The organism is Mycolicibacterium lacusdiani (genome assembly GCF_021916785.1).
Taxonomy (GTDB): domain Bacteria; phylum Actinomycetota; class Actinomycetes; order Mycobacteriales; family Mycobacteriaceae; genus Mycobacterium; species Mycobacterium lacusdiani.
In genome coordinates, this window is sequence record NZ_JAKCFC010000004.1 from 392647 (window position 1) to 448358 (window position 55712).

Below are 55712 nucleotides of genomic sequence, written 5' to 3' on the forward strand. Positions count from 1 at the left end.
AATGAATACAGCACTTTGGATCGTTACCGGTGCGCTGGCAGTCGGTTTCGCGGCGGGGGGCGCCAGCCTGCTCCTGATGAGCAGAACCCGGTATCGGGCCCTCGGGGCGAACCAGCACTGGGTCGACGACTTCACGCCCTTGCACCTCAAGGCGATCGGATCCATCAAGCTGGTCGGCGCACTCGGACTGGTCCTGCCTGCGCTGTGGAACGTCGCGCCGATTCTGGTGCCGTTCGCGGCGACCGGCCTGATGCTGTTCATGGCAGGCGCAGCCACCACGCGCTTCCGCCGGAGCGAATGGGGTTACATGCTCGGCGACGTCGCGTTCATCGGCGCGTTCGCCTTCGTCGCGTGGGGGCGCGTTGCCCTCGAACCCTTCACGTGAATGGGCGATCGCGTGAACTAAACGAGCACAACCTGGCGCTACCGCTGCGAAGGCCCCACGATGAATGTGACACCACCAATCGAAGGGCATCACGTGACCGTTTCACCGCAGGCAGCGGAGCAACTCCGCAAGCCGCACTGGTCGCTGGCCCGAACCTGGCTGCTGCAGCCGGGCATTCCGGACGGCGCCGATGCCTACGAGGCGGCGACCGCCGGTAGCGCCGACGCGGTGGTGCTCGACATCGAGGACGGACTGCCCGACGCGCAGAAGCCTGCCGGGCGCCGATCGGTCGCCGAGTGGCTCGACGGTGGTTCGTCGGCCTGGGTGCGGATCAACAGCTGGAGCACGCCCGAGTGGTCGGCCGACCTGGCCGCGCTGGCCGATGCGCCGGGGCTCGCCGGCGTGATGTTGGCCAAGGCCGAATCCCCCGAGGACGTCGCCGCAACCGCCGAACGATTGCCTGCCGGTACGCCTTTGGTGGCGTTGGTCGAGTCCGCGCTGGGCCTGGAATCCGCGTCCGACATCGCACGGGCGCCGGGCTGTTCTCGAATCGCGTTCGGCGTCGGGGACTTCCGTCGCGACACCGGGATGAGCGCCGACCCGACGGTACTGGCGTACGCGCGCGCACGGCTGGTGATCGCCAGCCGCGCCGCGGGACTGCCCGCCCCGATCGACGGGCCGACCCTGCGTGATCAGACGCGCCACCTCGCACGGGAAACCGCGGTCGCCAAGGCCGCCGGGATGACCGGACGGCTGTGTCTGGACCTCGCCCACGCCGAGACGATCAACAGTCTGCTGAGCCCGTCCCCGATCGAGATCGACGAGGCGCGAGCCACGCTCGCCCGCCTGGACGCGCCGACCGGAGCGTACGACGGCAGCGTCGGCCCCACCCGGGCGCGCGCCGAGGCCGTGCTCGACCTCGCCGAGAAGCTCGGCCTCAGCTGACCCGAGGCTCGTCTTCTGCGATTGCCATCGCGCCGGTCAGGCCCCACGATGGAATCGTGCAGGTAAGCCTCGCGTCCGTGTCGCCCTGAATGCCCGCGTGACGAGCCCGGCGCCGGCGACGCAACCGGAGAACATCGCGACCGCGTGGCGTCGCGCCCGGTTGAGTGGCCTAGAACCGGGCCACCGTCCGCGGCTCGGTGACGCGTCCGTAGTCGACCCGACTGGCAAGCTGCTCACCGCAGCGCAACCGGTGATGAGCCGCTTGGCGGCGATCCTCGAAGGCACGCACTGCTGTGTGATGCTCACCGACCGTGAGGTCCGGTTCGTCGACCTGCGGTACGGGACCTCCGAAATCGATGACGCGGTCACCCTGAACGGTGCAGTCCTCGGGCGTGCCTTCAGCGAGGAGACGTCCGGGACGAACGCGGTCGCTACCGTCCACGAGCTGCGTGCCCCGCTCGCCGTATACGGCGACCAGCACTTCATCGAATCGATGAAGAAATTCAGCTGTTACGGCTATCCCATACTGCACCCGATGACGCGTCGCATCGAGGGCGTCTTGTGTCTCACCTTCTTCGTAGCGGACGACAATCCGCTGTTTCAGCCAATCCTGGAACAGGCCGCACGTGACATCGAGGGGAGACTTCTCGAGCAGTCACCGCGAGTCGAACAGGTGCTCTTCGCGGACTTCCAACGCGCATCCGCGCGCCATCGCGACGCTCCCGTCGTCGCGATGGCCAACGACGTCGTACTCGCGAACTCAACCGCGATCGCACAGCTCGACGGCGTCGACTTCGCCGCGCTGGCTACCTTGGGCGCCAGCGCCGACTCCGGCGACATGCGTACGCACACGCTGAACTCGGGTCGTCCGGTGACTCTGCGCTGGACCCGCAGCGCGCCCAACGGGGGGATCGTCGTCGAACTGAGTCCCTCGAGCGACCCTGCCGAAGGCGCCATCGACAACCGCGCTCACCCGAGATCGAAGAACCAGAGCATTCACCGCCAGGTGACGGAGACCCGTAGGCATCGACGGCCGATGAGCGTCGTAGGCGAGCCCGGCACGGGACGCACGACACTGCTGCGGGAGCTGATGGCCGGGACCGACGCCTTGACCTTCGACGCGGTGAACCTGCTCTACCAATCGGAGGGGCAGTGGCTGCAGGACGTCGGCGACGCACTGCACCGTGCAGAGCGTGCGGTGATCGTCGAGAACGTACATCTGCTGTCGCCGATGCTCGCGACGGAGATGCTCGCTGTGACTCAGCGAACATCTGCGTGGTTCGCTCTGTCGAGCGGTCCGCTGAACCGGTTGTCGCCGGAAGTGTTTCAGCTCGTCGACTCCTGCCACACCCGTCTCGAACTGCTGCCCTTGCGGTTGCGCAAGCACGACATTCCCGGACTCATCCTCAACATGCTCGAGGCGATGGGATCTCGCGTCCACTTCACGCCCGGTGCCATCAGTACGCTGCTCGCCCACAACTGGCCGGGGAACATCTCCGAATTGGAAGCCGAGGTGCGTGCTGCCGCCAGACTGCGGTCTGTCGGAGACGTCACGGACAAGGACCTCGGCCGACTGCACGCCCGCGCTGGGACGCCACAGCTCAGCGCGCTCGATGCCGTACTCCGAGCGACGATCGAAGACGAACTGGTGCGCAACCAGGGCAACAAGCTCGCCGCAGCGCGAGCCCTGAACATCAGCCGCACCACCCTGTACAAGCGAATGCGCGACTTTGGCATCTCCGGCTGAGTGTCGACCGTCACCCGCGGTGTCCAGATACTGAACACAATCAGGGCAGGCTCGACGCCACTGTTGAGCCATGGATCAAACACCCGAATTATCAGAAGAATTCGACTACATCGTCATTGGCGCCGGCACCGCGGGAAGCGTGATCGCGGCGCGGCTGTCCGAGAACATCGACCGTTCTGTGCTCCTCGTCGAGGCAGGATCCCGGGAAGCCCTCCCCGAGATGCCTTCACCGAGCGCTTGGCCCGCACTGATCGGATCCACCGCCGATTGGGGCAATATGACAGTCGCACAGGAGTTCTCGGCCACTGCGATCCCTGCGCCGCGGGGACGCACACTCGGTGGCTCGTCGAGTATCAACGGGATGATCTTCGCCCGGGGGCACCGGGCGAGCTACGACCCCTGGGTTGAGCAGGGCGCGAAGGGGTGGAGTTATGACGACCTACTTCCGTACTTCCGCAGAAGTGAAACGGCTCGTGGGCGCAATGCCGAGAACCGCGGGTTCGACGGCCCGCTGTCCGTCGGCCCAACGGCGAACCCGAGCCCAGTGGTGCTCGCCGGTCTCCATGCGGCAACGGAACTGGGGTTCGAGACGGCACGCGACATCAGCGGCGGTCTCGAGAGCGGCTTCGGTCTCACCGACGGCAACATCGAGAACGACGTACGACAGAGCGCAGCCGACGCGTATCTGACACCCGCAATGGACCGGCCGAATCTGCGCACGGTGACCGACGCACACGTGCGCCGCGTCATCGTCGACGACGGCGTCGCCACCGGAATCGAATTCGACTGTGCAGGAGCATCGATCGTCGCCAGGGCCACGCGCGAGGTCATCCTGACCGCTGGTGCCATCGGATCGGCTCACCTGCTGCTCGTATCGGGCATCGGGCCCGCCGATCATCTGCGGGACGTCGGGGTCGACGTCGTCGTCGATCTGCCTGGTGTCGGCGCGAACCTCCACGATCATCCGATGTCGACCGTGGTCTATAGCGCGGCCGGTGACCTTCCCGGAAATCCGGACAACATGCTGGGCCAGGCGATCGGCCTGATCGAGACCGAGCACGCCACCGACGGACCGGATCTGCAGCTGCTGCTCATCGCCGCGCCGTACCGAACCCCGTCGCTGTCGGGACCGGAGACCGGCTATGCGATCGGATTCTCCGCCATCACACCGATGAGCCGGGGGCATGTCCGGCTGGCCAGCTCGGACTCAACCGTCAGCCCGCTGATCGATCCGAACTACCTTGGCGTCGAGCGCGACGTCGACGTCATGGCCGCGGGGCTCGAAATCGCCCGCAAGATCGGGGACGCCGACGCGCTGTCCCCGTGGCGCGGTACCGAGATGCAACCCGGCCCCGACGTCGACGACGCGGCATCCGTGCGCGACTACCTGAAGCGCAGTCTGCTCGTGTACTTCCACTACGCGGGTACCGCCCGGATCGGCACCGACGACATGGCCGTCGTCGATCTCGACCTTCGCGTGCACGGAGTCGAGGGACTGCGAGTCGCCGACGCGTCGGTGATGCCGACCAGCATCTCGGCCAACACGAATGCGACCGTCTACGCGATCGCCGAACGCGCAGCAGAACTCATAGCCGGCTAGGAACGGGTAGGCCGACGCCGAACGGCGTCGGCCTACCTGCCCCGCGACAGGGACGTCCAGCCCGAGCTGATCAGCGTCGTCAGGTCGTCCACCCACGCTTCGTCCAGTGGCGCGTCGTGCCGCACGATGATGCGGAAGATCGCGCTACCGACGACGACCTCGGCCAGCATGGGTAGGTCGCCACCGTCATCGCGCACGTCGCCGCCTGGATCGGACCCCGGGTCCATCCTGGTTCGGAAGGTTGCGAGACTCTCCGCGAAGCGCGAGGTCATCCTGCGGTGCACGTCCGGATCGGCGACGGTGTCGGCGATCAACGCCGGCAGGGCGATGCGGACCTCCGGGCGGTCGAACATGGTGCGGGTGGCCTCGACCAGCGCCCGGATGTCGCCCTCGACGTCACCAGACGCACTCGGCATGGCCATGACCTCGGCGGGCAGGATCGCCTCGTGCACCAGCTGTGCCTTGCCCGACCAGCGCCGGTAGATGGCTGCGGTCGTGGTCCCGGCGCGTGCCGCGATGGCCGACAGCGACAGCGCGGTATAGCCCGACTCGAGTAGCAGGTCGCGGGTGGCCTGCACGATCGCGGCGTCGATCTTGCCGTCGCGCGGACGTCCCGCAGACGGACGGGTCGGTCCCTTGTCATCTCCGGACCGATCTGTTCTCATGATTCCAATATAACCCGCATCGTATCGTTATTGGAGAGTCGTGTTCCTGAGCCCGCTCGACGAGTACCCGATCCACCAGGCGCCCGTGCCCATCAGCGCCCCCGCGACCTCGGACCGCAACTTCTACGATCGTTCGTACTTCAACGTCCTCGACCAGGAGGGCCGGTTCATGGCCCTGACCGGAATCGGGTACTACCCCCGGCTCGGCGTCAAGGACGCCTACCTGCTGATCCGTCGCGATGACGTGCAGACCGCCGTCCGCTTCAGCGACGCGATCGACGGCGACCGTCTCGACCAGCACGTCAACGGATACCGGCTCGACGTCGTCGAACCCCTGCAGGAGTTGCACCTGACCGTGGCCGAGACCGAGGGCATCTCGGCTGACCTGCGGTGGCGAGGCTCGTTCCCTGCAGCGCTGGAACACCCGCACCAGATGTATTCGGAGCGACGAGTGACGTTGCAGGCGTGTCGATTCGCTCAGCTCGGCACGTGGGAGGGCTGGATCGACGTCGACGGGGATCGACTGTCAGTCGACTCGACGAGTTCGGTGGGGAACCGTGACAGGTCATGGGGCATCCGGCCCATCGGCGAGGCGGAACCGTCCGGTCGGCCGGACACGGCATTCCGCGGAATGTGGTGGCTCTACCTGCCACTGGCCTTCGACGACTACCAGATCTTCCTGATCATCCAGGAGGACCCGGATGGACATCGCAGCCTGTACGACTGCACCCGCCGCTGGCGCGACGGCCGGGTCGAACAGCTCGACGGCGTGCGCGCGACGGTGCACTACACGCCGGGCACCAGGATTCCCCATGGCGCACACATCGAGATGATGACGCGGTCGGGTGGTCGGCTTCGGCTCGACGTCGAGTCGAAGCTGTTCGCGCCCATCGCCTTCGGCTCCGGGTACGGCGGCGACTCCTCCTGGTCACACGGCACGTGGAAGGGCGAGGCGTCGTCGGAACGCGTGTCCTACGACATGACCAACCCCGACGTCATGGCGCGAGCTCCCTTCAGCCTTATCGACCACGTCGGCAGTGCCGTCTGCACCGAGGACGACGGGAGCACGCAGCACGGCGTCGGCCTGTTCGAGCACGCCGTCATCGGTCCGCACCACCCATCGGGATTCAACGACTGGACCGACGTCTTGGCGGGAGACCCGTCGTGAAGGTCATGACAGCCCTGTTCGGCCCGGTAGACGCGGTCGAACGGGCGGCGCTGCTGCGCGAAGCCGGGGCATCGGGCGTGTTCACCTTCGAAGGGCCGCGGGAAGTCTTCACCCCGCTGGTCCTGGCGTCGACGGTCAAGCCCCTCGACCTGATGACCAACGTGGCGATCGCGTTGCCCCGCAATCCAATACAGCTCGCTCACCAGGCCAACGACCTGCAGGAACTCTCCGAGGGGAGATTCATCCTCGGTCTCGGCACCCAGGTGCGCGCGCAGATCGAGAAGCGCTACGGCAGCGAGTTCGACCACCCCGTGGCAAGGATCAAGGAGATGGTCGGCGCTCTGCGGGCCATCTTCGCCGCCTGGAACGATGGCGAGCGACTCGACTTCCGTGGCGAGTACTTCCGGCACACCTTGATGACGCCGACGTTCAACCCTGGACCCAACCCGTTTGGGCCGCCGCCGATCTACCTCGGTGCGCTGGGTCCGCGGATGACCCGGGCGACGGCCGAAGTCGCCGACGGACTGCTGGTGATGCCGTTCGGGTCGAAGCGGTTCCTGCACGACAAGACCATGCCCGCCGTTCGCGAGGGGCTGGCGGCCGCCGGCCGCAACGCCGACGACTTCGCGGTGGTGCCCGAGATCATCGTGTCCGTCGGTGAAGACCACACGTCGACGCGGATGCTCCTGGCGTTCTACGGCTCGACGCCCGCTTACCGTCCGGTGCTGGACGCACACGGCTGGGGTGACCTGCAGCCCGAGCTGAACGCCATGTCCAAGCAGGGCCGGTGGCAGGAGATGGCCACGCTGATCGACGACGAGGTGCTCCACACGATCGCTGCGTGCGGTACCCCGAAAGAGGTGGCCGCACACATCGCCGATCGGGTCGACGGCGTGTCGGACCGGATCTGCCTCTATCAACCCGGGCCGATCGCCGTGGAGGCGCTGGCCGAGATCATCGACGCGTTGGGCTGACGGATGCACACCACGACCATCGAGTTCACCGACGTCGTCGACGACCGCTTCGGCGGGAAAGCGCTGGGTCTGGCCGAGCTGACACGTCTGGGGCTACCCGTACCAACGGGTTTCGTCATCGCGCGGGCCTCCGAGCATCCCCTGCCGGACGAGGTGACGGACCGCTTCGCCCAGCTGCAGGCGATCGATGCAGCACCGGTTGCCGTCAGGTCCTCGGCCACCGGGGAAGACGGGGTTGAGCACTCGTTCGCGGGACAGTACGACACCGTGCTCGGCGTCGACTCCGCCGAGGGCTTCGCCGCCGCCGTCCGGCAGTGCGCCGTGTCCGTCGGGTCCGAACGAGCCTCCGCCTACGTCGGCGACGACGCCGACAGCGGTGCGGTCACGATGCACGTGGTCGTTCAGCGCATGGTCGACGCGCGCGCAGCCGGGGTGGTCTTCACCGCGGACCCCACGTCCGGCCGCAGGGATCTCGTGGTGATCGACGCGATCGCCGGACTGGGCGAAGCTCTCGTCGACGGGTCCGCCGTCTCCGACCATCTCGTCTTGACGTCGGACGGGACACAGGCGGTGCGCGAGGTCGGCGACGTCCCCGTGCTGTCCGACGAGGAGGTCGCCCACATCCGCGCCGGCGCACTGCGTGCCGCGCAGCACTGGGGCAGGCCCATGGATCTGGAGTGGGCGATCGACGATCGCGGGCAGCTGTGGTGGCTGCAGGCCCGGCCGATCACCACCCTGCCTGGCGACCTCAACGAGATGGACACCCCGTTGGCGGGACCGACACACATCTACACCCGGTGCAACATCGGGGAGATGATGCCGGGGGCGTTCTGTCCGCTGACGGCATCGGTGTCGGGGCACGCGATCGACTACGCGATGCAGATGACGCAGGTGGTGGCGCGCGCGCAGGAACGCTACGACAAGCCATGGTTGCAGGTCGGCTACTTCTACGGGCACATGTTCTTGAACATGACCGAAGGTACGGCGCTGAGTTCGGGCATCCTCGGAAACTCTTTGGAGCAGTTCTCCATGTCGATCTGCGGCCGCGTGATCGACGAACTGGAACCCAAACCGCCGAAACCGTTCCTTCCCAAGCTCGTCAACACGATTCGGCTGACGTCGTACTCGCTGTTCGCCGGGCCTGCGATCCGCAAGCTCGGGGAGCGGATCGCCGCGTTCGAGATCCCGACGGGTCGTGATCCCAAACAGGTTCTGCGACAGCTGGAATCGGGCGTCGACCTGTACCGATACGTCACACTCGTCCACGTGCGGTCATCGTCGCGCGCTGCCGTGGGCGCGAACGTACTGGAAAGCTACATGATGCGCGCCGCCGTCAAGGCGGGTCGTGACGAGAACGAGGGTCAGGCCGAGGCGGCACGGCTCATGGCAGGCGCCGCCGACGTCGAGAGCGCCGTGATGGTCGACGAACTGAACGCGGTGGTCCGGGCGATCGCCACCGACGACGTGGCCGCCGAACGGTTCCTCGCTGCGACGCCGGCGGATGCCGTAACCCACGTGCGCAGCACGGACGGTCCCGGCGGTGTCAGGTTGCGGGAGTTCCTCGTTCGACACGGGCACCGCGGCTATCGCGAACTGTGCATGCGCGATCCCGCCTGGGCCGAGGATGCCGAAGGACTCGGGTCGATGATGCAAGTCATGCTGCAGTCAGCCCGAAGCTCCAGCGCCTCGGGCGCGGCTCGCAAGCACGTCGAAGTGCCCGAGTCGCGGACGGTGGCACTGCTGGCACGCCTGGCCCAGGGCGGAGCCCGTGGACGCGAGGAGACCAAGTCCAAGATGGCGCTGATGGCCCATCGCCTCAAGCTCGGCTACCGCCACCTCGGCGAAGTGCTGACCGAGAGTGGGCGCCTGCCGGACGCCGATCTGGTGTTCTTCTTCGATCGTGCCGAATTGCCCCGTCTCGTGGGCGAATCCGACATCGACGACCTGGTTCGGCTCGCACGGCAGCGCCGGGATGCGCTGCCATTCCAGCAGTCACTGGAGTTCGAGGACGTCGCGGTGGGACGGCCCGAGCCCATCGTCCGGCGGCCCCCGAGCACCCTCGACGCCGACCAGATCATGGGTAGGCCGGCCAGCCGTGGGTCTGCCGAAGGCAATGTCCGCGTGGCGAAGTCGATCGTCGATGCCCGTGACGTGCAGCCCGGCGAGATCCTCGTCGCACCCGTCACCGACGTGGGTTGGACGCCGTACTTCACGGTGATCGCGGCGCTGGTCACCGACATCGGGAGCTCGGTGTCGCACGGCGCGGTCGTAGCGCGGGAGTACGGGCTGCCCTGCGTCGTCAACACGCTGGTGGCCACGCAGGTGCTCAAGACTGGTGATCGGGTCAGGGTGGACGGCGACAAGGGGCTGGTGACCCGGCTCGCCTGACCCTGCTACGCCGACAGTGACAACCGGGAGTCGTTCCTGGCCACGGCGTCGGTGATGGTCGGCAGGGACACGCCGAGGTTGGCCACGTTGAGGACGCCGAACGAGCCGAAGTTCTCGTAGTTGGCGGTCGATGCGACCACCTGCAGCGTCAGCGTCTGGCCGGCGCTCAACGTGTGCGCGACCTGCTCGAGCGGGATCGTGACCGTGTGGCTCTGCCCGTCGAGGGTCACCGGAATGGGCGTCACCTGGTTGCCGAGCACGGCTCCGGTCGCGTCGTCGACCAGTTGCGCGAAGACGTGCCGGCTCGTTCCGGTTCCCGAGTACGTCAGGGTCAGCTGCGGTTCGCCCACCACGTAGGTGGTCTGCGTCGCCGCCGGGGTGGTGAGGTTGAAGGCGTTGATCGCCCTGGTGCCTCCGATGGGGAGGACGAACAGCAGGGGACCGGAGCCGCCGATGAGCGGGATCAGCGGCAGTGCGCCCGCTCCGCTGCTGGACGCGACGATCGTGGCGGCGGGTGTGGCCGGGTAGGTGGTCGACGAGAAGTACTGGCCCCGTTGATCGACCCATTCGAACTGCGGACCGGTGGACACGTCCTGCTGGCCCTTGACGTGATGAGCCAGCCACGCCAGCGTCTGCGCGGTGATCACCTGGCCGTCGGTGGGATCGAACAGGTTGTTGGTGCAGACCCCGTGGCCACCGCAGAACCACAGCACCTTGGTGGGGACGCCGTTGGCCATCAGTGCCAAGGCATTCGCCTGCGCTTCCTGCAGGGAGAACAGCGTGTCGACGGTGCCCTGGATGAGCAGGGTCGGTGCCGTGATGCTGCCCAGCAGCGCACCGGGTCCGCGCTCGGACAGCAGATCCTGCTGCTCCTGGGTCAGAGTCCCGGTGAGGTTGCCGTAGATCGCCGCCGGGTAGACGGCGGGGTTCGGACGGGCGTTGGTGAGCAGCAGTGCCGCGGTCAGCAGGGTGCCCCATCCGCTCTTGAACGCCCGGCTCTTGTAGAGCGAGCTGTTGAGGCTGTTCCACGCGATGGTCGGCACGATCGCGTCGACGCGATGATCGGTGGCCGCGGTGACGAACTGGATGCCGCCGCCGTAGGACGCGCCGACCATGCCCATCCGCGGATCGCCGGGGGCGTCGAGCTGGACCTCGGGCAGGGTGGCCACCCAGCTGATGATGGCCGAGGTATCGCGGGCCTCGAAATTCGGTGAATCGAGTTCCAACGTTCCGCCCGAACGGTATTCACCGCGCGGATCCCACGTCACCACGTTGTAGCCGGCGGCGCGCAGGGCGCCCACCCCGACGGCACCGAGGTTGTCGGTGAGGATTCCATCGAGGATCGTGCCGTCGAGGTTCGTCGCACCCGGCATTCCGAGGCCCGGCCCCTGCAGGACCGTCGTCGCCCGTTGTCCCGCCCGAAGTCCCTTGGCCGGCATGAAGTGCACGTAGATCTGGGTCCCGTCGAACGACGTCAGCAGCACGTCCCGCGACACCGGGGCACCGGGCGTCCCCGGTCGCACCGGATACCCGACGAACGGGTGGATGACGTCGCCGATGATTGGGATCTGGTGGATGGCGGCGACGACCGGCGTCACGAACACCGGTCCGATGATCGGGACGTACTGCAGGAACTCGAGCGGAGCAGTCTGCATCCTGACGACCGGCGGGCCGGGAACGGCCGGCGCGGCGAGGGCGGCGGCCGGAACGGCGGTGGTGCTCACCGGCGCGGCGACCACGGCAGGCGACTCGGAGGTCGTCGTCTCCTTGCGCGCGGTCGACGCCAGACTCAGCGCGGCGAGGGACTCGGTCGGCGCGGACGGGCCGTCGTCCGGGGCCGCCTCCGTCGCCGGGTCTTCGTGGCGGATCGAGTCCTTCTGCGATGCAATGCCTTTGGAATCAGTCCGGCTGTCGTCGGACTCGATGCGTGTCGCGGAGCGGTCCTTCGTCGACGTCGAGTACGAGCCTGTGTGGGCACCGCCGGTGCCGACGACGGTGCCGGGAGTTGCCGCGTGCGTCGAGGGCGACGGCGTGGCTGCCGGGGAGTCGGCGGTCGACGACGGCGTGTCCGCAACCACCCCGGACGCGTCGTCCGCCGATGGCGATGGGTCCGGGGCCGTCGCGCCGGACGCGGATGCACTGGAGGCGGGCGCGCTCGACGACGACTCGGCACCGGAGGAATCCGTGGCGTCGGCCGCAGCGATTCCACAGCCGCCGTAGAGGATTGCCGCTCCGATGCCGAGTGCGGCCGCCAATCTCCCGACTCGACCTACGTGCAACGTCTCAGCCACGCCCGATTGCCCCCATCCGAAACGGTGATCAGGTGCTACGCACCGCAGCGACCATAACCTCGGCCCATCGATCCCCGGCCGGCTTTCGGTGGATGAGAAGTTGGGCCGGATTGTCCGGATATCCCTGCGGTCGGATCACCACCGCCGACAGGGGATCGGACCGTCCGGCCACGGTGGCGTGGCACACCGGCCAGCCGCGTTCACGGGTAAGTTCCACCTCGCGGTCACCGGCGTTGAACATCGCGAGCGACGGTTGACGGCCTCAGAAGGCCGGGGTGGTGGGTTGGAGGACGGCGGTCGCTGCCGCCTCGGCGCGCAGGTGCTCGAACGCCTGGTAGTCGGGGTCGTTGACCATGTCGACGAAGTTCTGCCGGTTGGGGTAGCTGACCAGAGCCACCAGGTCCCAATCGCCGCCCTCGGCCGGGACGAGCGACGTGTGTCCGATGCCGCCGTAGACGATCGTCACGCCGTACCGCTCGTTCACGCCGGTGCTGCTGAACTTCTCCATGTACTCCCGGTACTTGGCCTCGCCACCCGGCGTGAACCTGATCAGGTTCAGCATGATCACCGGCCCACTGGGATCGTCGGAGACGAAGCGTTCGAGGTCGGCTGGGTTCAAGAGAGCCATGACTTTCTCCATTGGTCGTTGTTACTTGCTATACGACACGCAACTTACCGCTGTGCTCCGACAAGCGTCCGACGATGGACAATGACCGCCATGGACGACACGCCGCTGACCCGGCGCACCCAGGCGGAACGCCGCGCCGAGACGCGGCGCCGCGTGCTCGACGCCGCGACGTCTCTGGTCGCCCAGCACGGCTCGAGCGCGGTCTCGCTCGCTGCCGTCGGCGAGGCCGCTGGGTACAGCCGCGGCATCGTCAACCACCACTTCGGGAGCAAGGCGCGGCTGCTCGAGGAACTCATCAGGCACACCCAGCAGTTCGACGTGCCTGCCGATTCGGCGACGGGCCTGGGTTGTCTGACCGAGTTCGTCGCGGCGTACCTGGGCGGGATGCACGACAGGTCGCCACGCTCGGAGGCGTTCCTGAAGATGTGGACTGAATCGGCGAATCTCGACCCGTCGCTTGCGTCGTTGTTCGCCGAACGCGACAACGCGTTTCGTGATCACCTCGCCCAGCAGATCCGGGCGGGAGTGGATGACGGGTCCATCGATCCCGACGTCGATGCCGACCTCGCCGCCCTCGCAATCATCGGACTCCTGCGAGGCACGGCGATGATGGCGTTCTCCACGGCTCGAGACGTCTCGGCCGCCGATCTCTCGGCAGAGGTCGCCCGACGGGTCGAGCGGAGTCTCGCCGCACGCCCAAGGGGGACTACTTAGTCCTAGGAAGAAGTGGCCCTGCCCGAGCGGCGTCGGCGTCCCTACCGTTCGATGGCATGAGGTCCTTCACGCGCTGCCCCCGTCGGGTCATCACCGTTGCGAGTGCTGCGCTGGCAACGACCATGCTGATCGGGTGCAGCGCTTTAGGCGACACCGGGGATGCGGCCCGCTCCGGGCAGCAGGAGCGCAATGTCCAGGTCGTGCGCGACGCCTTCGCTCGCGGGGTGGGCGGCGAGGACGGCTTCTTCTCGATCCTGGCCGAGGACGTGCAGTGGACCGTGGCGCGAGCGGTCGAGCCGACGACGTACACGAGCCGGTCGGAGTTCCTGCGCGACGGCGCAGGGCCCATCCAATCGCGACTGAGCGAACCGATCCAGGCGAACGTCCGCCAACTCGTCGCGGAAGACGATGTGGTCGTTGCGAATTGGGAGGGCACGGCGACGGCCCGCGATGGGCGCCCCTACGTCAACACCTACTCGTGGGCGCTGACGATGCGTGACGAGCGGGTGGTGAAGGCGACCGCGTTCCTCGACCTCGTCGCGCTCGGCGACTTGATGGCACGGGTGCCGCCCGCCTGACCTGCCTGGCGTGACACTGGCATGTGACAGTCGTCACAGCCATCTCCGGCATTGCTTCGACATCGAAGCGGGTTGTGCAGTGCATAGCTGCTTCAACTTCGAAGCAATGACCGAGGAGGAATCATGAAGGCTCTCTACTACCGGCAGTACGGCGGCAGCGACGTTCTGGAGTACGCCGAGGCCCCGAAGCCGGAACCGGGCCGGGGACAGGTGCTGGTGCGGGTCGCCGCCACCTCGTTCAATCCGGTCGATGCGGGTATCCGCGGGGGATACCTGGCCGGGGTGTACTCGATCGCCTTCCCGCACGTTCCGGGCGTCGACGTCGCCGGCACGATCACCGAACTCGGCGCGGACGTGCAGGGATGGCACGTCGGCGACGCGGTCGTGGCGATGCTTCCGCTGGATGCCGACGGTGCGGCTGCCGATTACGCACTGGCACCAGCGGAATCGCTTGCGGTGGCACCGCAGTCGGTGCCTCTGGCCGACGCGGCTGCCCTCCCGACGGTCGGACTGACGGCCTGGCAGTCGCTGTTCGAGGTCGCCGAATTGACCGCCGGGCAGCGCATCCTCGTCAACGGTGCCTCGGGTGCCGTCGGCGGTTATGCGGTCCAACTCGCCAAGGAGGCCGGAGCGGTCGTCACCGCGACCGCCACGTCGCGCGACGCCGGCCGCCTGTACGGGTACGGCGCAGACCGGGTGGTCGACTACGTCGACTACGCGCAGTCACCGATCGAGGTCGCGGGCGCGCCGTTCGACGTGGTCCTGAACTTGGTCAGTACGACACCGGAGCAGACCGAGGCCCTGATCAGCGTGGTGGCCGACGGTGGCTTTCACGTCGGCACGATGGCGTCGGGGCCCGACGACCCGGGGCGCCAGGTGCGCACGCAGCGGATGTTCGTTCGCAGCGACGCCGAACAGCTCGCCGAACTGGTCAGTCGCGTCGACGCAGGACGGCTGCGCATCGACGTCGCCGATCGTCGCCCACTCGCGGAGGCCGCGGACGTGCACGACGCATCCGATGGGGGGCGCCTCCACGGAAAGACCATCCTCGTGCCGGCCGAGTAGGCGTGCGTCGCAGACTGATTCGCCGTATCGAGCCGCCGATGGTAATGCTTCCAGCTCGAAGCAATACCATCGGGCATGGCCAATGCGCTCGATCCCGCTCAAATGCGGACCTACTTCGCACTGACGGAGGCGGTCAGCCTGCTGCAGTACGAGGTGCGTCAGCAGTTGCAGGCCGAGGGCGGCCTGAGTCACGTGCAGTTCGAAATCCTGGCAAAGCTGTCCGACGCCGGCGGGCGGCAGCTCACGATGACGGATCTGGCCGACGGTGTGGTCTACAGCCGCTCGGGTCTCACTCATCAAGCCGGGCTGCTCGAGCGTGAGGGCCTCATCGTTCGCCACGTCAGCCCCGACGATCAACGTGCCACGGTCGTCGGCATCACCAAGGCGGGTCGAGCCCGCGTCGCCAAGGTGCTCCCCGGCCACGTTCGGGTGGTACGCGAACTGCTCTTCGAATCGCTTTCGGCGCAGGACGTCCGCACCCTGGGCGACGTGATGAGTCGCGCCCGCGACCACATGCGCGCCCGCCCGCCCCGCTCCGCTGCGCCGCGCAAACGCAGTGCCGGGTCTGCCGACTGACGCAGAAGCCGATCGAACCCGTGATCGGAAGCGGCCCGCCCGCAGCAAACCGTGCCGTGTGATCCCGAAACCGTTGTTGGGCAGTCACTCCCGTCGGACAGAGTCCCCGATCATGGCGACCAGGGCCTCGGTGAGATCCTCCGCGGTCGTGTGCCAGTTGTCGGTGCGCAGGAGGCCGCTCTTCTCGAGGCCGGCGGCACCATGCACGCCGGTCAGGAGGATGGCCGCGCAGCGCTCGGCGTTCGTTTCGCCGACGACGTCGGCGACGATGGCAAGGAATTCGTCGCACAGGTGCTTCGCCGCCTTGACCACCGCCTCCGGATCTCCGGTGGGAGTGGCGAACATCAGCTGGTACAGATGCGGCTGCTGGCGGCTGACGGCGATGACGCCCAGAAGGGCGGCCCGTAGTTTGTCGGTGCCTGACGGACCGGGCTCCGTGTGTACTGCGTGCATGTGATCGCCGAGACGTTCCCACCCTTCAGCGGCGACTGCAGTCAGCAGGCTCGCCTTGTCGGCGAAGTGCCGATAGGGCGCGCCGCGGCTGACTCCAGCGCGGGCGCCGACCTCGCGCAGCGTGACTGCGTCGGGTCCGCCGCCATCGAGCAGTTCGGCGGCTTCGCCGAGCAGGGCGCGACGAGTGGCTGCAGCTGATTCGGCGCGACTCACGATCCCTCACCATCTGAGTTGACAGCGTCAACTCACCGGGTACGGTCATTGAGATGACACCGTCACCCGAAGGTCAACAGATGGTCATCGTAACCGGGGCGTCCACCGGCATCGGCGCAGCCACGGCGCGCGAGCTGGCTCGCCGAGGGTTCCACGTCCTTGCGGGTGTACGACGCGACCGGGATGCCGAGGCGATCCGCGGGCCCGGAATCGAGCCGTTGCTCATCGACATCACCATTCCCGAGCACGTCCGCACGCTTGCCACCCGAGTCGACCAGGATCCGCAGCGTCGTCAGCTGCGCGCCGTCGTGAACAACGCTGGCATGGGGGTCAACGTGCCGGTCGAAGCCTTTCCCATGGACGAGTGGCGAAAGTTGTTCGAAGTCAACCTCTTCGGCCACGTCGGGGTGACACAGGCGGTGCTTCCGGCCCTGATCCGCAGCAAGGGTCGCGTGATCAACATCAGCTCCGTGGGCGGCAAGGTGGCCATGGCCACCTACGGTCCCTACGCCGCCACCAAGTTCGCCCTCGAAGCGGTCAGCGATGCACTACGGCGGGAACTCGCTGCGACCGGTGTTCAGGTCGTCGTGGTCGAACCCGGCGCAGTGAGCACCGAGATGCCGAGCCGGGCGGTGGCCGCCGCGAACGACCTCGCCGCAGCCATGACGCCAGAGCAGCAGCTGCGCTACGGAGGGCTCGTTCGAGCAGTGAACGCACAGACGGTTTCCCACACCACGTCGTGCCTGTCAGCCGATGCCGCCGCCATGGTGATCGCCAAGGCGGTGACGGCCAGTCGGCCACGGACTCGCTACACCGTGGGGCGGGAAGCCGCGCTGATCCGCCTCACGCGGTTCATGCCCGACCGGACGCTCGATCGTGCCCTCGCTGCGGCGCTGCGTCCCCACTATCGAGCAGGCGATCGCGCCGACCCGTCTACTTGACATTACGTCGATTTTAGATCGACACTATGTCGAGTAAGGCGTCGCGGTGCGCGGCGCCCGGAAGGCCGGAGGCAACATGAAGACGTTCTTCATCACAGGGGTGAGTAGCGGTATGGGGCGCGCTTTCGCGGCAGGGGCGTTGGACGCCGGCCATCGAGTGGTCGGCACCGTCCGCAAGCCCGAGGACGTCGAGCCGTTCGAAGCCCTGTTGTCGGCTCGTGCTCGTGCCCGGATTCTCGACGTGACCGATGATGCCGCGGTCGCACGCACGGTGGCCGACGTCGAGTCGACTGTTGGTGCCATCGACGTCGTGATCGCCAACGCCGGCTACGGCGTCGAGGGCACCTTCGAGGAGACGCCATTGTCCGAATTGCGAGCGCAGTTCGCGACCAACGTGTTCGGTGTCGCGGCAACCCTGCAGGCCGCGCTGCCCTACATGCGGCAGCGGCGGGCCGGACACCTGATGGCGGTGACGTCGATGGGTGGCCTCATGGCAGTTCCCGGTATGTCCGCCTACTGTGCGAGCAAGTTCGCGGTCGAGGGTCTGCTCGAAAGCCTCCGCAAGGAAGTCGCCGCCTTCGGCATTCACGTCACGGCGATCGAGCCTGGTTCGTTCCGCACCGACTGGGCGGGCCGTTCGATGACGCGCGCCGAGCGCACCATCGGAGACTACGACGAGTTGTTCGAGCCCATTCGGGCTGCACGCCTCAAGGCCAGCGGCAACCAACTCGGCGACCCGGCGAAGGCATCCGAGGCGATCTTGGCAGTCCTGGACGACCCCGAACCGCCAGGGCACTTGGTTCTGGGCTCGGATGCCCTGAAGTTGATCGGAGTCGCGAGGGCTTCAGTCGACGAAGACATTCGTCGGTGGGAAAGCGTCTCGCGGAGCACCGATTTCGATGATGGCGCTCGACTGTCCGTCGTATGACACCGCTGGGTTAGGGTTACGACGGTGACCAAGTCCTGGCCCTCACGCCGAACTGCGCCAGCCGTACGCAAGGGCGATCTTCGCGAGCGGCAGATACTCGACGCCGCCGAGACGCTGCTCGAGACGCGCGGTTATGCGGACATGACGGTGGGGGAGATCGCCGAGGCGGCAGGAATGACCCGCGGCGCCCTGTACTTCTACTTCGCCTCCAAGCAGGACGTGCTCATTGCGTTGGTGGCGCGGACCGTGCAGGCCCTGCAGGAGAAGTCGGGTGCTGCGTTGACTGCGACTGGACCGGTTGCCGAGGTCATCTCTACCGCGCTGGAACGCACCGCGCAGCTGTGGCGAGAGCACGGTCTGGTGATGCGTGCGGCGGTCGACCTAAGTTCCACCGTGCCTGAGATCGATCAGTTATGGACGGGCACAGCCGATGTCTTCGCCGACGCCATCGCAGGGGTTCTGCGCCGTGCCGGGGTGCCGACGGGGAGCGGACCTGGAGACGCCGCGGCGCTCGGTCACGCCCTGTGCTGGATGATCGAACGCAGCTTCTATCAGACGTCAAGGAATTCAATCGACGACCTGGACGACGCGAAGCAGACGTGCCAGACAGTGTGGCTGCGCATGGCCGAGCAGCGGTGACCGCTACCCGGGCCCTAGTTTTCGCGGGTCGCTCAGCTGGGCGGTGATCGGGTCGGGGATGGCGACGCCGACGGTACGCGGGTCCTCGTCGTCGAGGCCGGTCGCCGCCTTGAGGAAGGACCCGAACAGGTGCCATCCCAGCCGGAGGGCGAGTGCGTCGGCGGCGGCCACCCGGGCCGTGTACTCGTCGTCGTAGTGATCACGGGCGGCGGCGACGAACTGCTCGACGTTGGTGAAGCGGTGCTGGAGCCGCCCGACGTCGAAGCCGTCCAGCAGCGCGCGGGCGATGACCTTCCAGCTCCGTTCGCCGCGGGCCTCGATGACGTCGCGCGGCATGCCCGTGTCACGCGCGGCCGACAGGTCTTGCTCGAGGTAGTCCAAGACCGCGGCCACGATCGCTTCCTTGTTGCCGACGTGGCGAAAGATCAAGCCGGCGTTGACCCCTGAGCGTTGTGCGATGTCACGAAGCGAGGTCGCGGCCGGTCCACGTTCGGCGAACAGGTCCGCCGCGTGCGACAGGACGATCGGCCGAATGCGTGCGCGTGCATCGATGGGCTCTCCGCTTGCTGTAGTCACACGACTACACTACGGTGTAGTCGAACGACTACACGCATCGAGGAGAGACATGTCAGATCAAACGCTTCATGACGAGGCGAGTGCTGCCGACCGATGGCTGAGGTCGTACTACGCACTGCGAGGCGCAGTCTCGGTGCTGTGGGTGGCTGCTGCGCTGACCGTCGGAACAATGTCGCCCTTCGTCGCGGGCGCTCTGCTGATGGTCTACCCGGCATGGGACGCCGTCGCCAACGTGATCGACGCGCGGCAGAACGGGGGCCTGCGGCGCAATCCCACTCAGGCGTTCAATACCGTCGTCAGCAGTGTGACGACGGTTGGAGTGGCCTTCGCTCTTGCGGCGAGCATGAACGCGGTCCTGGGGGTGTTCGGCGTGTGGGCGGCGCTGTCCGGACTGTTGCAACTCGCCACGGCGGTGCGTCGTTGGAAGCGTGTCGGTGGCCAGTGGCTGATGATCGTCAGCGGCGCACAGTCTGCCGCCGCGGGCGCGATGTTCCTGCGCCAGGCTGGCGCTCCCGAAACGCCCAGCGTCGCAGACATCGCGCCCTACGCCGCATTCGGCGCCTTCTACTTCCTGGTGTCGGCGGTGTGGTTGACGGTGTCGGCCGCGCGGCGTAGTCGAGACGCCGCCCGTACTGCCCGGTGACCGATCAAGTGCGGCGCGATGCGGGTAAATCCGTTGCATTAACCCCTGATTGAGCCGCGGGTCAGACGAGGGGATCGTTGCGTTCGGTCAGGCCGAGCAGGAGATCCCGCAGTTCGTTGCTCTGACTCTCGTCGGAGTCGGCGTCGAAGATCTCGGTCATCGAGTCGCCGTCGAGTGCGCGCGCGATGAGGAGCACCCGTTGCGGGTGCAGTCCGTCGCTGGCCATCTCGGTTTCCCACCGGCGGCCATTGATGCGGGCGTGTTCGAAGAGGCCGGGGATGGCCAGCAGGGCCGACTGAACCGCGACGTTCCGCCATGGCCCGTCGCCGATCGACGGATCGAACGAGGCCATGATGTGCGCGCGGCAGAATCGGCCGGGTCGGCCGTCGTCGGGTTCGAGGTGGCGGGCGACGGCGTCGTCGTACTGCTGGATCCAGTGCTCGCACAGCGCTCGCAGTAGCGCCTCTCGACTACGGAAGTGGTGCAGCAGACCACCTTTGGAGACACCGGCGTCCCGGGCGACCACCTCGAGGCTCACCTGGGGGCCGTGAGCCATCAGCGCATGCTCCGCCGCTTCCAACAGGGCGCGGCGAGTGCGTATCGCGTCTCGTTGCACCGTGGTCACCTCTCGAGCATACCGGCCGAGGGTGGCTAACCGACCGTCTGGACGGTATGTTGACTGGCATGGCAGACGAGCAGCGGTCGATGGACGGCCGAATCGGCGACCACGGGGAGGCGAGGGCCGCTGGTCGCAGGGAGTGGCTGGGGTTGGCCGTCCTGGTACTCGCGGTACTCCTGTTGGCCGTCGACGCCACGGTGCTCTCGCTTGCCGTGCCGTCGCTTGCCGAAGATCTCGACCCCTCGGCCACGCAGCTGCTGTGGATCGTCGACGTGTACTCCTTTGCGCTGGCCGGATTGTTGGTCACGATGGGCAACCTGGGGGACCGGATCGGCCGAAAACGACTTCTGCTGATCGGGGCGGCGGGATTCGGTGCGGCGTCACTGCTCGCAGCGTTCGCACCGACTGCGGCGTGGTTGATCGCGGCGCGTGCGCTGCTTGGCGTGGCTGGTGCGACGTTGATGCCGTCGACGTTGTCCCTGATTCGGACGATGTTCCCGGACGCGCGACAGCGCACCACCGCGATCGCAGTGTGGGGCGGGGCGGCGACTGCTGGCGCCGCCGCCGGACCACTGGTGGGTGGCGCTCTGCTGCAACACTTCTGGTGGGGCTCGGTCTTCGTGATCAACATGCCGGTGATGGTGCTGCTCCTGGCCACCGGGGCCTGGTTGTTGCCGGAGTCGCGCTCTCCCCAATCTGCGCCGCTGGACGTCTTGGGCGCCGCGTTGTCGGTGGCCACGATCATTCCCGCGGTCTACGCGATCAAGCTCCTCGCCAGCGAGGGCCTCGACGTCACCGTGGCCGTGGCGGCGGCCGTCGCGACTCTATGTGGGTCGCTGTTCGTCGCTCGGCAGCGTCGCGCCGCGGCCCCACTCCTCGACCTGAAACTGTTCCGGTCGAAGGCCTTCTCGGGCGCGGTGGCCGCCAACGTGCTGGCCATCTTCGCGCTGAGCGGTCTGCTGTTCTACCTGTCGCAGTACCTGCAGTTGGTGCGCGGATTGCAGCCCCTTGCCGCTGGTATCGCACAGTCACCGATGACATTGGCGAGCCTGTTCACCGCGTTCCTGGCCGGCTGGCTGGTGGCGCGCCTGGGTCGCGGGCGGGTCATCGGCGCGGGTTTGGCGTGCGCCGCAGCCGGCGTGGCCACGGTCGCCGCGGCCGAGGTCGTGCCCGGGTACGGGTGGCTGGCCGCCGGCCTGGCGGTGACCGGCTTCGGCGTCGGAATGGCCCTGACGGTCACCACCGATGCGGTCGTGTCCGCCGTACCAGCCGAACAGGCGGGAGCAGCGGCAGCGGTGTCGGAAACCGGGTACGAGTTGGGTGCTGCCCTGGGCATCGCCCTCCTGGGCTCGTTGCACACCGCGCTCTACCGGGGCCACCTGACCCTCCCGACCGGCGTCGCGGACGACATCGCCGGACGCGCCCGCGAGTCCATCGCCTCGGCCATGACCGCGGCAGGTGATGCAGTGCCGAGCTTGAGCGAGCCGATCGTCGAGGCCAGCCGGAGCGCCTTCACGAGCGCAATGCAGATGACCTCGGCTGTAACCGCGGCGCTACTCCTGGCCGCGGCCGTCGTGTCGTGGCGCCTCATTCCGGCTGCGACACCGCCGCCGCTCGGATGCAGCCGAGACGCTTGCAACGGCGTGTCCGCACCCGGGCCCCGCGTTGACCGCCCTGGCGATGACCGGTGCGCAGCGCTGGACAGCTACGCGCCGCCTTGCCGCCGAAGCGGTCAGACACGGAGCTGACCACCACCACGATGCTCACCCCCGCCCCACACCGCCGATCGAGAGGACCCCAACGATGTCCGATAGCTCTCCCCTGCCGCTGATCCTGCAGCGCGACAACGTGTTCGACCCAGGCGTGGACCTGACCCGAGCCCGCGACGGAGGCCTGCTGATGCGAGTTCCGGTGATGTTCTCGTCCACGCCCAAGTTGGCGTACGTCGTCACCAACCACGAGCATGCACGCACAGTGCTCGCCAACAGCGCCGACTTCGCCGTTGCGGCCACCGACTACGGCCCTGTCAGCGACGAGGAAGCTGCCGCGATGCGGGCTGGGAACCTGCTCGAGATGAACCCACCCGAGCACACCCGGCTGCGTCGCATGCTGGTGTCCGCCTTCACCGCCCGACGGGTCGCGGCACTGGAGGCACGCATCACCGAGATCGTCGACGGATTCCTCGACGACCTCGCCGCCCAGCCCCAACCCGCCGACTTAGTCACCCATTTCGCGCTGCCGGTGCCCTCCTTGGTCATCTGCGAACTGCTCGGGGTGCCCTACCACGATCGTGACGAATTCCAGCAGCGCGCTCAAGCGATGGTCGACTCCACCCTGAGTGCCGCCGAACAGCTTCGGGTCGACAGGGAACAACGTCGCTACATGGCAAGCCTGGTCGCGATCGCCCAGGCCGATCCCGGCGACGACCTGCTGGGCGCGCTGGTGCGCAGCCATGGCGCGGAGGTGTCGGCCGACGAACTCGTCGGCATCGGCTCCCTGCTCCTCATCGCCGGACACGAAACCACTGCGAACATGCTGGGGTTGGGCACGCTGGCTCTGCTGCGTCACCCCGACCAGCTCGCCGCGCTACGTGACGACCCGGATTGATCGAGCCCGCAGTCGAAGAATTGATGCGTTGGCTGTCGATCGTGCCCAGCGGGATGGAACGCATCACGACCCGCGACGTCACCATCGGCGAATACACCATCCCGTCGGGGGAACACGTCGTCGTCTACCTTCCCGCGGCCAATCGCGACCCCAACTTCGTCACCGACCCCGACCGGTTCGACGTGCGCCGCGGCGCACCCGGACACGTCGCGTTCGGGCACGGCGTGCACCACTGCCTGGGTGCACCGCTGGCGAGGGCGGAGATGCGCATAGCCTTCCCCGCACTCCTACGCCGCTTTCCGGATCTGGCGCTCGGGGTGCCGTTCGAAGACATCGCCTACCGGCGACACCAAGCCGTGTACGGCGTCCACGCACTCCCGGTTACGTGGTAGCCCTAGCGTCCGACCACCCGGCGTCTTCGACCAGGACGACGCCACCGGCATCGTCGTGGTGCGCAGCCGACTTCCCGCAGACGAAGTGGGCATGGAACGCGACGTCGGCCTCAGCGCCCTTCTGGCCCGCATTCCGACGCTTGCGCTCGCTGGGCCCGATGTTTCCCGCCGGCCATTCAGGGAAACATCGAAGACACCTGACCCAGTGATGGAAGGGCGCCATGCTCGACGATGCCGTCGGACTGTTGGGCCGCACTGCCGTGCGGACCCTCCGCGGTATCCCAGTCGTCGGTCGGCTCCTGGGTGCTCCGACCAGCTTCGGTGTCGACGGCCGGGTGCTGTTCATCACCGGCGCGGCCCGTGGACTTGGCGCCGAGGTCGCCAGGCAGGCACACGGGCGCGGCGCCTACGTGGCTCTAGTGGGCCGGCGGATGGCACCTCTGCAGGAACTCGCCGACGAACTCGGCGAGCGGGCCGCAGCCTTCGAGGCCGACGTCACCGACTTCGACAAGCTTCAGGAAGCGGCCGACGCGGCAACAGCTCGCTTCGGCGGCATCGACGTGGTGATCGCGAACGCGGGGATCGCCCCACCGTCGGACACCGTCGCCACCATCGATCCGGCCGCGTTCGAGCGCACCGTCGAAGTCGACCTGCTGGGGCAGTGGCGCACGGTCCGAGCCGCACTGCCCGCGGTCATCGAGCGGCAGGGTCACGTCGTACTCGTCGGGTCCGTCTACGCCTTCTTCAACGGGGTACTGGCCGCGTCCTACGCTGTCAGCAAGGCAGGCGTGGAGCAGCTCGCCAGGACGCTGCGGGTCGAACTCGCGCAGCACGGGGTGAGCGTCGGCTACGCCTACCTCGGGTTCATCGACACGGACCTGGCCACCGAGGTGTTCGCCGACGATCACGTCGGAGCGGTGCGCCAGGCGATACCCGGGTTCCTCACCCGGCCCATGACGGTCGAAGCAGCCGCCGCCGCGGTGCTCGCCGGCGTCGAGCGGCGCGCGGCACGGATCAGCGCACCCGGCTGGGTCGGCCCGATGCTGGCGACCCGCAGCCTGACCACGGCGGTGATGGACGACGTGTTGATGCACAACCCGGGCGTCACCGGGGCGATCCGGACGGCAGAGGCATTGCGAGCCAACGAAGGCGGTGGTCGCGCATGCGGCAATTGAGCAGTCTCGACACGCAGTTCCTGGCGATCGAGGACGGCCGCCGCACCGGCCACGTCGGCGCGTTGGCGGTGTACGACCCGAGCACCGCGCCCGGCGGCATCATGGACTGCGGCACCATGGTGGCGCTTCTGCGCCAGCGAATGCACCTGTTGCCACCGTTGCGGTGGCGGTTGATGGAGGTGCCGTTCGGTGTGGACTACCCGTACTGGGTCGACGACGAGGGGTTCGACCTCAGCTATCACGTGAGGGAGTCGGCGATTCCCTCGCCGGGATCCGACGAGCAGTTGGCGGAGCTAATCTCGCGTTTGCACGGGCAGCCACTCGACCGCGCGCATCCACTCTGGGAGATGTATGTCATCAGCGGACTGGCCGACGGCAACGTAGCGGTCTACACCAAGATTCACCACGCCGTCATCGACGGGGTGTCGGGAGCCGAGATCACCGGCCTGCTCATGGATCTGAGCCCAGAGGGCCGTGACATACCCCCGGCCGAAATGGCCGCCACTCGGTCGGCTCCCCGGCAGATCGAGCGGTGGGGGCGGGCAGTCGTCGGCCTACCGCGTTACCCGCTGCGGGCGTTGCGTTCGGCGCCGAGCGCGCTGCCGAACCTCGAGGACACGACGCTGTCGTCCGTACCCGGTGTCGGACAGCTCGGTCGTGTCGCCAACCGACTGTCGAACGTCGCTCGGCGCACCGGTGAGCGACGAAGCCGCACGTCCCTCCCCGCGCCTAAGACGTCGTTCAACGGACGAGTCTCGCCCAGTAGGCGTTTCGTCTTCGGCAGGCTCGACCTCGATCGGGTGAAGGAGGTCAAGAACGCCCACGGAGCCACGGTGAACGACGTGGTGGTCGCGATCTGTGCCGGTGCCGTTCGGCGCTGGCTGGTCGACCACGACGAATTGCCGAACAGCCCACTCGTTGCCCAGATTCCGGTGTCCGTGCGGACGGAGGAGCAGGCCGGCACCTACGGCAACCGGGTCCTGATGCTCGCAGCACCGCTGCACACCAACGTCGCCGATCCGGTGGAACGGCTCGAAGCGACGGCAGGCGGAATGAGGGAGATGAAGGACCGGCACCGAGCGCTGCCTGCCAACCTCCTGATCGACTTCAACCACTTCATCCCGCCTGCACTGTTCAGTCGCGCGGCACGGGCAACGTTCGCGTTGGCCACGTCCAGGGTCGGGCGCCCGACGTGGAACGTGGTGGTGTCCAACGTGCCCGGGCCCCAGATCCCGCTGTACTGCGGCGGCGCTCGGCTCGTCGCCCACTACCCCGTCTCGGTGATCACCGACGGCCTCGGGCTGAACATCACGGTGATGAGCTACGACGGCCACCTCGACGTCGGCATCATCGCCGACCGCAGGCAGATGCCCGACGTCGCGACCGTGATGGACGGGCTCGAGCAGTCGCTGACGGAGCTGGAACGCGCCGTCCTCAGCGACCGGTGATCTTGTTCGCTACCGTGGCGATTCGGCTGGTCCGGCCCAGCCCGTTCGTCTCGCGGCGATCCGCCGTCCGGTAGAGCGCGTACATGCTCTGCACGCCGAGCCAACGCAACGGCTCGGGCTCCCAGCGCCGCACCCGCCGACCGACCCACGGAAGACGCGTGAGGTCGGTCTGGCGGTGCAGCACGAGGTCGGCCAGCGTGCGACCGGCGAGGTTGGTCGTGGTCAGTCCGCTGCCCACGTAACCGCCCGCCGTGCCGAGGCCCGTGGTGCGGTCGAAGTCGACCGTCGCCGTCCAGTCCCGCGGCACGCCGAGGACGCCGCACCAGGCATGTTCGATTGGGACGTCGGCGGTCGCGGGGAACATGTCGTGAGTGAGCGCGGTGAGCGCATCGATCGTCCACTGCTGCGTGGCGCCACGGTCGTCGAGGCGGGACCCGTAGCGGTACGGAATGCCGCGCCCGCCGAGTGCGATCCGGCCGTCGACCGTGCGCTGGGCGTACATGTATCCATGCGCGTAGTCACCGAGCAATTCGGCGTCGCGCCAGCCGATTTGATCGTGGACCTCCTCGGGCAACGGGGCGGTCACGATCATGGAGGAGTTCATCGGCAACCAGCTGCGCTTCTGCCCCTCGATGCTGCCGGTGAATCCCTCGAGGCAGCGCAGTACGGTCGGTGCGCGGACGGTGCCCCGGTCGGTGACGGCCCGGCCCGGGTCGATCCTACTGACGGTGGTTTGCTCGAAGATCCGGACGCCGAGGTCGACCACGCTGTCCGCCAGGCCCTGCACCAACTTGGCCGGCTGAACCCGGGCGCAGTGCGGGCTGAAGATGCCGCCGAGCGATCCGGCGACCCGGATCCGAGCGTCCATCTCCGCCCGGCTCAGTTCGACGAAGTCCATGGGGTCTGCGCCCCATTCGCGTTCGTAGCGCAGGCCGGCGTGCAGCCGTTGCAGCTGCGCCTGGTTGCGCGCGACGTGCAGCAGTCCGTCCTTCGCGATGTCGGCATCGATGCCCTCGGTCTTCGCGACCGCGATCACCTCGTCGACGGCATCGCGCATCGCGCGCATCAGGTCGATCACGCCTTGGCGACCGTGGGTCGAGGCGTAGGCGTCGCGCGAGCCGGCCAGCTCCGCCGACAGCCAGCCACCATTGCGGCCCGAGGCGCCGAAGCCGGCGAACTCTTTCTCTAGCACTACGATCCGAAGATCGGGCTGCTGACGCTTGAGGTAGTAGGCGGTCCAGAGTCCGGTGAATCCGGCACCCACGATGCACACGTCGGCTTCGAGGTCTCCGGGGAGTGCGGGACGCGGCTGGGGCAGCCCGATCGACCTGTACCAGAAGGACACTCCGCCGTTGACGGGCTGCTTGACGGTCTGCTGGCCTGACGAAGCCATGTTGTCGTGCTCCTAGTTCGTTGCGGTGGCGGGAGTTCGAGGTGCCGGCTGCGTCTCGTCGACGGCCAGGACGGAGGCGTCCTCGCGGCGGAAGGTCAGCCAGACGGTGTCGTCGGCGTGCACGGGAGCCAGTGCGGCGCCTGCACTCTCCCGGACCAGGACCGTGCTGCCGTCGTCGAGGCGCACCTCGACCTTGCGGGCGTTTCCGAAGTAGATCTGCTGGATGACGCGACCGGGAACGGCGTTGTCCGCCTGCGGTTCCGCATCACCGGTGTGAATCGCGATGCGCTCGGGACGCACGACGACGGCCACGGTGCGCGAGTCGGGTAGGGCCCCGCGCGTCGCGGTCAGGGTGCGGCCGAATGCCTGGACCCGATCACCGTCCAACGTGCCACGGAACAACGACGACTCACCGACGAACTGCGCCACGAAGAGGCTGTTGGGATGCTCGTACAGGTCCGACGGCGTGCCGATCTGCTGGATGCGTCCGTCGTTGAACACCGCGACCCGGTCGGAGAGCACCAGCGCTTCGTCCTGGTCGTGGGTGACGTAGACGAACGTGGTGCCGAGGTCGGCGTGGATCCGCTTGATCTCCAGCTGCAGGGTGTCGCGCAGCTTCTTGTCGAGCGCGCCGAGCGGCTCGTCCATCAGCAGCACGCGCGGGTTGTAGACGACCGCCCGCGCCAGCGCGACTCGCTGCTGCTGACCGCCCGACAGCTCCTTCGGCTTGCGCCGGGCCAGGTGCTCGAGACCCACCATCGTCAGCGCATCGGCGACCATCGTGGCGCGCTGGGACTTGTCGATGGACCGCTGCTTCAGCGGGTACTCCACGTTGTCGGCCACGCTCATGTGCGGGAACAGGGCGTAGTGCTGGAACACCATGCCGATGTCGCGCTTGTACGGCGGCAGGTCGGTGACCGGGCTGCCGTCGATGGACAGTTCGCCCTCGGTGACGTCGACGAACCCGGCGATCATGTTGAGCGTGGTCGTCTTTCCCGACCCGCTGGGACCGAGCAGGGTGAGGAATTCGCCTGGACGCGCGTCCAGGTCGATGGCATCGACGGCGGTGACGGAGCCGTACCGCTTGACCAGACCCCGCATCGTGATGGAAGCGCCATGCGGCGCGCGGTCATCGGACACGATTCCTCCTGATGGCGAAGATGCTGGCGAGGATGGTCAGCGCCGTGGTGAGCGCCAGGATCACCGTCGCCGCGGCGGCGATGGTGGGGTCGGTGTCGCGGGTGACCGACGAATACATCCGCACCGGAAGCGTTTGCAGGTAAGGGCTTTGGATGAACAGCGACAGCACCACCTCGTCGAAGCTGGTGGCGAACGCGAACAGTGCTCCCGACAGGACGCCCGGCGCCACCTGCGGCAGAGTGACGGTGCGGAACGTCGTCCACCTGTTCGCTCCGCAGATCGCGGCCGCGTCCTCGAGCCGCCGGTCGAACCCCTGCAGGCTGGCACTCACCGGGATGATCACGAACGGCAGGGCGAGCACGCTGTGCGCCACGACGAAGCCGAGGGTGGTGCCCAGCAGGTTGAGCCGCAGGTAGATCGCATAGATGCCGATCGACACCACGATCACCGGAACGATCATCGGCGAGAGCAGCAGCGCGCGCAGGCCCTGATCGCCGAAGAATCGCGTCCGGCTGAAGGCCACTGCCGCCGCCGTCCCGCACACCGTCGCAACGACGGCCACCAGGAGGCCGACCCGGATGCTCGCCTCCAGCGACCAGAGCCACGACGGGTCGGTGAAGAAGTTGACGTACCACTGCGTCGACCAGCCCGTCGGCGGGAACCTGAACGACGGAAGATCGGTGAAGCTGAGCGGGATCACGACCAGCGACGGCGCGACCAGCCAGGTCGCGACTAGGCCGCAGAACACCAGGAGCGCACCGCGCCAGAACGTGCCGCTGCGCATCACGACGCCCGCTCCTGCCGAGATGCGCGGCGCAGCACGATCATCAGCACGGCAAGGACCAGGAAGGTCAGCAGCAGGAGCACCACGCCCATCGCCCCACCGCGGCCCCACTGCAGCAGACCGTTCACCTGCACGTAGATCTGCTGGCTGATGAGGGCGTTGTCCGGGGAACCGAGCAGCGCAGGCGTGACGTAGAAGCCGAGGCTGCTGATGAACACCATCAGGCATCCCGCTCCGATGCCGGGCATGGTCAGCGGCACCCAGATGCGGGTGAACGACGTCAGCGGCCGTGCGCCGAGACTCGACGAGGCCAGCACCAGCCGACGGTCGACGCCCGACATCACCGCGTACAGCGGTAACACCATGAACGGCAACAGGATCTGGCTCATGCCGATGACGACGCCGAGGTTCGTCCGGATCAACTGCACGTCGCCGAGCCCGACGAGGCTCAGCAGCGCCTGGGCGGGACCGTTGTCCTGTAGCAGGATCACCCAGGCGAACGTGCGCACCATCAGGCTGGTCCAGAACGGGACGAGGACCAGCAGCGTCAGCGCCGCCCGCACCTTCGGCCCGAATGCGACCATGGCATAGGCGTACGGGTAGCCGAGCAACAGGCAGATGACCGTCACCTCGAGTCCGGTGGTGAACGTCCGCAGCAGCACCTCCCGCTGCACGGCGTCCCCGGCGTACCAGGCGAAGTTGTCGAACCCGACCACCGGATCGGTGAACGCGCGCCACAGCATCACGCCCAGCGGTGCCGCGAAGATGCCGAGCACCAACACAAGCGCGGGAGCCAGCAGTGCGTAGGCGCTGCGCCGCCTACGCTGGGCACCCGCCTCCTCGGCGCGCGACTGCGGCGGTGCTGCACCACCGGCGAGTACGTCGACTACGGTCATGGTCCGCTAGTCCCTTACTTGGCAAGCCAATCGGTGTATGCCCCGACCATCGCGTCGTTGTTCTTCGACCACCAGGCGAGGTCGATCGGGAAGCGGTCCGCGAGACGCTCGGGGGTGGTGGTGAGGTAGCTGGTCGCCAGGGCGTCCAGTTTCGGCTTGGCGTCGACGTTGATCGGGCTGTACGAGGTGAGTTCGGTCAACTTGGCCTGCTGCTGCGCACCCAGGTAGTAGTTGATCAGCGCCATCGAGGCCTTCGGGTTCTTCGCACCCTTGGGCACCGCGATCGTGTCCGCCTCGGGCATCCACTGATCCCACATGGGCGCGAACTTCGCCCCGTTCTTGACCGCGGAGTAGGCGCGCCCGCTCCACAGCAGCGCCATGTCGACCTGGCCGGCCTCGAGGAGCTGCTGGGCCTGGGCGCCGCTGTTCCAGAAGACGACGTCGCCGCGGATCGACGACAGCTTGTTCAGTGCGCGGGTGGCGTCGATGGGATACATCTGGTCCTTCGCGACACCGTCGGCCAGGAGTGCGCCCTCGAGAACGCCTGGGTCGAGTTCGCCGGCGATGCCCTGGATGCCGCGCTTGCCGGGGAACTTCGCCGTGTCGTAGAAGTCGGCCCAGGTCTTGGGCGGGTTCGCCCCGTACTTCTCCGTGTTGTAGACCACGATGAGGCCGTAACCCATTGCGGGAACCGAACAATCGTCGGTCTTGGCGCCTGGCGGAATCTTGCTGACGTCCACGATGCTGGTGTCGATGGGCATGAACAGCTCGCCGCAATGCTGGGCAGTGAAGACGTTGGTGGTGTCGATGACGTCCCAGGTGACGTTGCCCGACTCCACCTGCGACTTGATCTTGGTGCTCTCGGTGGGCCCGTCCTGCAGGATGCGTGCGCCGGATTCCTTGGCGAAGGGATCTATCGCGGCCTGCGTCTGCCCCTCCTGGAAGATGCCGCCGTAGGACACGAAGGTCAGGGTCACGCCGTCGAGCGCGCCCGCCTTTACGGTGCCTGCCTTCGGCGGCCCGCTACCGAGGTCGACGTCGGCGCTTGGAGCTGGTCCCGACGAACACGCCGCGGTGAGCAGCACGGCAGCCACGCCGCATCCGACGGCCTTGAGTGCAGTGGACATGTGAACTCCTCCTGTGAGACGTGACTGGTGTTGAGTCTTTGTGGGTGTGGTCATTTCGATCCCGGCTCTCATGCGGTCGGTGGGCTGACGATCCATAGCAGCTCGGCGGACGAGTCGCTCAGGTTGTGCACGGTGTGCGGAATGGACGTCCGATACTCCGCGGAGTCGCCGGCGTCGAGTTGGTGCTTCTTGCCGTCGAGTTCGAGTACCAAGCTGCCCTTGACGACGATCAGCACTTCCTGGGCGTCGCCGTGCACGTATGCCTCGCCAGCCGATCCGCCGGGGGCGAACTCGGCGGAGTAGACCTCGAGGTTCATCAAGGGCTTCTGCGACAGCAGATACTTGGCGCTGAGGTCGTCGACGTGGATCTCCGGCCGCTCAGCCTTTCGCAGGATCCTCGCACCGTTGACGTGATGGTCGCCGAATAGGTCGGGGAGTTTGACTCCGAGTTCTTCGGCCAGGCGACGCAGCGTGCCGACGCTGGCATTGACCTGCCCGCGTTCCAGTTCGCTGAGGAACCCCGCCGAGATCTTGGCGCGGCTCGCGAGTTCACGCAGGCTGAGCTTCCGCATGTTGCGGTATCCGCGTATGCGGCTGCCCATTTCGGTCTCGGTGTCCGACGCCGGGGAGCCGGGGCCATCGTCAGACAGGGCCACGAACGATCATCCATTCTCCTGCGTCAGAATCAATAGTTCGGTAACGGCGAACAAAATGTTCGGTGGTGTGTGACACTATGCCTGCCACCAAGCCGCGGCAACCGGAATCGCCAAAATCGCTCTCGCAGACACGAAGATGCTCCGATTCCGCGCCGTGCATGGGTGTTCGACGATCCTGGGAAGGCCGACATGAGCGCATTGATCCATCTGCCCCATCGCACCGTCACCGGTGACCTGGAGCCCGCCGGCCGGCGCGTCGGCGCTGACAGTGGTGACCCTCGACTCAAGACGTTGGTGGTCGACTCGGGGACCGAGGCGCAGGTCGGCGTCTGGGAGTGCGAGCCCGGTGGCTGGCCCGTCGTCGATCGACCGGACACCGAGACCTGCTACATCGTCTCGGGCCGCGCGAAGATCACCGACGACCAGACCGGTCGCGTCGTCGAAGTGGGGGCAGGCGACTTCGTCGTCCTACCACCCGGGTGGACCGGTCGATGGGACGTGGTCGAGACGCTTCGCAAGGTGTACACCATCTTCTGAGCGTCCGGATCATTTGGCGGAGAGAGGCATTCGTGAAGAGCATCGTGATTGGCGCAGGCGCGTGGGGTCTGCCTACGGCGGCCGAGTTGTCCAGCCGAGGGCACGACGTCCGGCTGGTCGACCGCTACGGGGTGGGCAATCCCCTCTCGTCGTCCTACGGCCCGACCCGCATGTGGCGTCTGGCCGACCCGGACCCATCGCGGTCGCGGCTGGGATTGCGTGCGTTGGCGGCCATGAAGCGGCTCGAGGAACGGACCATTGCCACCGTCCACGAGGTGCGGGGTCTGCTGTGGCGGGACCCGCCGTCCAACGACGCTCTCGCGGCGACCTGCGCCGGGCTCGGCATCGACCACGAGTGGGTGACTGCGGCCGAGGTGAGCGACCGCCTACCAGGCTTGCGCGACGACGGCCGCGACGCGGTGTGGCTCCCGGACGCCGGGATCGTCCTGGCCGAGCGGTCGCTTCGGGCGCAGTTCGAGCGTTTCACCGGCGCCGGTGGCCGCTTCGGCCACGCCCGCAGCGTCGTCGAGATCGAGGAGCGCCCGAACGGGCTGGCGGTGACGTATTCGGATATGACGCAGGAAGATGCGGACGTCGTGGTGATCGCCGCCGGCCCGGAGTCGTCGACGTTCCTGCGGATGTTGGGCATCGATGTGCCGCTCTATCCGTACCTCGAGCAGGTGGTGCACTTCGGCGACCGCGACAGCGTGGCGCACACCGACGCGTTCCCGTGCTTGTTCGACGGCGAGGCCGAGGACCGCGCGGGCCGCATCTACGCGATGCCAACGCCCGGGTTGGGTTACAAGGTGGGCCTGGATCTGCCCATTTGCGACTACCGGGTGGGCAATCCCGATCGCACGCCCAGCACCGCTCGCACCGAGGTGCTTCGGCAACGCATCGAGCGCGACTTCGCCGCGATACCGGCGCAGGTCGTCGACGCGCAGGTGTGCTGCTGGACCGACACGCCCGACGGCCAGTTCATCCTGGATGCGCTGCCCAGTGGAATCGTCCTGGGCTGCGGGTGCATCGGTGAGGGATTCAAGTACTCCGCGCTGATGGGCGAGATCTTGGCGGACTTCGCAGAGGGACGACCCCAGGACGATGACGTGAAGGCCTGCAGCGTGGCGCGTTTCGAGGGACGCGCCGTCCCGGATCGATCGGGTCCGACCCCCGTCGGCTCACTCACGCGGGGCGCGTCCTAGCGATCTGTTCAGGCGGGCACGGCACCTTCGGCGAGTTCGGCGAGCGCCTGCGTGACGGCACCCCATCCGTCGAAGAAGCCGAGTTCCTCGTGCCGATCCCGGACGGCCGGGTCGCCGTGGCGTACGACCGCCCGGTAGAGGGTGCCGTCTGGGTGGTCGTCGAAGGTGATTTCGGCGGTCATGGACACCGGCTGGGGCGTGGCCGGTCGCCACGCGCTGTCGACCGCGTTGGTGAACACGAGCCGTGAGCCTTCTTCCGCGACGAGGAACACGGAGTCGGTGTGCGGGACGAACCGGTCCCCGTCGTCGCTCATTCGAGTGACGAAGGCGCCGCCGGGGCGGATCTGAAGTCGATCGACGCGCGTGCGGGTGGGCGTCGGCGTCCACCACCGGGCCAACAGGTCAGGGTCCGTCCATGCGCGCCAAACCGATTGTCGGGGAGCGCGGATCACCCGCTCGATGACCAGGTCGAGTGCGGGGTCGATGGTATTCGTGCTCACGTTGTCTCCTCCGCGTTGGTGACGAGTCGTTCGAGTCGGTCGGTGCGGTCTTCCCAGATGTGTCGCTGTTCGGCGAGCCAGTCGTCGACCATCGACAGCCGTTTGCGGTTGAGCGAGCAGGTCCGCACCCGTCCCGTCTTCGTCGTCGAGATCAATCCGCTCGTTTCAAGCGTGCGGACGTGTTTCATGAAGGACGGCAACGCAATCGAGAATGGCTTCGCCAGCTCGCCTACGCTCGCCGGTCCGCTGCCCAGTCGCCGAATCACTGCTCGGCGCGTCGGGTCGCCCAGCGCGTCGAAGAGGCTGTCCAACTCCGCCTCATGCTTAACCATGGGGCTAAGTGTTTCACCCCAGCATTGGTTAGCGCAAGGGCTAAGTGTCCAGAATTGCGGTACGCCCTGCCAAGCGCTTACGTCGAACTCGGGCGTTATCGCAATGGTGGTGGGCATCACCGCGCCGCGCGCTACTCCCTCTGCGGAGAACTCGGGACGGCGTTCACGCGGGAAGAATGGGGCTACCCATCGCCCGGGGTCGGAATTGCCGATACGCCTGCGGCGGGCCACGGGCAGATCATGCTCGACTATCGCGAGTGCGGTCCCAAGGGCGAGCTTCGAGTGGTGCACGTCGACCAAGAAGACGACTACCGGATCACACCTGTCGCAGACGATTTCGCTAGCACCAATCGTGGTCTCGTCGGTCCCGATCAATTCGACTGAAGGACCTAAGGATCGCTGACGGGGTGCGGCTGAAGAGATATCCGGCGGCTTTGCGGATCCACTTCCCGCGCGCTCTATTCTGTGACGAAATAACGACGATATCCGCACCGCTATTCGCTTAGTGCGGCTACGCATGATGCACGAACCTGCTCAGATGTACGACTCCTGGGATTCATACCGGTAGAGTTTCGCGCTTGGGGGCGGGCGCGGAAAGGAAAGAAATGGCAGAACGCGTTATCCGCCAAGTCGTGGACGATATTGACGGAACCGACATCACTGATGGCGGCGGCGAAACCGTGGAGTTCTCGGTTAGAGGTGTTGCATACCGAATCGATCTCTCCGCACAGAACTTGGCGAAGTTCGACAAGGCGTTGACTCCGTATGTCAAAGCCGCAGAGAAGGTTTCCGGCGAGGAGCGGCCTCGCAAGGCCAGCCGGAGGCGAAAGGGTGGTGGCAAGACGCAGTCGAGGACGCCGCTGTCGTCAATCCGGGCATGGGCGAATGAAAACGGCTACACCGTGAGTACGCGCGGCCGGATTCCCGCCGAAGTCGTCGAGGCGTATGAGGCGGCGGAAAAGGCTTGACCTCTCGCTGGCGCGCACTCGGTGCCGGGTGCGCCCAGCAGGGCCGGTCGATGACGCCCGGACATTCCGTCTGATTCCGGAATGCCCAATCCGGGTATGAAGCCGTTCGCTTGGTTTCGGCCCATTCAGTGACGGAGGATCCATGACACTGCCAGACCCGCACCTGCCGTTGAACCCGGGCCACGTGCTGGACGACCCGCCGCAGGACGAGGCGTCCGCCGACGACGACGTCGAATCGGCGAATGCCGACACCGGCGCGGGCGCCGAGCCCGACGCTTAGTCCTCCGCGCTCTTGAGAACGGCCAGCACGGTGAGCGCGAGGATCTTCAGGTCCAACATCAGCGACCAATTCTCGATGTAGTAGTTGTCGAACTCCGCGCGGTCGGCGATCGAGGTCTGCCCGCGAAGCCCGTGGACTTGCGCCCAGCCGGTGATGCCGGCCTTCACCCGATGCCGCTCGCCGTAACGGCGCACGTGCATCTCGAACATCTCGACGTACTCCGGCCGTTCGGGACGCGGACCCACCAGCGCCATGTCGCCCCGTAGGACGTTGATCAGCTGCGGCAACTCGTCCAACGACGTCTTCCGCATGATCTTGCCGATCGCCGTTCGACGATCGTCCCCTTCCACTCCGCCTGGCGCCGCGCCCTCGCGAAGCGCAAAGGCTGCCTTCGCCGGGTCGAGCGGACGCATGCTCCGAAACTTCAGACAGCCGAAGACCTGGCCATCGCGACCGACGCGATCCTGGCTGAAGAAGACCGGCCCAGGCGAGGTGAGCTTCACCAGCAGAGCAAGTGCGATGAAGACGGGCGAGACGAGGAGCAGTCCAACCGCCGCGATCGACCGCCCCAGGGCATGCTTGACGGCGAATTGCCACCCCTTCGGATCGACGCGGCCGAGCACCATCAGTGGTACGCCGCCCAAGTGCTCGATCCGCGTGCCGACACCGACGGCGTCCATGACTCGCGGCACCACCCGGACCCGCAACCCAAGGTTCTGCGCCCGGTGGGCAATTCGCGCCAGTTGGTCGTCGGACATCGACGAGGGCGCGATGACGAGTTCCTCGGCCTTGGTTGCGCGCACGGCGAATTCGAGGTTGTCCGGTGATCCCAGATGCGGGACGTCGAGCACATTGCCGTCGGATGGCTCATCCGCATCCAAGAGACCGACCGGTTCCAGCCCGTAGTCATGCACCTGACGCATGCGCGTGATCAGCTGGCCGACGACAGGACCGGAACCGACGATGAGCGTCGGCGCTCCGACCCGGTATCGACGCCGTAGGAAGCGATTGGCCAGCGACCTGACGAGGCGTACGGCGGGGATCAGCACAGCCGCGAACGCCCAGATGCGCACCATCAACTCGCCGGGCCGAACGTGGTCGCCAATCACTCCCCCGCTCGGCGTCTGGGGGACCAGCAGGAGCATCACCATCAACGTCGCCAGGGCGGCCACTGCGACCGACGTCTCGACCGGTTCGAACTCGTCGAGGAAGCTGTCGTTCAGCTTCCGCCGGTACATCGACCGAGTGGCGAGCACGCCGATGACCACCGGCACGAAGATCCACGAGTACAGCCCGAGGTTGGCCTGCGCCACGTCACCCGGGATGGTCCATTGCGCCAGTAAGACGGCGATGACGGCGTAGAGCACGTCGATGCCCACCGTGATCGTCGAGTACCACGGATCGGACCGCACCCACTCGACCCAGCGTGCTGGCGCGAGACGGGATCCGCTAGAACCTGCGGGATGACGGCTGTCCGTAGGACTCGCCGCCTCGGCATGCTGCACTCGTTACCCCCACCAAGCTAGGGGCCAGATTCTAAGCGGGCTCAACCGCTCGCGGAACCAGAATTGAGAACGGTGTCAAATTTGCCGACGCCGAATCGTCGACCACGGCGACCACGCCGCTGCAAGGCGTCGACCGAAAATCAAGATCGCTGAGCCACCCGGTAAAACCTCGCCGTCGGGCCAAGCGTGGTCCTCCTGCCAAGCGACGGGTTCTAGGTGTTGAAGTCCGGAAGCGGGTTTGCAGGCGGCTCGTCATCCGGAGACGGCTGCGAGCACGTTCGCCGTGAGCGCAATGGTTCTCGGGCTGTCCTGATCTTGTTCTCAGTCCCATCTCAGTGAGCGGTCGCACGGTGTTGTCAGCACCTCACGCTCGAGAAACGAGAAGACACCATCATGACGACGCCCCCGCCCCACCCCAGTGGTCAATCCCCGCAGCCGTACCCGACGTGGACCCACCCGCAGCCCATGCCTGCCGCTCCGCCTCCGCTGAGGCGGCCGCGTCGCGTCACCCTCGTCGTCGGTGCCGCTGCCATCGCCGTGGCCGCGGGCGGTATCGGCGCCACGACGGCGGTCGCCGTCGACCGGATGCACGAGCCCGCGCCCCCGACTGTCGCCGGGACGACGGCCGCCCCGCGGCCCGCATCGCAGCCATTGGCCGCCGCGCCCGGAGACTCCGTCGAGCAGGTCGCGGCCAAGGTGATGCCGAGCGTCGTCAAGCTCTCACTGAAGATGGGCGACGAGGGAGCCGAGGGCTCCGGCGTCGTCCTGAGTCACGACGGTCTCATCCTCACGAACAACCACGTCGTCGCGCCGGCGGCCGGCGACGGCACGACCGCCCGACCTGCCGCCATGAACGGTGGCGACATCACGAAGACCGTCACGTTCTCCGACGGCCGCTCCGTGCCGTTCTCGATCGTGGGCACCGACCCGACCGGTGATCTCGCCGTCGTCCGCGCGGAGGGGGTCTCGGGACTGACGCCGATCGCCATCGGGTCGTCCAGAGACGTCAAGGTCGGCGAGCCGGTGGTGGCGATCGGGTCGCCGCTGGGCCTGCAGGGCACGGTGACGACGGGCGTCATCAGCGCCCTCAATCGGCCTGTGGCAGCCGGGGAGGGCCCGGGCAGTGACGTATCGGTTCTCGAAGCCCTGCAGACCGACGCCGCGATCAACCCGGGCAACTCCGGCGGTGCGTTGGTGAACATGAAGGGCGAGCTGATCGGCGTGAACTCGGCCATCGCTAGCATGGGTGGCGGCTCCGGGTCCGCGGGCGGACCGGCCGGGTCGATCGGGCTGGGCTTCGCGATCCCGTCGGACCAGGCGAAGCGGGTCGCCGACGAACTGATCTCGACGGGCAACGCGTCCCACGGGTCGCTCGGAGTCCAACTGAGCAGCGACCAGAACTCCGCGGGCGGCGCGGCGCTCGCGGGCGTGTCGGCAGACGGGCCTGCGGCGCTTGCCGGTGTGCCCGCCGGCGCGGTCATCACCAAGGTCGACGACCAGGTCATCGACGGACCCGAGGCGCTGGTCGCCGCGATCCGGTCCAAGGCGCCGGGTGACACCGTCTCGGTGACCTACGTCGACGGCGATCGATCCGGCACGGCGCAGGTGACTCTCGGCAAGGCGTGAGCCGACGGGATTGGCGCTCGATGATGTGAAGCACTAATTTCCGTGGGGTGATGTCCTCAGCGCTCAGCGCAGTCGCACGGTGGATCGTCCCGCTCTTCACGGTCGCGGCCGTCGCATCCGTGGGTTTCGTCGACAGCCAGGGGCATACGGGCCCTGCGCCGTCGGTGCGCCTCGCCGACGAGGTCAACCCGTTGGCCGGCAAGCCCTTCTACGTCAACCCCTCGTCCGCGGCCATGCGGGCTGCGAACGCTGCGAACCCGCCGATCCCGGAGTTGACTGCCGTCGCCAACACGCCGCAGGCGTACTGGGTCGTCCCCGGCTCGTCGGCGTCGACGGTCGCCGGCTACACCGCTGCCGCGCAGGCCGCAGGCGCACTGCCGGTGTTCGCGATCTATGGCATCCCGCACCGTGACTGTGGCAGCTTCGCTGCGGGCGGGATGGGGTCGGGCGATCAGTACCGCCAGTGGATCGACGGCATCGCCGGCGACTTGGGCGCCGGGCCCGCTGCGGTCATCCTCGAACCCGATGCGCTCGCCATGGCCGACTGCCTGTCGGGCGGTCAGCGCCAAGAACGGTTCGACCTGATCAACTACGCCGTCGACAGCCTGACCCGCAACCCGGCCACCGCCGTCTACGTCGACGCCGGGCACCTGAAGTGGCACAGCCCCGAGGAGATGGCCAACCGCCTCAACCAGGCCGGGGTGGCACGTGCTCGCGGATTCAGCCTCAACACCGCCAACTTCTTCACCACCGAAGACGAGATCGGCTACGGCGAGGCGATCTCGGGACTCACCAACGGTTCGCACTACGTGATCGACACCTCGCGCAACGGCGCCGGCCCCGCGCCCGCCGCGCCGCTCGACTGGTGCAACCCGAGCGGCCGCGCCCTGGGCGTGGCTCCCACCGCCGCCACGGCAGGACCGCACGCCGACGCCTACCTGTGGGTGAAGCGCCCGGGCGAATCCGATGGCACCTGCGACAAGGGCGATCCTCCAGCGGGCACCTTCGTCAACCAGTACGTAGTCAACCTCGCGCGCAACGCGGGTCGCTAGGCCCCGCTGCTAGCGCCGCCGCTCCGGGCCCGTCAGCCGCTTGACGACGGACCGTTGCGGATCTGTTCGCTGCTCTTCGAGCAGGAACTCGATGCCTTGCTCGATCGCCGCCTTCGTCTGGTCGCGAATCCGGCGCACCGCGCGGTCGTCGGTACCCGCCACGTCGGTCTTGTCGATGGGTGCACCGAACCAGTAGTACTGCCGCTCGGGTCGGGGGATCGGTGTCGGCCCGATGCCCCGGACGAGCGGGAACAGGTCCGGGCTCCCGGAGGCCCTCTCGAAGAGTCGCCGTGCGGGCGCGAGCAACGGACTGTCGTTGTCGAGGACCACGTCGAGCGAGTCCTCGGCCCCCACCGTGGCGAACGGAACGATGGGATAGCCGTGCTTGACCGCGAGCCGGGCGAAGCCCATGCGGTTCTCCCAAATGAGTTGGTACTTCTCGCCTTTGCGCTTGGCCACTTCTCGGCCGCCACCTGGGAAGACGAGCACCGTCTCGCCTCGACTCATGAGCGCGTCCGCCGTCTCCGGCGTGCCGGGCACGACGCCGACGGACGTCAACAGATCCCGCCACCGCGGCAACTTGAAGTGCGCGTGATTGCCGAGGACGCGCACCCGGACTCCTCGCTCCCACAGCTCGGCGCACAGCAGCGGAGCGTCGAGCAGGCCGAGCAACGTGTGATTGCCGACCAGCAGCGCGCCGCGCTCGGGCAGGTCGTCCACGCCGTAGACCTTCGGGTTGACGAGCCTGCGCGCCGGTTCCAGCAGTCGCAGGACCCGACCGAGCGTTGCGGCGGTGGGAGGGTCGGGGAGCCGTTCGTCCATCTCGTCTCTATTGCCCCACGCACGGCCGACGAACCACATCCGTATCGCCGAGTGCTTCGCGTACCTCGGAAGCGGGTACCGGAGGCCCATGGTTGATGCCGGACTCCCCACGCCCGACGGTCACCTGCCGGGCTACCTCGCCGTGCCGACCGGGGCCGGTCCGTGGCCCGCGGTCGTCGTGCTCCACGAGGTGTTCGGACTCAACGACGACATCCGCCGGATCACCGACCGCTTCGCAGCCAACGGCTACCTGGCGTTCGCGCCAGCGCTCTTCCAGCGCGGGCCCAAACCGCTCTGCATCGTCAGCGCGTTCCGCGCCCTGGCCACCGGGTCCGGGTCCGCCGTCGACGACATCGTCGCCGCTGCGGAGGCGCTGCGGAACGACGAGAGAACGAACGGCAAGGTCGGATCGGCGGGGTTCTGCATGGGCGGCGGATTCTGCCTGCTGCTGGCCGACCGCGGCGTGTTCGACGCAACCGCACCGAACTACGGACCGTTCCCGCCGGCCACCGGGGTGCCGAAGCGTTCGTGCCCCATCGTCGCGAGTTACGGCGCCGATGACCGGCTGCTGCCGGGCGCTGCCGCCAAGCTCGAAGAAGGCCTGGCTCCCAGTGGCGTCACCCGGGACATCAAGGAGTACCCGGGCGTCGGCCACAGCTTCATGAACGAGTGGAAGACGCCGTCGCCGCTGCACGTCGTCGAGCGGATCGCCGGACTGCACCACTCCGCACCGCAGGCCGACGACGCGTGGCAGCGGATACTCGCGTTCTTCGGCGACCAGTTGAGCTGACGGTCCTTCGCCGAGGTCAGTCCTTGCGGCGTCGCGGATCGGTACGGCGCTTCGACGACTTGCCCGAATCCGGCGCCGCCGCACCGGCATCGGGGCTCAGTCCCGTGATCCGGCCAATGGTGCCGACGCCAGGCAGGTTCTGCACCGCCCTGACGGCTTGATCACCGCGCGCCACGATCGCCTCCAGTTGTGGCAGCAACCGGTCGATTGCCTCGAAGGTCGGGTCGGCCAGCGACATATAACGCTCGAGCCTGTCGAGATTGGTGTTGAGCCGCTCGGTCGCTGCTGCCAGGTTCTCGACGAGCCCGGGTAGTTGCGCGACGATCTGCGCCGAGGCCGTGGGGACGCGCAGCGCCCCGCTGGCCAGATCCTGTGCAGCCTGGGCCGCCGCTTGAGCAGCGGCGCGGAGATCGCTTGGCTGAGGCCTGTCCTTGTCGGTCATGACACAACTCTGGCGCAGCGCTACGCGGCGCGAGGCGATTTCAGCGGAGTGGCCCGCTAGGAGTCCGATGGCACGTCCGGGACGAAGTGGGTGTCGGCGCCGGTCGTGAACACCACGTAGGCGCGCTTCCACGGCTGATCGTCGACCAACCGCCATTCGTGGCCGGTTCCGGTGTGGTCGACGGCGAGCAGGACGTCACCGGGGCTGATCCTGAACGTCTCGCCGCCCACGGTCGAGAACTCGAGGACGCCGGACAACGTGATCACGTACTGCGGGATCGGATCGTTGTGCCAGTCGAACGCAGAGTGCGGTGCGGTCTCCTTGAACTCGATGGACTCGGCACCCACCAGCGCACCGGTGGCGATGCTGCCGCGCTCGACGTGCGAGTTGCCATCAGGGCCGGTGTAAAGCCGGAACGCTCGAATCATCGTCTCGATCCCTGGTTGGTCGGTCGTGGGCTCGTGGTGTTTGCCTGAATCAAGGTGTCGCGCAGGCGCATCGGCACCACCAATCCGATCGCCATGGCGGCCGTGACCGTGACGGCCACCGCGCCGTCGGAGGCCGTCGCGGTCAGCACCTGCGCCGAGGCGTTGCCCGGCAGCTGCATCACTCCGCTGAGCATGCGGAACACGAACATGCCGGGAACCAGTGACACGACGGCGGCGAATCCGATGGCGGCGAACGGCATCCTCAGGACGTGCGACAGCGGGACCAGCAGAATCCCCACCAGCAGGCACGCCAGCAGCGCCGCGGTGGCGAGGCTCGTCCCCACCACGCTCAGGGCCCACCAGTGCACGCCGTGGGCGGCCATCCCGGCGAGCACCGGCCACCCGATCATGCGGTACGGCATCGAGAAGTAGATCGAGTAGGACGCTGCGGCGACCGCGGCGGCCAGCACGTCGAAGTGCAGGGGAACCGCGGCCGTGGTGCCGGTGACCGGCAGCGCCTGACCACCCGCGTGCAGGCCGACCACCAGGCCGAGTGCGATCGACACCAGAACCATTGCCGCGAAGCCGATTCGGGCCATGCCGAGCGACGTTCGCAGCGACAGCAGGTCGAGTGCGCCGTTGAGGACGTGCGGTCCGGGGACCAGGATCATGGCGGGGCACAGCGCGACGACGCCTGCCGCGGCGCCCAGGTCCAGGTGCACCGCCGCCGCGCCGACCAGACCGGCCACCACCGCTGCGACGAAGGCCTGGATCAGGACGCCGACGCCGAACCTGCCGAGCGTGCGCCGGAGGATCCCTCCGACGGTGGCACTCGCCGCGGCCAGGAGGACGGCGCGGACGTCGCCGGCGCCGAAGATGACCGCCAGGGCGCCGGATCCGGTGGCGCAGGCGAGCACGAAGACGCCGGCGTGGGACGGCGGCAGCGTCGCGGCGGCGGAGAGTCCGGTCGAGACGTCCGCCAGGTCGAGCGGACCGTCCTCGGCGCGGTCGATCACCCGCATCGCGGCGGCGACGCGTCGCATGTTGATCGCCGTCGGCGTCACGGCCGCGACGCGCGGTCGGTCGCCGACGAGGATCAGCGACTCCCACGACGGGATCAGCCGGCTGCGCACGCCGAGCCCGGAGTTCAGCCTGTCGACCGCGAGCAGCGTGGTGCTGGTGGACTGGCCGTTGTCCTGCAGGAGGACGGCGGCGTCGAGCACCGTGTCGAGCGGATCCGGTGTCGCGCCGCGCTGCTGGCTCACTCTGGCTCCTAGAACGGTCCGACCATGTCGGCCGGTACGACGATGCGGTCGAAGTCCTCGGCGCTGATCTTCCCCGATGCGAGCGCGGCCTCGCGCAGGGTGCCGCCGGTGCGGTCGGCGTCGTGGGCGATCGCCGACGCCGCGTCGTACCCGATCACCGGCGACAGCGCCGTCACCAGCATCAGTGAGCGGTCGACGAAGTCGGTGATCCGCGTGCGGTTCACGTCGATGCCCTCTATGCAGAACTCGCGGAACTTCTCGCAGGCGTCGCCGAGGATGCGCGCGGAGTGCAGGAAGTCGTTGATGATGATCGGCCGCATCGCGTTGAGCTGGAAGTTGCCCTGCGAACCGGCGATCGCGAGACCCGCGTCGTCGGCGAGCACCTGAATGCACACCATGACCATCGCCTCGCACTGCGTGGGGTTGACCTTGCCCGGCATGATCGAGCTGCCCGGTTCGTTGGCAGGCAGGCGGAGTTCGGCGAGGCCCGCGCGCGGTCCCGAGGCGAGCCAGCGGATGTCGTTGGCGATCTTCATCAGCGTGACGGCGAGCCCGCGCAGCGCCGCGCCCGCCGCGACGATGGCGTCCAGCCCGCCGAGTGCCTCGAACTTGTTGGGGGCGGTGACGAACGGCCTTCCGGTGAGGTCGGCGATCTCGGCGGCGATCTCCGGGCCGAAGTCGTGCGGCGCGTTCAAGCCGGTGCCGACCGCGGTACCGCCCGCGGCCAGCCGGTACAGCTCACCCTGCGAGGCGTCGACCCGGTCGATGGCAGTTCGGAGCTGGGCCGCCCAGCCGGACCACTCCTGGCCGACCGTCAGCGGTACGGCGTCCTCGAGGTGCGTGCGGCCGATCTTCACCAGGTCGTTCCACGTCGCGCCGGTCGTGGCGATCGCCTCCTGGAGGTCGTTCGCCCGGGGCAGCAGCCGGTCCTGAATCTCGAGGACGGCGGCGATGTGCATGGCCGTCGGGAAGGTGTCGTTGGAGGACTGGCCCATGTTGACGTCGTCGTTGGGGTGGATGGGCGTCTTGGATCCCACGTCGCCGCCGAGAAGCTGGACCGCGCGGTTGCCGATGACCTCGTTGACGTTCATGTTCGACTGCGTGCCCGAGCCGGTCTGGAAGACGTACAGCGGGAAGTGCTCGTCCAGCTCCTTGCCGATCACTTCGTCGCAGACCTGACCGATGACGTCGGCCTTCCACTGCGGCAGCCGGCCGGCGCGGGCGTTGACGCGCGCCGCGGCCTTCTTCACGTACCCGTAGGCGTGGTAGACCTCCTTCGGCATCTTGTCGTTGCCGATGGAGAAGTGGATCAGGGACCGCTGGGTCTGGGCGCCCCAATATCTGTCGGCCGGGACGTCGATGGTGCCCATGGAGTCCGATTCGACACGCATGCCCGTGGCGTCGATGCCAATGGGGACGTCTGCTGGGCGGTGGCTCGTCATGCCTCGACCTTGGCCGACATTCGGCACGATGTCGTCGCCGCTGACGGCCAATGCGAGTGGGGGCTAGCGGGGTGGCGCGGCCTTGCGGCGTTGAGATAGCGCTCAGCGTCGGGGTTACTCGCACTTCGTCGCCGCCAGCGCTATCTCAACGCGGTATCGAACCCGTCCAGCGCGACCGCTTGACCCTCCCCCTGCCGGAGGCCCCACGGTGGGGACATGACGACGATTGACTGGAGCGAGGGCACCAGCACCTCGCAGAACGACCTGCCCACGACGATCACGACCTACCTCGATGCACACGTGCGCCGCGACGTGGCCGTGGCGATCACGACCCTCACACCAGACGCCGCGGTGACGGACGAGGGCGAGACCTACCGCGGCCACGACGAGATCTTGGACTGGCTGGGCCGAGCGGGCAGCGAGTTCACGTACACCACCGAGTTCATCGGTGCCACGACCATCGATGCCTCGCACGTCGACGTGCTCCATCGCATCGAGGGTGACTTCCCCGGCGGTGTGGCGGATCTGCACTACCGATTCACCCTCGACGGCGACTCGATCAGCCGTCTGATCATCGAGCCCTGATCCGACATCGGATACCGTATTTTGCATGCCGGTGCCCGACGAACAGGGAAGACACAAACGGTCCCTTCTCCGGGAACAGGCCTACGTATCGCTTCGGGACGCCATCATCAGTGGCACGTTGGCCCCCGGGGAGAAGCTGCGCGATCCGGAACTCGAGAACTGGCTGGGCATCAGCCGAACTCCCATCCGGGAGGCTCTCGCTCGACTCGAGGCGGCCGGGTTGGTCCACACCCTGCCCGGCCGCTCGACGGTCGTGTCGACCATCGAGCGCAAGGCCGTGTTCGATGCGCAGGCCGTGGCGGCGACGATGCACGCCCTTGCCGTCCGCATCGCAGTGCCGTTGATGGGCAAGTCCGAGATCACGGCAATGGTGGAGGCGAACAACGACTTCACCGCCGCGTTCTCGGCGGCAGACGCCGCATCAGCGATGCGAGCGGACGACGAATTCCACCAGGTTGCCGTCGACGCGAGCCGCAACGAGGTGATTCCCGGAGTTCTCGAACAGGTGACGCCGGTACTGCGGCGTCTGGAGTTCTTGCGCTTCTCATCGCTCACCGGCCGTCAGTCGATCGCACAGCACAAGCGGATCATCAGCCTGTGCCGTCGTGGCGATGCGGCAGCGGCAGCCGAAGCGGTGCAACGAAACTGGGAGACCCTGACCCTTCTGCTCGACGCCGAGGCGCTGTAGACCCCTCAGAAGACTCCGCTGTAGGCGTTGAGGGCCGGTTGACCACCCAGGTGGGCGAACAGGACCTTGGAGTCGGCATCGATCTCACCCGAGCCGACGAGATCGATGAGGGCTGCCATCGACTTGCCCTCGTAGACCGGATCGAGGATGACGCCCTCCAGGCTGGCGGTCAGCCTGATGGCGTCGATGGTGGAAGCGACTGGCACGCCGTAACGTTCGCCGGCCCAGCCCTCGAGCACGGTGATCTCGTCGTCGCGCAGGTCGCGACCCAGGCCGATGAGTTCGGCGGTGCTGCGAGCGATGCGTTCGACCTGAGTGCGCGTGGCGTCGAGCTCGGCGGAGGCGTCTATGCCGATGACGCGGCGGGGTCTGCGCTGACCGGCGAAGCCGGCGATCATGCCCGCGTGGGTGGATCCTGTCACGCTGCACACCACGATCGTGTCGAAGAACGTCCCGAGTTCCTCTTCCTGCTGCTGCACTTCATACGCCCAATTCGCGAAGCCGAGACCGCCCAGTCGGTGATCGGAGGCGCCGGCCGGAATGGCGTACGGCGTCCCGCCTGCGCGCTCGACGTCCTCGATCGCCTCGTGCCAGCTGTCCTTGAACTCGATGCCGAACCCGGATGGATTGAGCCGGACGTCAGCGCCCATGATCCGGGATAGGAGGATGTTGCCGACCTTGTCCGCGACCGGGTCGGGCCAGTCCACCCACTTCTCCTGCACCAAGACCGCCTTCATCCCGAGCTTGGCGGCGACTGCGGCCACCTGTCGAGTGTGGTTGGACTGCACGCCGCCGATGGAGACCAACGTGTCCGCGCCCTGGGCCAGCGCGTCCGGTACGAGGTACTCCAGTTTACGAGTCTTGTTGCCACCGAACGCCAGTCCCGAATTGACGTCTTCGCGCTTGGCCCATATCTCGGCGCCACCGAGGTGCTGACCCAAGCGGAGCAGTGGATGGACCGGGCTGGGTCCGAACGTGAGTGGATGACGCTCGAAATCGTGGATGGTCATGCGCACGTGCTCCTTGCTGCCGCTGGGTTCGTAGCCGCGGTCAGCATACCGCGCATACCCGAAATTAATATCCAATATATTGCGTTGTGCACGCTGAGCCAGCCAGGAAGGCGGGCCGAACTGGAGAGGGACCAATGTTCAAGTCTGTTCTGACCGCACTGACCACGGGCACCACGGTGGCGCTGCTGGCCACCGCATGCAGCAGCGGCGACCCAGCGAGTGCTACGCCCGCACGGCCCGCACCCGCGGCCAAGCCCACGGTGGTGTTGGTCCACGGGGCATTCACCGACTCGTCCAGCTGGAATGGCGTGGTCGCGAACCTCGAGGCCGACGGTTACCCGGTGGTCGCCGCCGCCAACCCGCTGCGCGGACTGCGCAGCGACGCCGACTACGTCCGCAGCGTGCTCGACAGCGTCGGGGGTCCGGTCGTGGTTGCCGGCCATTCGTACGGCGGTTCGGTGATGAGCGAAGCGGCCGACGGAAGGCCAAACGTCAAGGCACTGGTGTACGTCGCCAGTTTCCTTCTGGACCATGGGGAGACGACCTCGGATCTCGCCGCCAAGTTCCCTGGTGCCCAGCTCGGCCCCGCCCTCGAGACCGTCCCGTTCCCGCAGCCGAACGGTGGCAGTGGGAACGATCTCTACGTCAAGCAGGAGGAGTTTCAAAGGGTGTTCGCTGCCGACGTGCCCGCGGACGTCGCCGATCTGATGGCGGCGACGCAGCGACCCATCACCGAAGCTGCGCTCAACGAGCCGGCCACGCGGGCCGCATGGAAGACCATCCCGTCGTGGAACCTCGTCACCACGCAGGATCTCGCCATTCCCGCTGAGTCGATGCGCTTCATGGGTGAGCGGGCGCGGTCCAAGACCGTCGAGGTCGAGGCGTCACACGCCGTCACCGTCTCCCAGCCCGGCGCCGTCGCCGACCTGATCGACGAAGCCGCCCGCTCGACCGCCGGCTGAGCACCGGCACGCCACCAGACACACCCCGACACGATACGAAGAACGGTGAAAGACGATGTCAAACAATGAATCCAGACACTACGACTACGTGGTGATCGGCGCCGGATCGGCGGGCTGCGTGCTCGCCGCGCGCCTCTCCGAAGACCCCACGGTTCAGGTTCTGCTGCTCGAATCCGGCCCGGCCGACACCCTGGCGGAGATCACGGCACCACCTGCGTGGCCGTCGCTGTGGGGCACCGAAGTCGATTACTCCTACTCGACCGTCCCGCAGCACGGCACGAGCGGCCTCGCCCACGACTGGCCACGCGGTCACACACTGGGTGGAAGCAGCAGCATCAACGCGATGGTGCATCTGCGCGGGCACCCGAGCGACTTCGACGGATGGGCCAAGTCGGGTTGTTCCGGCTGGGATTACGACGCCGTGCTGCCTTACTTCCGTCGCATGGAGACAGTCGTGGGAGGGGATCCGCGCTACCGCGGTACCGATGGGCCGATGCGTCCCGCCCGTGCGGCAGACGCGGACGCGAACCCACTGTCACAGGTCTTCGTCGACGGAGCTGCCGCAGCTGGCTTCCCGCTGACCGACGACTTCAACGGAGCCCGAGCCGAGGGCGCTGGGTGGCACGACCTCGCGATAACCGGCGGCCTCCGACAGAGCGTCGCGACCGCCTACCTGCACCCGCTCGGCCGCAGCAGGGCCAACCTGACCGTGTCGACCAACTCCCGGGCGCTGAAGCTGCGTTTCGACGGGTTCCGTTGCGTGGGAGTAGACTTCGACCGCGGCGGTGAGGTCGTGACCGCGTATGCCGACACCGAGGTGGTGCTCAGCGCAGGTGCGGTCGACTCACCGCGGTTGCTGCTGCTGTCCGGCATCGGGCCGGCTGCCGAACTCGAAGCGGTCGGTGTCGACGTGGTGCACGACCTGCCCGGAGTGGGCCGCAACCTGCACGACCATGCGCTGTGCGGGGTGGTCTACGAAGCGGCGCAACCGATCCCGGCGGGTCGGACGAATCACGCCGAGACGTCGATGCTGTGGCGCAGCGACGACTCGCTCCCAGGTCCCGACATGCAGCTGATGTTCATTCACGTGCCGTTCCACCCCGCCAATCTGTCCGCCCCCGCGAACAGCTTCACGTTGGCGGTGGCGATCGTGCCCGACGCGCGTGGCTCGATCCGGCTCGCCGGACCGGATCCGTCGACCGCACCTCTGATCGACCCGAACTACCTGGGTACCGAATCCGACGTGCTGCGGATGATGCACGGGGTGGACGTCGCGCGTCGGATCGCGGGCACCGCGCCGTTCGCGCCGTGGCGTGCTCGCGAGGTGCTCCCCGGGCCGGACGTGGTCGACGAAGCCGGGTTGCGGTCGTTCGTCGCACGCGGCACCAGCACGTACTACCACCCGGTGGGAAGCTGCGCGATGGGCACGGGCACCGACGCCGTGGTCGACCCGGAACTGCGGGTACGCGGACTGTCCGGCCTCCGGGTGGCCGACGCGTCGATCATGCCCAAGATCCCGCCGGTCAACACCAACGCCGCGGTGATCATGATCGGCGAGAAGGCCGCCGACCTGATCCGCCGGCAGGCGGGCTGACGGAACGCCCCTACCCTGGAGCCATGTTGCTCTTCTTCGGCTACGGCACCAAGCAGAAGCACCTTGGCTCCGGGGAGGTGCGGACCTGCCCGCGCTGTCACAACACCACGCAGTGGGCGCGGATGCAGGAGTTCAAGCAGTTCTCGCTGTTCTTCGTCCCGGTGGCGCGGTGGAAGCGCCGCACCTTCGAGGTGTGCGGCATCTGCGGTGCCGCCGTGGTCGGCTAACCATGACCGCAACGCTCGTCGCGAAGAACCTGGCAGGGGGATTCGCCCATCGCACCCTCTTCGAGGGTCTCGACGTGACCGTCGCGCCGGGTGACGTGGTCGGGGTGGTCGGCGCCAACGGGGCAGGCAAGAGCACACTGCTGCGGATCCTGGCCGGGGACCTGGAACCGCTCGACGGCGTGGTGAGCCTTGCGCCGGCCGACGCCTTCGTCGGGTGGCTCCCGCAGGAACACGAACGCGTGCCGGGCGAGACCGTCGCGGCGTACGTCGCCCGCCGCACCGGCTGCGCCGATGCCACCGACGCCATGGAGGCAGCCGCGGCGGCGCTGTCGGAACCAGACCGATCGCCCCCGGGCGTCGATCCCGCCGTCGTCTACTCCGCGGCGCTGGACCACTGGCTCGCAACCGGCGCCGCCGACCTCGACGAGCGGCTGCCGGCGGTACTGGCGGACCTGGGGCTCGATTCGACGTCGGTACGACCGGAGTCGACGCTCATGACCGCACTGTCGGGTGGGCAGGCGGCCAGGGTCGGACTCGCGGCCCTGGTGACGTCGCGTTTCGACGTCGTGCTGCTCGACGAGCCGACCAACGATCTCGACCTCGACGGGCTCGCCCGGCTAGAGCAGTTCGTCCGCGAACTCCGCGGTGGCGTCGTACTGGTGAGCCATGATCGAGAGTTCCTCGCTCGCAGCGTGACTCACGTCCTCGAGCTGGACCTGGCGCAGAACACGACCACGGTCTTCGGCGGTGGCTACGAGAGCTATCTCGAAGAGCGCGAGGTGGGTCGCAGGCACAAGCGCGAGCAGTACGAGGAATTCGCCGACAAGAAGGCCGACCTCGTCGCACGCGCACGTACGCAACGGGAGTGGTCGAGCCAAGGCGTCCGCAACGCAATGCGCAAGGCTCCCGACAACGACAAGAACCGGCGACGCGCGGCCACCGAGTCCAGTGAGAAGCAGGCGCAGAAGGTACGCCAGATGGAGAGCCGGATCGCCCGCCTCGAGGAAGTGGCCGAACCCCGCAAGGAGTGGACGCTGGAGTTGACCATCGGAGCTGCGCCCCGATCCAGTTCCGTCGTCGCGACACTCGACGATGCCGTCGTGCGGCAGGGCGACTTCGTCCTCGGGCCGGTGTCACTCCAGGTCGATGCCGGCGAGCGGATCGGCATCACCGGACCCAACGGGGCCGGGAAGTCGACGCTGCTGCGCCTCCTCCTCGGCCGCCGCGAGCCCGACGAGGGTCGTGCGAGTCTGGGCGCCAACGTGGCGATCGGCGAGATCGACCAGGCGCGAGCCGATTTCACGGGATCCGATCGACTCGTCGACCGGTTCGAGGAGCGCGTGCCGTCATGGACGACCGCCGACGTCCGGACCCTGCTCGCGAAGTTCGGCCTGCGCGCGGACCACGTCGAACGCACCGTCGACGAACTGTCACCCGGCGAACGGACCCGCGCCGGTCTGGCGCTGCTGCAAGCACGTGGCACCAACGTGCTGGTCCTCGACGAGCCGACGAACCATCTCGACCTGCCCGCGATCGAGCAACTCGAACAAGCGCTGGACTCCTACGACGGCGCGCTGCTGCTGGTCACCCACGATCGGCGGATGCTCGAGAACGTGCGACTGGACCGGACCTGGGTCGTCGACGGCGGGCGCGTCACCGAGGCCTAGCGCGTCGCCTTCAGTACCTGCGCCAAGCTGTACTGCCACCGCTCGGTGAGCCGGAACCCCATGTCGTGAGTCACCGCGAACGTCCGGGTCCCGCCGAACAGCGGCCCTGGCGGAATGGCTACGCCTGCTTCGTCCTTCGGCGCGGCGGGGTCGGCTTGGGTGATCACCCACACGGTGCCGCAGTGCTGAAGCGGTCCCACGGACGCCTCGGGGATCAGGTTGGTGTCGAAGACCCCGTGCAGATCCGTCGCACGTTGCCACAGGCTGACGTCGATCAGCGCGGCGTAGGCATCGGGGCGCGCGGCCAGCAGCGGCCGCATCGGCGCGGGGTGGAAGGTGACGGTGTCGTCGACCAGGAGGCAGTCACCCGCCCTGGCTTCCGCACCGATGAGGTCGGCCACCTGGCTGTAGTCCATGTCGTACTTGGCGTACGGACCACGCTGCAGCTCGGCCCAACCGTGCACGGACACGACGCCGAAAACCGCGACGACGGCGGCCACTAGCCATGCCGAGCGGGCCACGGCGACCACGGACACGCCGAGCAGCAGTGCCATCGCCGGAGCGGTGAAGGAAAGATAGCGCGGCGTGTAGAGCGGCTCCGCAACGGCCGACCACCCGACGATCACCGCGGTGGGGATAGCCAGCCACGTCAGCGCCAGGACCACCACCTCGCGGTCACCGGTCTCCAGTCGCCGGGATGTCCATCGCCAAGTCGCCGCGGCTGCGACCACGAACAGCGCGGCGAGCGCGGCGAAATAGGGATTGCGATCGAAGTATTGTTGCACCGCAACGTCTTCGAGCGTGCTCCGTCCGATCGACGTGATCCATCTGATCTGGTGCGCCTGGCCTGCGACCACGGCGACGAACGGCGCTGCGGCCCCGGCCACCAGTGCCGACACGACGCCGAAGGGCACCGCGACGGATCGCGTCCGTCGGAATGCCAGCACGAACACGGCATGTACGGGGATCAGGAGGACGAGGTAGACGTCGAGCAGGATCGACAGCGCCAGCAGCGTGCCGTATGCAGCCCACGGCCAGGGGGTACCACGCCGCGCCGCCCAGACCAGCGTGACGGCGAGCCACACAGCGAACAGCATCGACAACGCGTAGGGCCGCGCCTCGATGCCCGCCCACGTCGCTCGCGGCAGGATGGCGCAGATGATCCCGGCGGTCAGCCCCACCTGACGCGACGACAGTTGCCTGCCCAGCACCGCCACTCCCGCGGCGGCGCCGCCGACGGCGAGGCCGCTGGGCACACGCGACCAGAACTCGGTGGCCGGAAACACCTGGAGCCACCCGTGCATCGACAGGTAGTAGAGGCCGTGAACGGCGTCGACGTCGCCGAGCATCTGCCACAGCTGCGCGACCGACCGGCTGTAGGCCGCGGAGATCGTCGCTGCCTCGTCGTACCAGAACGACGGCCGTCCGGCCCCGATGAGACTGATGGCGGCACCGAACAGCCCAACGACCAGCGGATCCAGCGCTGGACGGGGTCGAAGGCGCGCCCGCGTCTCTACCAGACGCGGATCCAGTCGACGAGCATCACCGACGGGTACGGCGCGCGGGCGGGGTCACCGCCACCGGTTCCACCCACCGCGACGTTCAGCACGGCCTGCATCCAGTAACCCGGGATGCCGAACGGCCAGCGCAGGTCGCTGGGATTGCCATGGACCGGGATGGGGTTGGGCGGCACCGTGAAGTAGGGCTCTGCCCCGTCGACGTAGTCGCGCCAGAAGCTGAAGCCGTCGGTACCCCAGTGGACTCGCCAGGTGTGCCAACCGGGGTCCACCAACTCGGGAATGGACTTGCCCTCCCACGTCTTGCCGTTCGACGCGGCGTGCACGGTGGTGCCGGGAGCCCACTTCTCGTTGCCGTAGTACTCGACGATGTCGACCTCACCGTCGGGCAGCGGGTCCTGGTTCACCAGCCAGTAGGCGGGCCACAGGCCGGGGAACATGTCGAATCGCAGGCGTGCTTCCCAGGTGGTGTTGATCTGTCCGCGGAACTGGCTGAGCACCTTGCCGCTGAAGTACTGATCGCCTTCCTTCGTCGCGCACAGCACGAGGTTGGAATTGCCGTCGATGAACACGTTGCGGCGATCGTCGCGGTAGTGGCCCGCCAGTGGCGGATTCACCCCGTCGTCCCAGTTCTGCACCAGCCACTTGGATGGATCGGGGCCTGATCCGGCGGGCCCGTCGAATTCGTCCTGGAAGAGGTAGGACACTCCGGCGGCGGCGTCGGGCGGCGGCGCCATGGGAGGAGCAGGCCGCAGCGGCGTTGCGCCCGCCAGCGGTACCGGGAGCGCGGCGCCCAGCGCGGCGGCTCCGGTCATCATCATCATCAGGCTGCGGCGGTCCATTTGTGGCACCCAAGCACCATAAGGGGTGTGGCAAATGATCAGTAGAGCTTTCATCGCTCCACGTGCTCCACGTGCTCCGCGTGTTCGCTGAATGTCGTCGGTCTCGGCCGTCCGTGACCCGCTGGGCAGCGCTGTCCTTCGACGATGGTCGAGGCATACACGCAGGACACGCGGTTGTCGGCGTGCCGTCGGTCTGATCGGTCGAGACGGCGGTCACGACCCGGACTTGGGTTCGGCAGCTCGACATTGGCAAACCCTTGACCGGTACCGGCCATTTGGCGCAGTGGGTCGGCCGGCACCACCTCTGGGAGGGGACTGGCCGACGAGATTCGGCGGTACGCCATCGGCCGCGTTAGCATGCGTGCAGTGCGACGAGTGGTGATTCGTCGCAAAGTCGTTGCTAGCTAACGCAATCGGGGGTAATCGGATGTTCGATCGTCAGCGCCAGCGCCGTGGCGGCGCGGTAGCCAGCCACCCGTCCGTCGTGGCTGGAACGGCATGCGTGGTTGGCGCGTTCGCGGCAGGCCAGATAGGCCTCTTCGCGCTGGCCGCCCCGGCTTCCGCCGACACGCAAGCCTTCCTGCACGGCCTCGAGGAACGCTACAGCTTCATGACCGCAGACGAATTGCTGGCAGCCGGACATCGCGCGTGCGCGATCATCGACGCCGGCAACCCCGCGGCTACGGCGAGTGGAATGCTGGATCGTGAGTTCGGGATCGGCGAGACCGTGGCGATCGAGATCGTCAGCAACGCGACCAAGTACCTCGGCTGCTGACGTAGTCGGCTACCGCCAGCTCGCGGCGGCCACCCGAAAGTAGCTGCGTCAGTGGTCCTGTGATGCGTTGTCATCCACGACACGTTTGACTGCGAAAACAAGCTGGTGTGACGCCGGTCACCGGCGTACGCTCGCTGCTACGACGGGTTCGGGAGTGACGATTCCAAAGAACCGGCAGGGGCTGAAAGTCGGTCGCGCGACACTGAAAAGACGCGCCCCTTGTCCTCCCGAACCCGCCCAAAACCGCTGAGCCATATCATCGACGCTGCGTGGAACCCGCCGCCTGCCTACCGGGGCTTG

58 protein-coding genes (1 of these 58 running past the window's edge) are annotated in these 55712 nt (G+C 67.6%); 34 read left to right on the forward strand and 24 right to left on the reverse strand.

What is annotated here, in order from left to right; genetic code table 11:
* The first annotated feature begins 1 nt into the window (after position 1).
* The 4 genes from LOK44_RS15510 (at position 2) to LOK44_RS15525 (ending at position 4677) form a co-directional block, all read left to right on the forward strand.
* Positions 2-385 (forward strand): DoxX family protein, encoded by a 384-nt coding sequence (locus LOK44_RS15510; RefSeq protein ID WP_283817823.1) that lies wholly within the window; start codon positions 2-4, stop codon positions 383-385.
* A gap of 93 nt (positions 386-478) precedes the next feature.
* Positions 479-1330 carry an HpcH/HpaI aldolase/citrate lyase family protein gene (locus LOK44_RS15515; RefSeq protein ID WP_237570938.1) on the forward strand — a complete coding sequence of 284 codons (852 nt, stop codon included), beginning with the start codon at positions 479-481 and terminating at the stop codon, positions 1328-1330.
* A gap of 97 nt (positions 1331-1427) precedes the next feature.
* Positions 1428-3077 (forward strand): AAA-type ATPase lid domain-containing protein, encoded by a 1650-nt coding sequence (locus LOK44_RS29975; protein WP_237570939.1) that lies wholly within the window; start codon positions 1428-1430, stop codon positions 3075-3077.
* Positions 3078-3147: 70 nt separating this feature from the next.
* The gene (locus tag LOK44_RS15525) at positions 3148-4677 is read left to right on the forward strand and encodes a GMC family oxidoreductase (protein ID WP_237570940.1); all 1530 of its coding nucleotides are present in this window, start codon (positions 3148-3150) and stop codon (positions 4675-4677) included.
* Between the two features lie 32 nt (positions 4678-4709).
* Here LOK44_RS15525 and LOK44_RS15530 read toward each other — a convergent pair whose 3' ends face one another.
* Complete coding sequence (locus tag LOK44_RS15530) at positions 4710-5342, reverse strand: TetR/AcrR family transcriptional regulator (RefSeq protein ID WP_237570941.1); 633 nt, start codon at positions 5340-5342, stop codon at positions 4710-4712.
* Between the two features lie 40 nt (positions 5343-5382).
* On the opposite strand from LOK44_RS15530, the gene LOK44_RS15535 reads away from it, so the two are divergent.
* From LOK44_RS15535 to LOK44_RS15545, 3 genes are read left to right on the forward strand one after another with little or no spacing between them, the layout of a single operon-like run.
* Positions 5383-6510 (forward strand): Rv3169 family protein, encoded by a 1128-nt coding sequence (locus LOK44_RS15535; protein ID WP_237570942.1) that lies wholly within the window; start codon positions 5383-5385, stop codon positions 6508-6510.
* Positions 6507-7484 (forward strand): TIGR03617 family F420-dependent LLM class oxidoreductase, encoded by a 978-nt coding sequence (locus LOK44_RS15540; RefSeq protein ID WP_237570943.1) that lies wholly within the window; start codon positions 6507-6509, stop codon positions 7482-7484. Before LOK44_RS15535 ends, LOK44_RS15540 begins: the two co-directional genes overlap by 4 nt.
* Before the next feature lie 3 nt (positions 7485-7487).
* Positions 7488-9872 (forward strand): PEP/pyruvate-binding domain-containing protein, encoded by a 2385-nt coding sequence (locus LOK44_RS15545; protein WP_237570944.1) that lies wholly within the window; start codon positions 7488-7490, stop codon positions 9870-9872.
* Between the two features lie 5 nt (positions 9873-9877).
* On the opposite strand, the gene LOK44_RS15550 is transcribed toward LOK44_RS15545, so the two are convergent.
* Complete coding sequence (locus tag LOK44_RS15550) at positions 9878-12127, reverse strand: S15 peptidase family protein (RefSeq protein WP_237570945.1); 2250 nt, start codon at positions 12125-12127, stop codon at positions 9878-9880.
* Positions 12128-12425: 298 nt separating this feature from the next.
* Entirely contained in the window at positions 12426-12791 is a 366-nt protein-coding gene (locus tag LOK44_RS15555; protein WP_237570946.1) for a DUF1330 domain-containing protein, read from the reverse strand.
* Positions 12792-12872: 81 nt separating this feature from the next.
* Between LOK44_RS15555 and LOK44_RS15560 the strand changes: the two genes are divergently transcribed.
* From LOK44_RS15560 to LOK44_RS15575, 4 genes are all read left to right on the forward strand, one after another.
* On the forward strand, positions 12873-13505 hold the full coding sequence (locus LOK44_RS15560; protein ID WP_237570947.1) for a TetR/AcrR family transcriptional regulator: 633 nt from the start codon (positions 12873-12875) through the stop codon (positions 13503-13505).
* A gap of 56 nt (positions 13506-13561) precedes the next feature.
* Positions 13562-14083: a nuclear transport factor 2 family protein gene (locus LOK44_RS15565; RefSeq protein ID WP_237570948.1), complete on the forward strand. Its 522-nt coding sequence runs from the start codon at positions 13562-13564 to the stop codon at positions 14081-14083.
* A 123-nt stretch (positions 14084-14206) separates the two neighbouring features.
* Complete coding sequence (locus LOK44_RS15570; protein WP_237570949.1) at positions 14207-15148, forward strand: NADP-dependent oxidoreductase; 942 nt, start codon at positions 14207-14209, stop codon at positions 15146-15148.
* Positions 15149-15223: 75 nt separating this feature from the next.
* Complete coding sequence (locus LOK44_RS15575; protein WP_237570950.1) at positions 15224-15724, forward strand: MarR family winged helix-turn-helix transcriptional regulator; 501 nt, start codon at positions 15224-15226, stop codon at positions 15722-15724.
* A gap of 84 nt (positions 15725-15808) precedes the next feature.
* Here LOK44_RS15575 and LOK44_RS15580 read toward each other — a convergent pair whose 3' ends face one another.
* Positions 15809-16390, reverse strand: a complete 582-nt coding sequence (locus tag LOK44_RS15580; RefSeq protein ID WP_237570951.1) for a TetR/AcrR family transcriptional regulator — start codon at positions 16388-16390, stop codon at positions 15809-15811.
* A gap of 80 nt (positions 16391-16470) precedes the next feature.
* Between LOK44_RS15580 and LOK44_RS15585 the strand changes: the two genes are divergently transcribed.
* The 3 genes from LOK44_RS15585 (at position 16471) to LOK44_RS15595 (ending at position 18898) form a co-directional block, all read left to right on the forward strand.
* Complete coding sequence (locus LOK44_RS15585) at positions 16471-17331, forward strand: SDR family NAD(P)-dependent oxidoreductase (protein WP_237570952.1); 861 nt, start codon at positions 16471-16473, stop codon at positions 17329-17331.
* Positions 17332-17407: 76 nt separating this feature from the next.
* The gene (locus LOK44_RS15590; protein WP_283817839.1) at positions 17408-18259 is read left to right on the forward strand and encodes an oxidoreductase; all 852 of its coding nucleotides are present in this window, start codon (positions 17408-17410) and stop codon (positions 18257-18259) included.
* 24 nt (positions 18260-18283) lie between these two features.
* The gene (locus LOK44_RS15595) at positions 18284-18898 is read left to right on the forward strand and encodes a TetR/AcrR family transcriptional regulator (protein ID WP_237570954.1); all 615 of its coding nucleotides are present in this window, start codon (positions 18284-18286) and stop codon (positions 18896-18898) included.
* A 3-nt stretch (positions 18899-18901) separates the two neighbouring features.
* Here the strand turns inward: LOK44_RS15595 and LOK44_RS15600 are convergent, their stop codons facing one another.
* Complete coding sequence (locus LOK44_RS15600; protein ID WP_237570955.1) at positions 18902-19474, reverse strand: TetR/AcrR family transcriptional regulator; 573 nt, start codon at positions 19472-19474, stop codon at positions 18902-18904.
* Between the two features lie 49 nt (positions 19475-19523).
* Here LOK44_RS15600 and LOK44_RS15605 point away from each other — a divergent pair, with 49 nt between their 5' ends.
* Positions 19524-20117 (forward strand): DUF308 domain-containing protein, encoded by a 594-nt coding sequence (locus LOK44_RS15605; protein WP_237570956.1) that lies wholly within the window; start codon positions 19524-19526, stop codon positions 20115-20117.
* A gap of 61 nt (positions 20118-20178) precedes the next feature.
* On the opposite strand, the gene LOK44_RS15610 is transcribed toward LOK44_RS15605, so the two are convergent.
* Positions 20179-20742 carry a TetR/AcrR family transcriptional regulator gene (locus LOK44_RS15610; protein WP_308192752.1) on the reverse strand — a complete coding sequence of 188 codons (564 nt, stop codon included), beginning with the start codon at positions 20740-20742 and terminating at the stop codon, positions 20179-20181.
* Positions 20743-20801: 59 nt separating this feature from the next.
* Here LOK44_RS15610 and LOK44_RS15615 point away from each other — a divergent pair, with 59 nt between their 5' ends.
* From LOK44_RS15615 to LOK44_RS15630, 5 genes are all read left to right on the forward strand, one after another.
* Positions 20802-22484: an MFS transporter gene (locus LOK44_RS15615; RefSeq protein WP_237570958.1), complete on the forward strand. Its 1683-nt coding sequence runs from the start codon at positions 20802-20804 to the stop codon at positions 22482-22484.
* Positions 22485-22539: 55 nt separating this feature from the next.
* Positions 22540-23343, forward strand: a complete 804-nt coding sequence (locus LOK44_RS15620) for a cytochrome P450 (protein ID WP_372481247.1) — start codon at positions 22540-22542, stop codon at positions 23341-23343.
* Positions 23340-23735: a cytochrome P450 gene (locus LOK44_RS30125; RefSeq protein WP_372481248.1), complete on the forward strand. Its 396-nt coding sequence runs from the start codon at positions 23340-23342 to the stop codon at positions 23733-23735. The genes LOK44_RS15620 and LOK44_RS30125 overlap by 4 nt, the downstream gene beginning before the upstream one ends.
* Before the next feature lie 221 nt (positions 23736-23956).
* Complete coding sequence (locus LOK44_RS15625) at positions 23957-24910, forward strand: SDR family oxidoreductase (RefSeq protein WP_237570959.1); 954 nt, start codon at positions 23957-23959, stop codon at positions 24908-24910.
* Positions 24898-26358, forward strand: coding sequence for a WS/DGAT/MGAT family O-acyltransferase (locus LOK44_RS15630; RefSeq protein WP_237570960.1), 1461 nt, complete (start codon positions 24898-24900; stop codon positions 26356-26358). The genes LOK44_RS15625 and LOK44_RS15630 overlap by 13 nt, the downstream gene beginning before the upstream one ends.
* Here LOK44_RS15630 and LOK44_RS15635 read toward each other — a convergent pair.
* From LOK44_RS15635 to LOK44_RS15660, 6 genes are all read right to left on the reverse strand, one after another.
* Entirely contained in the window at positions 26345-27751 is a 1407-nt protein-coding gene (locus LOK44_RS15635) for an NAD(P)/FAD-dependent oxidoreductase (RefSeq protein ID WP_237570961.1), read from the reverse strand. The two genes, LOK44_RS15630 and LOK44_RS15635, sit on opposite strands and share 14 nt — an antisense overlap.
* Before the next feature lie 12 nt (positions 27752-27763).
* Entirely contained in the window at positions 27764-28891 is a 1128-nt protein-coding gene (locus LOK44_RS15640) for an ABC transporter ATP-binding protein (RefSeq protein WP_237570962.1), read from the reverse strand.
* A complete protein-coding gene (locus LOK44_RS15645; RefSeq protein ID WP_237571192.1) occupies positions 28881-29675 on the reverse strand; it encodes an ABC transporter permease in 795 nt (264 codons plus the stop codon). Before LOK44_RS15645 ends, LOK44_RS15640 begins: the two co-directional genes overlap by 11 nt.
* The gene (locus LOK44_RS15650; RefSeq protein ID WP_237570963.1) at positions 29675-30571 is read right to left on the reverse strand and encodes an ABC transporter permease; all 897 of its coding nucleotides are present in this window, start codon (positions 30569-30571) and stop codon (positions 29675-29677) included. Before LOK44_RS15650 ends, LOK44_RS15645 begins: the two co-directional genes overlap by 1 nt.
* Before the next feature lie 14 nt (positions 30572-30585).
* Entirely contained in the window at positions 30586-31698 is a 1113-nt protein-coding gene (locus LOK44_RS15655; protein WP_237570964.1) for an ABC transporter substrate-binding protein, read from the reverse strand.
* 68 nt (positions 31699-31766) lie between these two features.
* Positions 31767-32354 carry a type II toxin-antitoxin system RelB family anti-toxin gene (locus LOK44_RS15660; protein ID WP_237570965.1) on the reverse strand — a complete coding sequence of 196 codons (588 nt, stop codon included), beginning with the start codon at positions 32352-32354 and terminating at the stop codon, positions 31767-31769.
* Positions 32355-32543: 189 nt separating this feature from the next.
* Here LOK44_RS15660 and LOK44_RS15665 point away from each other — a divergent pair, with 189 nt between their 5' ends.
* The gene (locus LOK44_RS15665; protein ID WP_237570966.1) at positions 32544-32891 is read left to right on the forward strand and encodes a cupin domain-containing protein; all 348 of its coding nucleotides are present in this window, start codon (positions 32544-32546) and stop codon (positions 32889-32891) included.
* A gap of 32 nt (positions 32892-32923) precedes the next feature.
* Positions 32924-34093 carry an NAD(P)/FAD-dependent oxidoreductase gene (locus tag LOK44_RS15670; RefSeq protein ID WP_237570967.1) on the forward strand — a complete coding sequence of 390 codons (1170 nt, stop codon included), beginning with the start codon at positions 32924-32926 and terminating at the stop codon, positions 34091-34093.
* Between the two features lie 8 nt (positions 34094-34101).
* On the opposite strand, the gene LOK44_RS15675 is transcribed toward LOK44_RS15670, so the two are convergent.
* Together LOK44_RS15675 and LOK44_RS30130 are read right to left on the reverse strand one after the other, a co-directional pair.
* The gene (locus LOK44_RS15675; protein ID WP_237570968.1) at positions 34102-34593 is read right to left on the reverse strand and encodes an SRPBCC domain-containing protein; all 492 of its coding nucleotides are present in this window, start codon (positions 34591-34593) and stop codon (positions 34102-34104) included.
* Positions 34590-35300 (reverse strand): ArsR/SmtB family transcription factor, encoded by a 711-nt coding sequence (locus LOK44_RS30130; protein WP_372481249.1) that lies wholly within the window; start codon positions 35298-35300, stop codon positions 34590-34592. The genes LOK44_RS15675 and LOK44_RS30130 overlap by 4 nt, the downstream gene beginning before the upstream one ends.
* Positions 35301-35530: 230 nt before the next feature.
* Here LOK44_RS30130 and LOK44_RS15685 point away from each other — a divergent pair, with 230 nt between their 5' ends.
* Both LOK44_RS15685 and LOK44_RS15690 read left to right on the forward strand, forming a co-directional pair.
* The gene (locus LOK44_RS15685; RefSeq protein ID WP_237570969.1) at positions 35531-35893 is read left to right on the forward strand and encodes a histone-like nucleoid-structuring protein Lsr2; all 363 of its coding nucleotides are present in this window, start codon (positions 35531-35533) and stop codon (positions 35891-35893) included.
* Between the two features lie 142 nt (positions 35894-36035).
* Complete coding sequence (locus tag LOK44_RS15690; protein ID WP_237570970.1) at positions 36036-36173, forward strand: hypothetical protein; 138 nt, start codon at positions 36036-36038, stop codon at positions 36171-36173.
* Here LOK44_RS15690 and LOK44_RS15695 read toward each other — a convergent pair.
* The gene (locus tag LOK44_RS15695) at positions 36170-37585 is read right to left on the reverse strand and encodes a sugar transferase (protein ID WP_237570971.1); all 1416 of its coding nucleotides are present in this window, start codon (positions 37583-37585) and stop codon (positions 36170-36172) included. The two genes, LOK44_RS15690 and LOK44_RS15695, sit on opposite strands and share 4 nt — an antisense overlap.
* 486 nt (positions 37586-38071) lie before the next feature.
* Between LOK44_RS15695 and LOK44_RS15700 the strand changes: the two genes are divergently transcribed.
* Both LOK44_RS15700 and LOK44_RS15705 read left to right on the forward strand, forming a co-directional pair.
* Positions 38072-39304, forward strand: coding sequence for a S1C family serine protease (locus tag LOK44_RS15700; RefSeq protein ID WP_372481250.1), 1233 nt, complete (start codon positions 38072-38074; stop codon positions 39302-39304).
* Between the two features lie 50 nt (positions 39305-39354).
* Positions 39355-40356, forward strand: coding sequence for a glycoside hydrolase family 6 protein (locus tag LOK44_RS15705; RefSeq protein WP_237570972.1), 1002 nt, complete (start codon positions 39355-39357; stop codon positions 40354-40356).
* A 9-nt stretch (positions 40357-40365) separates the two neighbouring features.
* Here the strand turns inward: LOK44_RS15705 and LOK44_RS15710 are convergent, their stop codons facing one another.
* Positions 40366-41178, reverse strand: a complete 813-nt coding sequence (locus tag LOK44_RS15710) for a lysophospholipid acyltransferase family protein (protein ID WP_237570973.1) — start codon at positions 41176-41178, stop codon at positions 40366-40368.
* An 88-nt stretch (positions 41179-41266) separates the two neighbouring features.
* Between LOK44_RS15710 and LOK44_RS15715 the strand changes: the two genes are divergently transcribed.
* Positions 41267-41968 (forward strand): dienelactone hydrolase family protein, encoded by a 702-nt coding sequence (locus LOK44_RS15715; protein WP_237570974.1) that lies wholly within the window; start codon positions 41267-41269, stop codon positions 41966-41968.
* A 16-nt stretch (positions 41969-41984) separates the two neighbouring features.
* Here LOK44_RS15715 and LOK44_RS15720 read toward each other — a convergent pair whose 3' ends face one another.
* Genes LOK44_RS15720 through fumC form a run of 4 tightly spaced genes read right to left on the reverse strand, consistent with a single transcriptional unit; the run spans position 41985 to position 45545 of the window.
* A complete protein-coding gene (locus LOK44_RS15720; protein WP_237570975.1) occupies positions 41985-42410 on the reverse strand; it encodes a hypothetical protein in 426 nt (141 codons plus the stop codon).
* Positions 42411-42466: 56 nt separating this feature from the next.
* Positions 42467-42838: a cupin domain-containing protein gene (locus LOK44_RS15725; protein WP_237570976.1), complete on the reverse strand. Its 372-nt coding sequence runs from the start codon at positions 42836-42838 to the stop codon at positions 42467-42469.
* Complete coding sequence (locus tag LOK44_RS29980; RefSeq protein WP_237570977.1) at positions 42835-44103, reverse strand: threonine/serine exporter family protein; 1269 nt, start codon at positions 44101-44103, stop codon at positions 42835-42837. The genes LOK44_RS15725 and LOK44_RS29980 overlap by 4 nt, the downstream gene beginning before the upstream one ends.
* A gap of 8 nt (positions 44104-44111) precedes the next feature.
* The gene (gene fumC / locus LOK44_RS15735; protein WP_237570978.1) at positions 44112-45545 is read right to left on the reverse strand and encodes a class II fumarate hydratase; all 1434 of its coding nucleotides are present in this window, start codon (positions 45543-45545) and stop codon (positions 44112-44114) included.
* Between the two features lie 216 nt (positions 45546-45761).
* Between fumC and LOK44_RS15740 the strand changes: the two genes are divergently transcribed.
* The gene (locus LOK44_RS15740; RefSeq protein ID WP_237570979.1) at positions 45762-46130 is read left to right on the forward strand and encodes a nuclear transport factor 2-like protein; all 369 of its coding nucleotides are present in this window, start codon (positions 45762-45764) and stop codon (positions 46128-46130) included.
* A gap of 25 nt (positions 46131-46155) precedes the next feature.
* A complete protein-coding gene (locus LOK44_RS15745; protein WP_237570980.1) occupies positions 46156-46818 on the forward strand; it encodes a GntR family transcriptional regulator in 663 nt (220 codons plus the stop codon).
* A 5-nt stretch (positions 46819-46823) separates the two neighbouring features.
* Here the strand turns inward: LOK44_RS15745 and LOK44_RS15750 are convergent, their stop codons facing one another.
* A complete protein-coding gene (locus LOK44_RS15750; RefSeq protein WP_237570981.1) occupies positions 46824-47828 on the reverse strand; it encodes a 1-aminocyclopropane-1-carboxylate deaminase in 1005 nt (334 codons plus the stop codon).
* A gap of 134 nt (positions 47829-47962) precedes the next feature.
* On the opposite strand from LOK44_RS15750, the gene LOK44_RS15755 reads away from it, so the two are divergent.
* From LOK44_RS15755 to LOK44_RS15770, 4 genes are read left to right on the forward strand one after another with little or no spacing between them, the layout of a single operon-like run.
* Positions 47963-48790 (forward strand): alpha/beta fold hydrolase, encoded by an 828-nt coding sequence (locus tag LOK44_RS15755; RefSeq protein WP_237570982.1) that lies wholly within the window; start codon positions 47963-47965, stop codon positions 48788-48790.
* Positions 48791-48845: 55 nt separating this feature from the next.
* The gene (locus LOK44_RS15760) at positions 48846-50384 is read left to right on the forward strand and encodes a GMC family oxidoreductase (RefSeq protein ID WP_237570983.1); all 1539 of its coding nucleotides are present in this window, start codon (positions 48846-48848) and stop codon (positions 50382-50384) included.
* A gap of 23 nt (positions 50385-50407) precedes the next feature.
* Positions 50408-50611: a zinc-ribbon domain-containing protein gene (locus LOK44_RS15765; RefSeq protein WP_237570984.1), complete on the forward strand. Its 204-nt coding sequence runs from the start codon at positions 50408-50410 to the stop codon at positions 50609-50611.
* 2 nt (positions 50612-50613) lie between these two features.
* On the forward strand, positions 50614-52278 hold the full coding sequence (locus LOK44_RS15770) for an ABC-F family ATP-binding cassette domain-containing protein (RefSeq protein ID WP_237570985.1): 1665 nt from the start codon (positions 50614-50616) through the stop codon (positions 52276-52278).
* Here the strand turns inward: LOK44_RS15770 and LOK44_RS15775 are convergent.
* Together LOK44_RS15775 and LOK44_RS15780 are read right to left on the reverse strand one after the other, a co-directional pair.
* Positions 52275-53627: a glycosyltransferase family 39 protein gene (locus LOK44_RS15775; protein ID WP_237570986.1), complete on the reverse strand. Its 1353-nt coding sequence runs from the start codon at positions 53625-53627 to the stop codon at positions 52275-52277. The genes LOK44_RS15770 and LOK44_RS15775 overlap by 4 nt on opposite strands.
* Before the next feature lie 164 nt (positions 53628-53791).
* On the reverse strand, positions 53792-54637 hold the full coding sequence (locus LOK44_RS15780) for a glycoside hydrolase family 16 protein (protein WP_237571195.1): 846 nt from the start codon (positions 54635-54637) through the stop codon (positions 53792-53794).
* A 427-nt stretch (positions 54638-55064) separates the two neighbouring features.
* Here LOK44_RS15780 and LOK44_RS15785 point away from each other — a divergent pair, with 427 nt between their 5' ends.
* Entirely contained in the window at positions 55065-55412 is a 348-nt protein-coding gene (locus LOK44_RS15785) for a DUF732 domain-containing protein (RefSeq protein ID WP_237570987.1), read from the forward strand.
* A 287-nt stretch (positions 55413-55699) separates the two neighbouring features.
* Here the strand turns inward: LOK44_RS15785 and LOK44_RS15790 are convergent, their stop codons facing one another.
* On the reverse strand, positions 55700-55712 hold the end of the coding sequence (locus tag LOK44_RS15790; protein WP_237570988.1) for a hypothetical protein. It continues 497 nt past the right edge of the window; only the last 13 of its 510 coding nucleotides appear in the window; its start codon lies off the right edge, out of view; its stop codon occupies positions 55700-55702.

Bases quoted from the DNA above. Each gene is read 5' to 3' on its own strand.
- LOK44_RS15510 (WP_283817823.1), top strand. From the start codon at position 2: ATGAATACAGCACTTTGGATCGTTACCGGTGCGCTGGCAGTCGGTTTC.
- LOK44_RS15525 (WP_237570940.1), top strand. From the start codon at position 3,148: ATGGATCAAACACCCGAATTATCAGAAGAATTCGACTACATCGTCATT.
- LOK44_RS15530 (WP_237570941.1), bottom strand. From the start codon at position 5,342: ATGAGAACAGATCGGTCCGGAGATGACAAGGGACCGACCCGTCCGTCT.
- LOK44_RS15545 (WP_237570944.1), top strand. From the start codon at position 7,488: ATGCACACCACGACCATCGAGTTCACCGACGTCGTCGACGACCGCTTC.
- LOK44_RS15555 (WP_237570946.1), bottom strand. From the start codon at position 12,791: ATGGCTCTCTTGAACCCAGCCGACCTCGAACGCTTCGTCTCCGACGAT.
- LOK44_RS15560 (WP_237570947.1), top strand. From the start codon at position 12,873: ATGACCGCCATGGACGACACGCCGCTGACCCGGCGCACCCAGGCGGAA.
- LOK44_RS15565 (WP_237570948.1), top strand. From the start codon at position 13,562: ATGAGGTCCTTCACGCGCTGCCCCCGTCGGGTCATCACCGTTGCGAGT.
- LOK44_RS15570 (WP_237570949.1), top strand. From the start codon at position 14,207: ATGAAGGCTCTCTACTACCGGCAGTACGGCGGCAGCGACGTTCTGGAG.
- LOK44_RS15575 (WP_237570950.1), top strand. From the start codon at position 15,224: ATGGCCAATGCGCTCGATCCCGCTCAAATGCGGACCTACTTCGCACTG.
- LOK44_RS15585 (WP_237570952.1), top strand. From the start codon at position 16,471: ATGGTCATCGTAACCGGGGCGTCCACCGGCATCGGCGCAGCCACGGCG.
- LOK44_RS15590 (WP_283817839.1), top strand. From the start codon at position 17,408: ATGAAGACGTTCTTCATCACAGGGGTGAGTAGCGGTATGGGGCGCGCT.
- LOK44_RS15605 (WP_237570956.1), top strand. From the start codon at position 19,524: ATGTCAGATCAAACGCTTCATGACGAGGCGAGTGCTGCCGACCGATGG.
- LOK44_RS15615 (WP_237570958.1), top strand. From the start codon at position 20,802: ATGGCAGACGAGCAGCGGTCGATGGACGGCCGAATCGGCGACCACGGG.
- LOK44_RS15620 (WP_372481247.1), top strand. From the start codon at position 22,540: ATGTCCGATAGCTCTCCCCTGCCGCTGATCCTGCAGCGCGACAACGTG.
- LOK44_RS15625 (WP_237570959.1), top strand. From the start codon at position 23,957: ATGCTCGACGATGCCGTCGGACTGTTGGGCCGCACTGCCGTGCGGACC.
- LOK44_RS15630 (WP_237570960.1), top strand. From the start codon at position 24,898: ATGCGGCAATTGAGCAGTCTCGACACGCAGTTCCTGGCGATCGAGGAC.
- LOK44_RS15635 (WP_237570961.1), bottom strand. From the start codon at position 27,751: ATGGCTTCGTCAGGCCAGCAGACCGTCAAGCAGCCCGTCAACGGCGGA.
- LOK44_RS15645 (WP_237571192.1), bottom strand. From the start codon at position 29,675: ATGCGCAGCGGCACGTTCTGGCGCGGTGCGCTCCTGGTGTTCTGCGGC.
- LOK44_RS15650 (WP_237570963.1), bottom strand. From the start codon at position 30,571: ATGACCGTAGTCGACGTACTCGCCGGTGGTGCAGCACCGCCGCAGTCG.
- LOK44_RS15655 (WP_237570964.1), bottom strand. From the start codon at position 31,698: ATGTCCACTGCACTCAAGGCCGTCGGATGCGGCGTGGCTGCCGTGCTG.
- LOK44_RS15665 (WP_237570966.1), top strand. From the start codon at position 32,544: ATGAGCGCATTGATCCATCTGCCCCATCGCACCGTCACCGGTGACCTG.
- LOK44_RS15685 (WP_237570969.1), top strand. From the start codon at position 35,531: ATGGCAGAACGCGTTATCCGCCAAGTCGTGGACGATATTGACGGAACC.
- LOK44_RS15690 (WP_237570970.1), top strand. From the start codon at position 36,036: ATGACACTGCCAGACCCGCACCTGCCGTTGAACCCGGGCCACGTGCTG.
- LOK44_RS15700 (WP_372481250.1), top strand. From the start codon at position 38,072: ATGACGACGCCCCCGCCCCACCCCAGTGGTCAATCCCCGCAGCCGTAC.
- LOK44_RS15705 (WP_237570972.1), top strand. From the start codon at position 39,355: ATGTCCTCAGCGCTCAGCGCAGTCGCACGGTGGATCGTCCCGCTCTTC.
- LOK44_RS15710 (WP_237570973.1), bottom strand. From the start codon at position 41,178: ATGGACGAACGGCTCCCCGACCCTCCCACCGCCGCAACGCTCGGTCGG.
- LOK44_RS15715 (WP_237570974.1), top strand. From the start codon at position 41,267: ATGGTTGATGCCGGACTCCCCACGCCCGACGGTCACCTGCCGGGCTAC.
- LOK44_RS15720 (WP_237570975.1), bottom strand. From the start codon at position 42,410: ATGACCGACAAGGACAGGCCTCAGCCAAGCGATCTCCGCGCCGCTGCT.
- LOK44_RS15725 (WP_237570976.1), bottom strand. From the start codon at position 42,838: ATGATTCGAGCGTTCCGGCTTTACACCGGCCCTGATGGCAACTCGCAC.
- fumC (WP_237570978.1), bottom strand. From the start codon at position 45,545: ATGACGAGCCACCGCCCAGCAGACGTCCCCATTGGCATCGACGCCACG.
- LOK44_RS15740 (WP_237570979.1), top strand. From the start codon at position 45,762: ATGACGACGATTGACTGGAGCGAGGGCACCAGCACCTCGCAGAACGAC.
- LOK44_RS15745 (WP_237570980.1), top strand. From the start codon at position 46,156: ATGCCGGTGCCCGACGAACAGGGAAGACACAAACGGTCCCTTCTCCGG.
- LOK44_RS15750 (WP_237570981.1), bottom strand. From the start codon at position 47,828: ATGACCATCCACGATTTCGAGCGTCATCCACTCACGTTCGGACCCAGC.
- LOK44_RS15755 (WP_237570982.1), top strand. From the start codon at position 47,963: ATGTTCAAGTCTGTTCTGACCGCACTGACCACGGGCACCACGGTGGCG.
- LOK44_RS15760 (WP_237570983.1), top strand. From the start codon at position 48,846: ATGTCAAACAATGAATCCAGACACTACGACTACGTGGTGATCGGCGCC.
- LOK44_RS15765 (WP_237570984.1), top strand. From the start codon at position 50,408: ATGTTGCTCTTCTTCGGCTACGGCACCAAGCAGAAGCACCTTGGCTCC.
- LOK44_RS15770 (WP_237570985.1), top strand. From the start codon at position 50,614: ATGACCGCAACGCTCGTCGCGAAGAACCTGGCAGGGGGATTCGCCCAT.
- LOK44_RS15775 (WP_237570986.1), bottom strand. From the start codon at position 53,627: ATGCTCGGCGACGTCGACGCCGTTCACGGCCTCTACTACCTGTCGATG.
- LOK44_RS15780 (WP_237571195.1), bottom strand. From the start codon at position 54,637: ATGGACCGCCGCAGCCTGATGATGATGATGACCGGAGCCGCCGCGCTG.
- LOK44_RS15785 (WP_237570987.1), top strand. From the start codon at position 55,065: ATGTTCGATCGTCAGCGCCAGCGCCGTGGCGGCGCGGTAGCCAGCCAC.